At 60.7% G+C, this 57,671-nt stretch carries 50 protein-coding genes (2 of these 50 cut by a window edge); 31 read left to right on the forward strand and 19 right to left on the reverse strand.

Annotated elements, in window-relative coordinates:
• The 3 genes from fdhD to DK871_RS05255 all read left to right on the forward strand — a co-directional run.
• Positions 1–793: the 3' portion of a formate dehydrogenase accessory sulfurtransferase FdhD gene (gene fdhD, locus DK871_RS05245; protein ID WP_161904227.1), read on the forward strand. The gene continues 47 nt to the left of window position 1, outside the view; 793 of the gene's 840 nt are visible here — the last part of the coding sequence; its start codon lies beyond the left edge, outside the window; it ends in the stop codon at positions 791–793.
• On the forward strand, positions 790–3,138 hold the full coding sequence (locus tag DK871_RS05250; protein ID WP_161904228.1) for an FdhF/YdeP family oxidoreductase: 2,349 nt from the start codon (positions 790–792) through the stop codon (positions 3,136–3,138). Before fdhD ends, DK871_RS05250 begins: the two co-directional genes overlap by 4 nt.
• Before the next feature lie 348 nt (positions 3,139–3,486).
• Positions 3,487–3,969 (forward strand): glycine zipper domain-containing protein, encoded by a 483-nt coding sequence (locus DK871_RS05255; protein WP_161904229.1) that lies wholly within the window; start codon positions 3,487–3,489, stop codon positions 3,967–3,969.
• Between the two features lie 146 nt (positions 3,970–4,115).
• Here the strand turns inward: DK871_RS05255 and DK871_RS05260 are convergent, their stop codons facing one another.
• The 3 genes from DK871_RS05260 to DK871_RS05270 all read right to left on the reverse strand — a co-directional run bounded on the left by DK871_RS05260 (position 4,116) and on the right by DK871_RS05270 (position 7,897).
• Positions 4,116–4,547, reverse strand: a complete 432-nt coding sequence (locus tag DK871_RS05260) for a thioesterase family protein (protein WP_161904230.1) — start codon at positions 4,545–4,547, stop codon at positions 4,116–4,118.
• 12 nt (positions 4,548–4,559) lie between these two features.
• Positions 4,560–6,497 carry an ATP-dependent DNA helicase RecQ gene (locus DK871_RS05265; RefSeq protein ID WP_161904231.1) on the reverse strand — a complete coding sequence of 646 codons (1,938 nt, stop codon included), beginning with the start codon at positions 6,495–6,497 and terminating at the stop codon, positions 4,560–4,562.
• A 224-nt stretch (positions 6,498–6,721) separates the two neighbouring features.
• Positions 6,722–7,897, reverse strand: coding sequence for a tetratricopeptide repeat protein (locus DK871_RS05270; RefSeq protein WP_161904232.1), 1,176 nt, complete (start codon positions 7,895–7,897; stop codon positions 6,722–6,724).
• Between the two features lie 175 nt (positions 7,898–8,072).
• Here DK871_RS05270 and DK871_RS05275 point away from each other — a divergent pair, with 175 nt between their 5' ends.
• From DK871_RS05275 to DK871_RS05295, 5 genes are all read left to right on the forward strand, one after another.
• Positions 8,073–8,243 carry a YhfG family protein gene (locus tag DK871_RS05275; protein WP_003187692.1) on the forward strand — a complete coding sequence of 57 codons (171 nt, stop codon included), beginning with the start codon at positions 8,073–8,075 and terminating at the stop codon, positions 8,241–8,243.
• Positions 8,243–8,842, forward strand: a complete 600-nt coding sequence (locus tag DK871_RS05280) for a putative adenosine monophosphate-protein transferase Fic (RefSeq protein WP_161904233.1) — start codon at positions 8,243–8,245, stop codon at positions 8,840–8,842. Before DK871_RS05275 ends, DK871_RS05280 begins: the two co-directional genes overlap by 1 nt.
• 170 nt (positions 8,843–9,012) lie before the next feature.
• Positions 9,013–9,333, forward strand: a complete 321-nt coding sequence (locus DK871_RS05285) for a hypothetical protein (RefSeq protein ID WP_161904234.1) — start codon at positions 9,013–9,015, stop codon at positions 9,331–9,333.
• A gap of 771 nt (positions 9,334–10,104) precedes the next feature.
• Entirely contained in the window at positions 10,105–10,461 is a 357-nt protein-coding gene (locus DK871_RS05290; protein ID WP_161904235.1) for a DUF1493 family protein, read from the forward strand.
• A 153-nt stretch (positions 10,462–10,614) separates the two neighbouring features.
• Positions 10,615–11,478: an EamA family transporter gene (locus tag DK871_RS05295; protein ID WP_256677378.1), complete on the forward strand. Its 864-nt coding sequence runs from the start codon at positions 10,615–10,617 to the stop codon at positions 11,476–11,478.
• Between the two features lie 62 nt (positions 11,479–11,540).
• Here DK871_RS05295 and DK871_RS05300 read toward each other — a convergent pair whose 3' ends face one another.
• On the reverse strand, positions 11,541–13,082 hold the full coding sequence (locus DK871_RS05300) for a phosphoenolpyruvate carboxykinase (protein WP_056782617.1): 1,542 nt from the start codon (positions 13,080–13,082) through the stop codon (positions 11,541–11,543).
• Between the two features lie 179 nt (positions 13,083–13,261).
• Positions 13,262–14,164: an Hsp33 family molecular chaperone HslO gene (gene hslO, locus DK871_RS05305; protein ID WP_003187686.1), complete on the reverse strand. Its 903-nt coding sequence runs from the start codon at positions 14,162–14,164 to the stop codon at positions 13,262–13,264.
• A 124-nt stretch (positions 14,165–14,288) separates the two neighbouring features.
• On the opposite strand from hslO, the gene DK871_RS05310 reads away from it, so the two are divergent.
• Entirely contained in the window at positions 14,289–15,092 is an 804-nt protein-coding gene (locus tag DK871_RS05310) for a phosphatase PAP2 family protein (RefSeq protein ID WP_161904236.1), read from the forward strand.
• 40 nt (positions 15,093–15,132) lie between these two features.
• Here DK871_RS05310 and DK871_RS05315 read toward each other — a convergent pair whose 3' ends face one another.
• Positions 15,133–15,540: an RNA-binding S4 domain-containing protein gene (locus DK871_RS05315; protein ID WP_161904237.1), complete on the reverse strand. Its 408-nt coding sequence runs from the start codon at positions 15,538–15,540 to the stop codon at positions 15,133–15,135.
• Between the two features lie 317 nt (positions 15,541–15,857).
• Between DK871_RS05315 and DK871_RS05320 the strand changes: the two genes are divergently transcribed.
• Both DK871_RS05320 and rimK read left to right on the forward strand, forming a co-directional pair.
• Entirely contained in the window at positions 15,858–16,307 is a 450-nt protein-coding gene (locus DK871_RS05320; RefSeq protein ID WP_169856571.1) for an ATP-dependent zinc protease, read from the forward strand.
• Entirely contained in the window at positions 16,304–17,209 is a 906-nt protein-coding gene (rimK, locus tag DK871_RS05325; protein ID WP_003187674.1) for a 30S ribosomal protein S6--L-glutamate ligase, read from the forward strand. The genes DK871_RS05320 and rimK overlap by 4 nt, the downstream gene beginning before the upstream one ends.
• Before the next feature lie 449 nt (positions 17,210–17,658).
• Here the strand turns inward: rimK and DK871_RS05330 are convergent, their stop codons facing one another.
• Positions 17,659–18,972, reverse strand: a complete 1,314-nt coding sequence (locus DK871_RS05330; protein ID WP_003187671.1) for an ATP-binding protein — start codon at positions 18,970–18,972, stop codon at positions 17,659–17,661.
• A gap of 117 nt (positions 18,973–19,089) precedes the next feature.
• Complete coding sequence (gene ompR / locus DK871_RS05335) at positions 19,090–19,830, reverse strand: two-component system response regulator OmpR (RefSeq protein WP_003187669.1); 741 nt, start codon at positions 19,828–19,830, stop codon at positions 19,090–19,092.
• Positions 19,831–20,186: 356 nt separating this feature from the next.
• On the opposite strand from ompR, the gene DK871_RS05340 reads away from it, so the two are divergent.
• From DK871_RS05340 to tauD, 7 genes are all read left to right on the forward strand, one after another.
• Positions 20,187–22,511, forward strand: coding sequence for a Tex family protein (locus DK871_RS05340; protein WP_014716472.1), 2,325 nt, complete (start codon positions 20,187–20,189; stop codon positions 22,509–22,511).
• Positions 22,511–22,894, forward strand: coding sequence for a PaaI family thioesterase (locus DK871_RS05345; protein ID WP_161904238.1), 384 nt, complete (start codon positions 22,511–22,513; stop codon positions 22,892–22,894). Before DK871_RS05340 ends, DK871_RS05345 begins: the two co-directional genes overlap by 1 nt.
• Positions 22,895–23,108: 214 nt before the next feature.
• Positions 23,109–24,692 carry a glutamate--cysteine ligase gene (gshA, locus tag DK871_RS05350; RefSeq protein ID WP_161904239.1) on the forward strand — a complete coding sequence of 528 codons (1,584 nt, stop codon included), beginning with the start codon at positions 23,109–23,111 and terminating at the stop codon, positions 24,690–24,692.
• Positions 24,693–24,893: 201 nt separating this feature from the next.
• A complete protein-coding gene (gene tauA, locus DK871_RS05355) occupies positions 24,894–25,871 on the forward strand; it encodes a taurine ABC transporter substrate-binding protein (RefSeq protein WP_161904240.1) in 978 nt (325 codons plus the stop codon).
• 17 nt (positions 25,872–25,888) lie between these two features.
• Positions 25,889–26,668, forward strand: a complete 780-nt coding sequence (tauB, locus tag DK871_RS05360; RefSeq protein WP_003187659.1) for a taurine ABC transporter ATP-binding subunit — start codon at positions 25,889–25,891, stop codon at positions 26,666–26,668.
• Positions 26,665–27,501 (forward strand): taurine ABC transporter permease TauC, encoded by an 837-nt coding sequence (gene tauC, locus DK871_RS05365; protein WP_161904241.1) that lies wholly within the window; start codon positions 26,665–26,667, stop codon positions 27,499–27,501. The genes tauB and tauC overlap by 4 nt, the downstream gene beginning before the upstream one ends.
• A 15-nt stretch (positions 27,502–27,516) precedes the next feature.
• Positions 27,517–28,353: a taurine dioxygenase gene (gene tauD / locus DK871_RS05370; protein ID WP_161904265.1), complete on the forward strand. Its 837-nt coding sequence runs from the start codon at positions 27,517–27,519 to the stop codon at positions 28,351–28,353.
• 173 nt (positions 28,354–28,526) lie between these two features.
• Here the strand turns inward: tauD and mgrA are convergent, their stop codons facing one another.
• From mgrA to epsC, 3 genes are all read right to left on the reverse strand, one after another.
• Entirely contained in the window at positions 28,527–29,564 is a 1,038-nt protein-coding gene (gene mgrA, locus DK871_RS05375; RefSeq protein ID WP_161904242.1) for an L-glyceraldehyde 3-phosphate reductase, read from the reverse strand.
• A gap of 127 nt (positions 29,565–29,691) precedes the next feature.
• The gene (gene betT, locus DK871_RS05380) at positions 29,692–31,653 is read right to left on the reverse strand and encodes a choline transporter BetT (RefSeq protein ID WP_178116025.1); all 1,962 of its coding nucleotides are present in this window, start codon (positions 31,651–31,653) and stop codon (positions 29,692–29,694) included.
• A gap of 399 nt (positions 31,654–32,052) precedes the next feature.
• Positions 32,053–32,979, reverse strand: coding sequence for a serine O-acetyltransferase EpsC (gene epsC / locus DK871_RS05385; RefSeq protein WP_161904244.1), 927 nt, complete (start codon positions 32,977–32,979; stop codon positions 32,053–32,055).
• Between the two features lie 166 nt (positions 32,980–33,145).
• On the opposite strand from epsC, the gene DK871_RS05390 reads away from it, so the two are divergent.
• The 11 genes from DK871_RS05390 (at position 33,146) to DK871_RS05440 (ending at position 44,401) form a co-directional block, all read left to right on the forward strand.
• Positions 33,146–34,141, forward strand: coding sequence for a D-cysteine desulfhydrase (locus tag DK871_RS05390; RefSeq protein WP_161904245.1), 996 nt, complete (start codon positions 33,146–33,148; stop codon positions 34,139–34,141).
• 172 nt (positions 34,142–34,313) lie between these two features.
• Positions 34,314–35,108, forward strand: coding sequence for a cystine ABC transporter substrate-binding protein (gene tcyJ, locus DK871_RS05395; RefSeq protein ID WP_161904246.1), 795 nt, complete (start codon positions 34,314–34,316; stop codon positions 35,106–35,108).
• On the forward strand, positions 35,108–35,773 hold the full coding sequence (tcyL, locus tag DK871_RS05400; protein WP_003187646.1) for a cystine ABC transporter permease: 666 nt from the start codon (positions 35,108–35,110) through the stop codon (positions 35,771–35,773). Before tcyJ ends, tcyL begins: the two co-directional genes overlap by 1 nt.
• Before the next feature lie 3 nt (positions 35,774–35,776).
• Positions 35,777–36,523, forward strand: a complete 747-nt coding sequence (gene tcyN / locus DK871_RS05405; protein WP_161904247.1) for an L-cystine ABC transporter ATP-binding protein TcyN — start codon at positions 35,777–35,779, stop codon at positions 36,521–36,523.
• 370 nt (positions 36,524–36,893) lie between these two features.
• Complete coding sequence (locus tag DK871_RS05410; RefSeq protein ID WP_161904248.1) at positions 36,894–37,685, forward strand: hypothetical protein; 792 nt, start codon at positions 36,894–36,896, stop codon at positions 37,683–37,685.
• Between the two features lie 185 nt (positions 37,686–37,870).
• Positions 37,871–39,112 carry an SfnB family sulfur acquisition oxidoreductase gene (locus tag DK871_RS05415; RefSeq protein WP_161904249.1) on the forward strand — a complete coding sequence of 414 codons (1,242 nt, stop codon included), beginning with the start codon at positions 37,871–37,873 and terminating at the stop codon, positions 39,110–39,112.
• A 39-nt stretch (positions 39,113–39,151) separates the two neighbouring features.
• On the forward strand, positions 39,152–40,345 hold the full coding sequence (locus DK871_RS05420) for an SfnB family sulfur acquisition oxidoreductase (RefSeq protein ID WP_161904250.1): 1,194 nt from the start codon (positions 39,152–39,154) through the stop codon (positions 40,343–40,345).
• Entirely contained in the window at positions 40,345–41,697 is a 1,353-nt protein-coding gene (locus DK871_RS05425) for an LLM class flavin-dependent oxidoreductase (RefSeq protein ID WP_161904251.1), read from the forward strand. The genes DK871_RS05420 and DK871_RS05425 overlap by 1 nt, the downstream gene beginning before the upstream one ends.
• A gap of 142 nt (positions 41,698–41,839) precedes the next feature.
• Entirely contained in the window at positions 41,840–42,655 is an 816-nt protein-coding gene (locus tag DK871_RS05430) for a MetQ/NlpA family ABC transporter substrate-binding protein (protein WP_161904252.1), read from the forward strand.
• A complete protein-coding gene (locus DK871_RS05435) occupies positions 42,652–43,767 on the forward strand; it encodes a methionine ABC transporter ATP-binding protein (protein WP_161904253.1) in 1,116 nt (371 codons plus the stop codon). The genes DK871_RS05430 and DK871_RS05435 overlap by 4 nt, the downstream gene beginning before the upstream one ends.
• Positions 43,757–44,401 carry a methionine ABC transporter permease gene (locus DK871_RS05440; protein WP_003187635.1) on the forward strand — a complete coding sequence of 215 codons (645 nt, stop codon included), beginning with the start codon at positions 43,757–43,759 and terminating at the stop codon, positions 44,399–44,401. The genes DK871_RS05435 and DK871_RS05440 overlap by 11 nt, the downstream gene beginning before the upstream one ends.
• A gap of 2 nt (positions 44,402–44,403) precedes the next feature.
• On the opposite strand, the gene DK871_RS05445 is transcribed toward DK871_RS05440, so the two are convergent.
• Positions 44,404–45,507, reverse strand: coding sequence for a hypothetical protein (locus DK871_RS05445; RefSeq protein ID WP_161904254.1), 1,104 nt, complete (start codon positions 45,505–45,507; stop codon positions 44,404–44,406).
• A 176-nt stretch (positions 45,508–45,683) separates the two neighbouring features.
• On the opposite strand from DK871_RS05445, the gene DK871_RS05450 reads away from it, so the two are divergent.
• On the forward strand, positions 45,684–46,310 hold the full coding sequence (locus tag DK871_RS05450; RefSeq protein ID WP_161904255.1) for a bifunctional 2-polyprenyl-6-hydroxyphenol methylase/3-demethylubiquinol 3-O-methyltransferase UbiG: 627 nt from the start codon (positions 45,684–45,686) through the stop codon (positions 46,308–46,310).
• Between the two features lie 109 nt (positions 46,311–46,419).
• On the opposite strand, the gene DK871_RS05455 is transcribed toward DK871_RS05450, so the two are convergent.
• From DK871_RS05455 to DK871_RS05470, 4 genes are all read right to left on the reverse strand, one after another.
• Positions 46,420–48,609, reverse strand: a complete 2,190-nt coding sequence (locus DK871_RS05455; protein WP_161904256.1) for a glycoside hydrolase — start codon at positions 48,607–48,609, stop codon at positions 46,420–46,422.
• Between the two features lie 217 nt (positions 48,610–48,826).
• The gene (locus DK871_RS05460) at positions 48,827–51,892 is read right to left on the reverse strand and encodes an efflux RND transporter permease subunit (protein ID WP_161904257.1); all 3,066 of its coding nucleotides are present in this window, start codon (positions 51,890–51,892) and stop codon (positions 48,827–48,829) included.
• Complete coding sequence (locus DK871_RS05465) at positions 51,889–52,959, reverse strand: efflux RND transporter periplasmic adaptor subunit (protein ID WP_161904258.1); 1,071 nt, start codon at positions 52,957–52,959, stop codon at positions 51,889–51,891. Before DK871_RS05465 ends, DK871_RS05460 begins: the two co-directional genes overlap by 4 nt.
• On the reverse strand, positions 52,956–54,038 hold the full coding sequence (locus tag DK871_RS05470) for an efflux RND transporter periplasmic adaptor subunit (protein WP_161904259.1): 1,083 nt from the start codon (positions 54,036–54,038) through the stop codon (positions 52,956–52,958). Before DK871_RS05470 ends, DK871_RS05465 begins: the two co-directional genes overlap by 4 nt.
• 121 nt (positions 54,039–54,159) lie before the next feature.
• Here DK871_RS05470 and DK871_RS05475 point away from each other — a divergent pair, with 121 nt between their 5' ends.
• Positions 54,160–55,323 carry an AAA family ATPase gene (locus tag DK871_RS05475; protein ID WP_161904260.1) on the forward strand — a complete coding sequence of 388 codons (1,164 nt, stop codon included), beginning with the start codon at positions 54,160–54,162 and terminating at the stop codon, positions 55,321–55,323.
• Positions 55,324–55,435: 112 nt separating this feature from the next.
• Here DK871_RS05475 and DK871_RS05480 read toward each other — a convergent pair whose 3' ends face one another.
• The 3 genes in view from DK871_RS05480 to DK871_RS05490 are tightly spaced (each overlapping or abutting the next) and all read right to left on the reverse strand, a layout consistent with a single transcriptional unit that may run on beyond the window.
• Positions 55,436–56,284, reverse strand: coding sequence for a transporter substrate-binding domain-containing protein (locus DK871_RS05480; RefSeq protein WP_161904261.1), 849 nt, complete (start codon positions 56,282–56,284; stop codon positions 55,436–55,438).
• A complete protein-coding gene (locus DK871_RS05485) occupies positions 56,281–57,057 on the reverse strand; it encodes an amino acid ABC transporter ATP-binding protein (protein ID WP_161904262.1) in 777 nt (258 codons plus the stop codon). The genes DK871_RS05480 and DK871_RS05485 overlap by 4 nt, the downstream gene beginning before the upstream one ends.
• Positions 57,054–57,671, reverse strand: partial view of an amino acid ABC transporter permease gene (locus DK871_RS05490; RefSeq protein WP_161904263.1) — the 3' portion only. Its footprint extends 42 nt past the window's final position; only the last 618 of its 660 coding nucleotides appear in the window; the start codon falls outside the window, past its right edge; it ends in the stop codon at positions 57,054–57,056. Before DK871_RS05490 ends, DK871_RS05485 begins: the two co-directional genes overlap by 4 nt.

The raw sequence follows: 57,671 nt of genomic DNA on the forward strand, positions 1-57,671 counted from the left end.
TGCGCCCGTCGCCAGCCAGAGCTATCACTATTGCAATCTTGAACACACGGAAGTCGCCAGCACTGCGCTGGCCGAAGAAGTGGCGTTGGCGATTGCCTATAACGATATCAGCCAGGCGGTGATGCTAGTGACGCCTACGGACCTGGAAGACTTCATTGTAGGTTTCAGCCTCGGCAGCGGCATTATCACCGACGTCAACGACATTTATGACCTGAAAATCAGCGGTTCGGGCGCAGCCCAGTACGCTCAGGTACAGGTTTCCAGCCGTGCGTTCTGGAACCTCAAGCAGCAACGCCGCCAATTGGCGGGCACCAGCGGCTGTGGCCTGTGTGGCGTGGAAGCGGTAGAGCAAGCATTGCCCGACCTCCAGGTACTGCCCGGCGCGCCCTTGCCGCCGGCGCAGTGGCTCGATGGCTTGCGCCAGCGTATCAGTGCATTCCAACCCCTGGGCCAATACAGCGGTGCCGTGCATGCGGCAGTGTTTATGAACAGCCAGGGCGAATTGCTGATGGGTCGCGAAGACATCGGTCGGCATAACGCTCTGGATAAATTGATTGGCGCGTTGATCCGCCAAAAGATTCCGACCGACGGCGGCCTGGCGATTGTTACCAGCCGCTGCAGCCTGGAATTGATTCAGAAAGTTTTGCGCGCGGGCATCCAGACCCTGGTCAGCCTGTCGTCGCCCACCGGCCTGGCCCTGCAATGGGCGCGCCGGCACAACCTCAACCTCATCCACCTGCCGCAAAAAAGCGCGCCACGGGTCTATAGCCCTGCGATGGAGCACCAGCCATGAGCCTTCACCACCAAGCCGACCAGACCCCAACCCCACGCTACAAGCCCTACAAAGGCCCAGCCGGTGGCTGGGGCGCCCTGATCAGCGTGGCGCAAGCCTGGCTGACCAGCGACAACGCCCTGAAAAACCTGCGCATGATGCTCAAGACCAACCAGAACGGCGGCTTCGACTGCCCGGGCTGCGCCTGGGGCGACTCGCCGGAAAGCGGCATGGTCAAGTTCTGCGAAAACGGCGCCAAGGCCGTCAACTGGGAAGCCACCAAGCGCCGCGTCGATGCGGCGTTCTTCGCCAAGCACAGCGTCACGGCGTTACTGGAACAAAGCGACTATTGGCTGGAATATCAGGGCCGCCTGACCGAGCCGATGCGCTATGACGCCCAGACCGATCGCTACACGCCCATCAGTTGGGAAGCCGCCTTCGACCTGGTCGGCAAGCACCTCAACGCACTGCCCAGCCCGAACATGGCCGAGTTCTACACCTCGGGCCGCGCCAGCAACGAAGCCGCCTACCTGTACCAGCTGTTTGTACGCGCCTATGGCACCAACAACTTCCCGGACTGCTCGAACATGTGCCACGAAGCCAGCGGCGTAGCCCTGGCGCAGAGCGTGGGCGTGGGCAAAGGCACCGTGACCTTTGATGACTTCGAGCATGCCGATGCCATTTTCGTCTGGGGCCAGAACCCCGGCACCAACCACCCACGCATGCTTGAACCGCTGCGCGAAGCAGTGAAGCGCGGCGCCCAGGTGGTGTGTATCAACCCACTGAAAGAGCGTGGCCTGGAGCGCTTCCAGCACCCGCAACATCCGCTGGAAATGCTCACCAACGGTGACAAGCCGACCAACACCGCCTACTTCCGCCCGGCGCTGGGTGGCGACATGGCTATCTTGCGCGGCATGGCCAAATTCCTGCTGCTGTGGGAGCGCCAAGCCCTGGCCGAAGGCAAGGAAGCGGTGTTCGACCACGACTTCCTCAATGAGCACACTGCCAACGTCCTGGAATACCTGGGCCAGATTGACGACACCTCGTGGGAGGAGATCGTCGAACAGTCCGGCCTGACCCTGGTGGAGATCGAACAAGCGGCACGCATGTATGCCAAAGGCAAGAATGTGATCATGTGCTGGGCGATGGGGATTACCCAGCACCGCCACTCGGTGCCGACCATCCAGGAAATCGCCAACCTGATGCTGCTGCGCGGAAATATTGGCCGCCCAGGCGCCGGGCTGTGCCCGGTGCGTGGCCACAGTAACGTGCAGGGCGATCGCACCATGGGCATCAACGAACGCCCACCGGTGGCGTTTCTGGACGCGCTGGAGCGTCGTTTCCAGTTCCAGGTACCGCGAGACAATGGCCATAACGTGGTGGAAGCGATTCATGCCATGCTTGAAGGCCGCTCCAAAGTCTTTATCGGCCTGGGCGGCAACTTTGCCCAAGCCACGCCAGACAGCACGCGCACCTTTGAAGCGCTGCGCAATTGCGACCTGACCGTGCAGATCAGCACCAAGCTCAACCGCAGCCACCTGATGCACGGTAAAGATGCGTTGATCCTGCCGTGCCTGGGCCGCACCGACATCGACATCCAGGCCGACGGCCCGCAAGCGGTGACGGTGGAAGACTCGTTCAGCATGGTCCACGGCTCCAACGGCCAACTGCAACCGTTGTCGAAACTGATGAAGTCCGAGCCGGCGATTCTGGCAGGCATTGCTGCCGCCACCCTGGGCAGCAAGCCAGTGGATTGGAACTGGCTGGTGGCTGACTACGGGCGCATCCGCGACCTGATCGCCGACACCATCCCAGGCTTCAAGGACTTCAACGAGAAGATCAAACACCCAGGTGGCTTCTACCTGGGCAACTCCGCCGGCGCACGCCGCTGGAACACGCCGTCGGGCCGCGCCAACTTCCGCCCGAACATCTTGCCCAAAGACCTGATCCACGAACGCACCCACGCCACGGGCCGGGTGCCGGACCTGATCATGCAGTCGATGCGCTCCCATGATCAGTACAACACCACCATCTATGGCCTGGACGACCGTTATCGCGGGGTCAAAGGCCAGCGTGACGTGCTGTTCGTCAACGAAGCCGACATCATCCGCCTGGGCTTCAAGCCGGGGCAGAAGGCAGACATCGTGTCGCTGTGGGAAGACGGCCGTGAGCGCCGCGTGAAGGGCTTTACGCTGCTGGCATTTGATATTCCGGCGGGGCAGGCGGCGGCTTACTACCCAGAAGTGAACCCGTTGGTGCCGTTGGAAAGCACTGGCGACGGTAGCCATACGCCGACGTCGAAGTTTGTTGCGATTCGCTTGGAGGCGGCGAGTGACAGCGGGTTGATCATGGCGCGCTCGGCCTGACTCGATCCGAGATGTGTGTTGCTTGAACTACCGCTTTCGCGGGCAAGCCCGCTCCCACACTGGGATGGGTTCACCATTGAGACTGTGTAAACCGATCTAATGTGGGAGCGGGCTTGCCCGCGGAGAGGCCAGCACAAGCACCACACATTCGACAGGCACAAAAAAGGCCGCTTTTGCATAAAAGCGGCCGTTCCGAAGTAGCTAAAGACCCGTAAAAACGACTTAAGTTCCCCATACAAAACAGCAACTTAGCAAATTGTATACAACCTCTGCCGCCGGTCGGATTTCGATTGTCAGCGGCTCGATACAACCTCAGGATCGCGCCGTCATCCCTTGAGGTTTCCCTGAATGAAGTTCTCCTCGATTCTCTTGTTGTCCCTTGGCCTGGTCAGTGGCGCAGCCATGGCAGGCGGCACCACTGAAGCCGGTGTAGGCGGCGCATTGGGTGGGGTTCTAGGTTCCGTTGTCGGCCAGCAGCTGGGCGGCAACACCGGTTCGACCATCGGCGCGGCCCTGGGCGGCGCTGGCGGTAGCGCGGTCGGCGCAGACAAGCGCAGCCGTGGCGAAGCCGCCATCGGTGGCGCACTGGGCGCAGCCGGCGGCAACGTCTTGGGTCGCAGCGTCGGCGGCAGTACCGGTGCATTGGTCGGCTCGGCAGCCGGCGGTGGCGCGGGCGGCGCGCTGGGCAACTACATGGGTAACGAAAGTGATCGCGACAATCGCCATTACCGCGATCGCGACCGTGACGACCGTCGCTACTACCGCGATGGCCACCCAGGCCGCGGCCATGCCTATGGGCATCGCAAGAACAAGCATCGTTATCGCGACTGATCAATACGCGCTCTGACGAACACACCCAGTGTGGGAGCCGGGCTTGCCCGCGATAGCAGTGAATCAGGTTTAGAGGTATTGCCTGATACTACGCAATCGCGGGCAAGCCCGGCTCCCACATTTGGTATGGGTTGCTTGAAGGTGCCTCATACCACCAAGCGCTGCATCGCCTCGCGCAACATCCCCGGAATCGGCACTGGCTGGTTCGACGCTCGGTCCACAAACACATGGACAAAGCGCCCCGCCGCACACGCCTCCTGCTCACCCGCCTTGAATACCGCCAGTTCATACTGCACCGAGCTATTGCCCAGTTTGCCTACTCGCAGGCCGATCTCAATGCGCTCAGGGAAAGCAATCGACGCAAAATAATCGCAAGCCGAACTCACCACAAACCCCACCACCTCACCGTCATGTATATCCAACCCGCCCTGTTCGATCAGGTAGGTATTAACGGCTGTGTCGAAGAAGCTGTAGTAGGTGACGTTATTCACATGGCCGTAGGCATCGTTGTCGTGCCAACGCGTGGTGATGGGCTGGAAGTGGCGATAGTCGTTGCGCACAGGCGTTGAGTCAGGCATCGGCAAGTCTCGTCAAAGTTGATCCAATTGAGCATGGGCCCAGTCGCGCACCTCGGCGTAGGGGTAGTCTTCCAGCGCAGCAAAACCGGGAATGCCTCGCGCCTTCAACTTGGTAAACAACGGTACGCTGATACCGCCAAGAAAACGCGTCAAACGCTCCGCATTCGGCAAGTGCCCCGTGTACTCATGATGCCTGTGGATAAAATCACCGCACAGCCCCATGAAGTTTTTATCCACAAGCGGCGGCAGGCTCGGCGGTGCCGGCAGATGAGCAACCTGGCCGTGGCACACCGAACAATGCCCGCAACGCTGGGGCGCATTTTCATCACCAAAGTAGTGCGCCAGGCGTTGCCCCAGGCAATGCTCGGTGGCGAACAGGTCGAGCATGGCGTGTATCCGCGCGACCTCCGCCACCTCATGCTGCTTGAAGCCTGTGTATAACTCGGCGCTTAGTGCCTGCGGGTCAAAATCGGTGTCGAGCAAACTGTAGACCTCAGTCATCTGCTTGCTTTCGAGTTCGATCAGGCCCTGCTCCTGAAAATAATCCAGCGCCTTCACCACCCGGCTACGTTCGGCATTGTGCTGTTGATAAAGCGCGTCGAAATCCACCGTCGCCCAGGTTTTAGCGCGCTTGCATACCTGGATGATCGCCGCAACAAACTGCTGCCGTTCGCCGGAAAAACGTGCGAGCAAGGCCTCGGGCTCGATCAGGTATTTGAAACGGTATTCCGCATAAAACGCATAGCGCGGTGCAATCACACCCTTGAGCTCCAATTGCACCAGGAGTGTCTTGAGCGGCAGCTCGCGAATATTGCTGTGGTCCGACAGCGACCTGAGCAAGAACTCCCACTGCCCTTCGCTACGCGCCGCCTGCAACTCCTCCAGCACACGACGAATGCCTTCCTGCTCCGGCGTGTCACCGTACACGAAGTTTTCCAGCACATTGAGGCTGTCGCGGTTGGCCAGCACCAGGCAATCCGATGGCTGCCCGTCACGCCCAGCGCGGCCGATCTCCTGGCTGTAGTTCTCGATGGACTTGGGCAAGTCGAAGTGCACGACATTGCGGATGTCACTCTTGTCGATGCCCATGCCAAACGCGATGGTTGCGACAATGCAATTGGAACGCCCGCCCATGAAACGCTGCTGGATGCCCTCGCGCTTTTCGTTGGGCAGCCCCGCGTGATAAGCCTCGGCCTGAATACCGTGGCGGTTCAGATGCTCGGCAATCTGCTCGGCGGTTTTCTGCAAGGTGACGTAGACGATACTCGGCTGGTTGGCCCGCGCTTTCATCCACTCCACCAGCCTGCGGCGTTTGTCGTGGCCGCTGACCGGTTCCACCAGCAGGTTGAGGTTGGGCCGATAGAAGCCCGTGGTCACTACATCCCCGGCCGCAATGGCGAACTTGGCCTGCATATCGGCGATCACCTTGGGCGTGGCCGTGGCCGTCAGCAACAGCGCCTGCGGGATGTTGAACTGGCGCTGGTAGTCCGGCAGCTTCAAATAGTCCGGGCGGAAGTTGTGCCCCCACTCGGAAATACAGTGCGCCTCGTCCACCACCAGCAAGGAGATCTGCACGCTGTTCAGGAAATTGCGGAAACGCTCGTTCTTCAAACGCTCCACGGAAATCATCAGAATCTTGAGCTCGCCCGATCGCGCACGGGCCATGACATCATTGGCCTCATCACGGCTCTGGGCCGAGTCGATACTGCCCGCCGAAATACCATGGCGCTGCAGGAAACCCAACTGGTCCTGCATCAACGCCAGCAACGGCGACACTACCAGCGTCAGGTGCGGCAGCAACACAGCCGACAACTGGTAACACAAGGATTTGCCCGACCCCGTAGGAAAAATGGCGGCGGCAGAGCGCCCGGCCAGCACGGCGCTGACCGTCTCTTCCTGGCCCAAGCGAAAGTGTGGGTAACCAAAGACCTGCTGGAGGGTGTCGTGCATAAGGCTGTCACTCCATTGACCGCTGAGTTGGCTCAAAAACATAGCCTGGGAATCTCAGCGAATCGAGAAAGGTCGCAAGGAAAAAAGAGACAGGATGATACACAGGGGGAGGCATGGCCCAGGGCCGAAGTGGGAATTTTCCGAGAAAGTAGCAGGACGTAGCAGACAAAAATGTGGGAGCTGGCAAGCCCTCCCCCACATTTCACAACCGAGCTACAGCTGAATCAGCGGTTCTGCACCCGCTCAATCGCCGTGTCATACACCGGGTTGGCCTTTTGCTCTTTGGCCAACTGGTAATGACGCAACGCATCCGGGAACTGGCCGGCCGCTTCATAGATGCGTGCAATGTTGTAGTAAGCACCGGCACGCACGGTCGCGGCATTGGTACCGGTCGCCAGGGCGATAGCCTTGCGGTTGGCCCAGATCGACTCCGCGGTATTGCCGGCTTTCTGATACGCCAGGCCCAGGTTGCCGTAAGCCTTGCCGAAGCCGTTATCCAGCTCGATGGCTTGACGGAAGAAGTCGATGGCCTGGTCCAGGTTACCGGCCTGGTAGGCCGCTTCGCCCTTGAGGTTCAGCTTTTTCGCATCGGCCTGTACCGACGAGCTCACCGTCACGGCGGTGACGGCCACGCTGTCATCCAGCAACGGCTTGACCTCGTTGAGCACATCTTCGGCGCCGACTCTCACGCCGGTGAAGGTGTTGATGTCCTGGAAGTCGCCACTGCCGGTCATGCGGAACACGGTCCACAGGTTGCCGGTGCGGTTCTGCGGCACATAGTAGGTGCGTACCAGGGATTGCCCCATGTACACGAACACCTTGGCCTCACTGTTGGACAACTCGCTGGAGGTGGGAGAGCCGCTGTTGGAATAGTCGTGCACGGCATAGACGTAGCTTTCGCCGTAATGCTTTTTCTGCAGGGTGATGGTTTCCGGGCCATAGCTGTCGGTGTCATCCACGTCCAGTTCGGCGTCGGTGCCCTTTTTATTGTTGAAGAAGATGTTATTGCCCGGGAAGATCATATGGGAGTCGAGGTCACGTGGAGCCTTGCCCCAGGTCAACACCACACGCAGGCCGTCGAGATTTTCCATCACCGGGCTGATGGCATAGGTCATGCCTTTGCACGGGCACTTCACCACCAGGTTGGAATAGCCAGGCTTCTTGATGATCAGCAGGTTGCTGGCATCGTCCGCCGACTCACTGGTCAGCGTGACCTGGCCTTGCGCGTTGGTACGGCCCACCACGTTCTGTGCGCCGTTACGTTGCAGCAACACTTCGGCATCGGCGATTTTCTGGTCCTTGACCACCGCACTCAGTACCTCAATCGGCAACTGCTCGGCCTGGACAGAAAACGCCACCGCACACAAAGACATCGCCGAGGCGACACGAAGCAAACCCATGCTTAACTCCCTTTAAGTAGTGGGCGGAATCGCCCTACAAGATTTTGCGGTGAAACATACGCTGAAATGAGCTCGCTGGCAGATTTTTTATACAGATTGTGACGGGGTTTTTATCCCGCCTACCGAGCTACGCATTGCGCTACAATCAAGCCTTGCTTTCCAAGAGGACGCAGCGATGAGCGAACTGACGTTTGAGCAAAAACAGGATCACTATCACAAGATCCGCCGTTCCAATTACTTGGCCAGCCTGCGCCTGGAAGGGTTCGATACCCAACCGACCGACGTCGACAAACCCCTGCCGACACGCGAAGCCGTCCTTGCCAAGTACCGCAACACCTCACGCTGATGCTCGACAAATACGGGGTGGGCCAGGACCCGTACTGCTATCCCGGTAGCAGCATCCTGCGCAACCGCCTCGATTTGTTCGATGAGGCACGCCTGCACCAGGCCGAGCGGGAATTATCCGAAATCGCCGTAGGCAACCTTCCTCTCTTTCCGCCGCCCTACGACCTTGATCGCCTGCAACACATTCACCGCATCCTGTTTGGTGACGTCTACGATTGGGCCGGCGAACTGCGCAGCGTCAACATCCAGAAAGGTGACACGCTGTTTTGCACCCCGGAGCGTATTCCACCAGAGGCGGCGAAAATCGTCCGGCATATGCAAGACGCCAATTGGTATGTTGGTGCGACTCAGGCTGACCTTGTACGTCAAATCGCTGAAGCTTATGGCGACCTGAACGTCATTCACCCCTTCCGCGAGGGAAATGGACGGGCGCAGCGGATCCTGTTTGAACAGATCATCGTGAATGCGGGGTTTTCGGTGAATTGGTGGCTGGTAAAACATGCGGCCTGGATACCCGCGAATATTGATGCGGTGGCGTGTGACTATCGGGGATTGGAGGCGATTTTTGAGCGGTGTATCAGCAAGCCTCTCAGTGTCTGATCGAACCGCGAGCGATTAAACCATCTGTTTATTGCCCGAGAACAAACTCACTTCTAAGGTTGGGCTCGTCGCTGCCAATTCAGCGACCGGGCTTGGTCACCCGAAAAACAGCAGAGACAACGTGCCAGCTCTTCTGGCGTATTTCTTTGAATCTGTATTGGAACACTGTGATGACAAAGCCGAACCTTCCCACCAATCGCTATCGTCAGCTACGCACCAACTTCACCGACACTCACCCGCTTCTCATCGACACTCAAGCATCAGCCGAAGACATCCAATCTGCCGCCCACCAGCGTATCCGCGCCGCCAGCGACTTATTGGAAACCTTCTCTTGCCTGACCTTCGAACACGCCGACCTCAAAGATATTTCCCACATCATCAATGCGCTGTACCTGCTCGTTCAGGACGGCTGTAATTTGCTGGAAGCTACGCAACACGTACAACTGCCAGCGACCGACCAGCCACCACGCAGCAATCCGCTACAGAGCTAAACCTGGGGGAGCTGGCTGGCCTGCGATGGCGGCGTATCAGGCTATACCGCCATCGCGGGCAAGCCCTGATACCCGTAGGAGCGAGCTTGCTCGCGAAAAACGTCAACGGTAACGCGTGCTTCCTGGATAAACGCGGTGCCTGTGGGTTTTTCGCGAGCAAGCTCGCTCCTACAGGCATTAAGGCAGGCCCGGCGCCCACATTTGCTCGGTTGTGCCGGCAGAATCGGTATCAAGTCATAAATGCAGGAAGGCATTGTAAGAAACCAAAAAACGGCACGTCGTCCGTTTCCCAAACTGCTTCAAATACCCGTTCAACCCGCTATACCAGTTACGCGTAGCCGACTGAAAATAACCTCCTATCAACTGTCTCGGAAAAACCGTGAACATCGAAAGGACTCAATATATCGGCCACTATGGCCTGGGTGCTCAGGTCAGCGGTGGCATAGGCCCGCAGCGCTCAAGCGTCTCAATGCATGTGTACTCCAGATGAACTTTAGTCAATGGCTTTACCTACAAACAGCGCTATTATTCGCTCTCCATTTGCTGCTGTATTACAAAATCACTGACTGCACGTTAAGAACGGGTTTCGCCGTTACCTTCATCGTAACGGGACTGCTTCTGTTGTTCTGGCTACCCTATATCGCCATTGTCCTGAACATTCAACTTCTTCCCTTGGCCTTGTTCTTGATAGGCTTGGCTCTCTTCATCACGCGAAACAAATACCGCCTGCAACGTGACAGGCCCCCTCACCCACTCCTGCGTGCCCCCACCATGAACCTGGCCCCCAACTTCCCCGAAGACCCTGTCATGCAGCAACTTCTGCAATTGCTGCATGAAGAAGTCGGCTTGCCAAAACACAAGACCATTGGCCTGCATACCTCACTGAATTTCGACCTTGGGTGCGATGGCGGTGAGGCCAAGCAATTCATGGAGGCGCTGGAGCAGGACTTCGAAATCGACCTGGGTGACTACGATGCTTATCGTTACTTCCAACCGCCGGTGTTCGACGTGTTCCTGAAGCGTCGCGCCAAAGGCCGTGGCGACAAGATTCCGTTGACCATTGGCATGCTCTACCTGGCAATCAAGACCCACAGCTGGGACACCCAAACGCTGGAGAACATGAGCTGACTCCATTGTAGGAGCGAGCTTGCTCGCGAAAAATTCACAGGCGCCGCGCTCATTCAGCAAGCACGCGTTATCGTTGACGTTTTTCGCGAGCAAGCCCGCTCCCACATTGGGACTGCGCTAAGCTGGCGATCGGTATACAAACAAGGACCTTACATGGACGTAACAATGGGCCTGCTGGCCGCCCTGCTCTGGGGTGGCACGGACTTTCTAGTGGGCCTCAACGCCCGCGCCGTTGGCGTTAAACGCGCGGTGTATTTCGGCCAAGCCCTCGGCTTTTTGATCATGACCCTCCTGCTGGTCATTTTCCCGGCCTTCCTTTTCAAATCCCTTGATGCGCCTTGCAGCGTCTGGCTTTTGGGTATCGCCGCCGCCCTGCTGACGGTGTCCGGCGCCCTTGCGCTGTCCAAAGCCTTTGCCTTGGGCAAAGCAGCGATCGTCGCGCCGCTGGTGACGTCCTACGGAGTGGTAACCACTCTGCTGTCCTGGGCCAGCGGTGAACACATCAGCCTGGTACAACTGGGCTGCATCGCTTTGTGCGTGATCGGCGTTGTGCTGTCCAGCATTCACAAGGACAGCGGTACGCCTTACAACAACCCGCGCCTGTCCATTGCCTACGCCATGTTCGCCGCAACCTTGTATGGCACCAGTTTCTGGCTGCAAGGCCGCTACACCCTGCCGGCGTTGGGGCCGATCAGCATGTTGTGGCTGGGTTACCTCGTGGGCCTGTGCGTGCTGGTGGTGATGGTGCTGAAAATCAAGGATGGCCTGAAGATCCCGCCACTGAAAAACTGCGCGACGTTGACCGGTGCGAGCTTGATGAACCTCGGCGGTTTCTCGGCGTTTTCGTGGGGCGCAATGGCCGGCTCGGTGTCGGTGGTGACGGTGATCAGTACGCTCTCTGGAGGGATCGCGGCGATCCTGGGGTTTGTGTTTTTCAAGGAACGATTGTCAGCGGTGCAGGTGGCAGGCGTCGTGCTGGTGCTGGTCGGTGCAGTGGTACTGCACATCGCCGACTAATCGTTCGCGCATAAAAAAGCCGCCTACTTATTAAGAGGCGGCTTTTTTACAACCAGCGAATCTTACAACTTAGGACCCGCCGCCTTGATCGCATCGCTGACTTCAAACTTCTTGAAGTTTTCGATGAACAGGCCAGCCAGCGCCTTCGCCGCTTCGTCGTAGGCAGCCTTGTCAGCCCAGGTGTTGCGTGGGTTCAACAGGCCGGTTTCAACGCCCGGTACGGCCAATGGCACGTCGAGGTTGATGGTGTTCAGGTGTTCGGTTTGCGCACCGATCAACGCGCCGCTCTGGATCGCTGCAATCACGCCGCGAGTGGTCGGGATGTTGAAGCGTTTACCAACGCCGTAGCCGCCGCCGGTCCAGCCGGTGTTGACCAGGTAGACCTTGGAGCCGAAACCACGGATACGCTTGATCAAAAGCTCTGCGTATTCGCCAGCCGGACGTGGGAAGAACGGCGCGCCGAAGCAGGTGGAGAAGGTCGACTTGATGCCGCTGCCCGAACCCATTTCGGTCGAACCCACCAAAGCGGTGTAGCCGGACAGGAAGTGGTAGGCCGCTTGTTCTTCGCTGAGGATCGACACAGGCGGCAGTACGCCGGTCAGGTCGCAGGTCAGGAAGATCACCGCGTTTGGCTCGCCGCCCAGGTTCTTCTCGGAACGCTTGGCAACGTGCTCCAGCGGGTAGGCGGCACGGCTGTTCTGAGTCAGGCTGACGTCGGCGTAGTCGGCGTGCTTGGCCTCGTCGATCACGACGTTTTCCAGCACCGCGCCATGCTTGATGGCTTTCCAGATAACCGGCTCGTTCTTCTCGGACAGGTCGATGCACTTGGCATAGCAACCGCCTTCGATGTTGAATACCACGCCTTCGCCCCAGCCGTGCTCGTCGTCACCGATCAGGTAACGGCTTTCGTCGGCCGACAGGGTGGTCTTGCCAGTGCCGGACAGGCCGAAGAACAGGGTCACGTCGCCTGCTTCGCCAATGTTGGCGGCGCAGTGCATTGGCAGCACGTCGGCAGCCGGCAACAGGAAGTTCTGCACCGAGAACATGGCTTTTTTCATTTCACCGGCGTAACGCATGCCGGCAATCAGTACTTTTTTCTGGGCGAAGTTGAGGATCACGCAACCGTCGGAGTTGGTGCCGTCACGCTCTGGCACGCACTCGAAGTTGGCCACGTTGAGCACTTGCCACTCTTCACGACCGGCCGGGTTGTACTGGGCCGGGTTGATGAACAGGCAACGACCGAACAGGTTCTGCCAGGCAGTCTGGGTGGTCATTTTCACGGCCAGGTAGTGGTCTTCTGCAGCCCCTACGTGAACATGGGAAACGAAATGCTCTTGCGCGTTGTTGAAGGCCTCGACGCGAGCCCACAGGGCATCGAACTTGTCGGCCGGGAACTTGCGGTTGATCGGGCCCCAGGCAATGGCGTCCTGGGTGGACGGCTCTTCAACGATGAAACGGTCAACCGGCGAACGACCGGTGCGGTGACCGGTTTCTACGACCAGCGCGCCAGTATCGGCAAGCACGCCTTCACCGCGCTGCAGGGCTTCTTTGACCAGATCGTCAACACTCAGATCGGTGTATACGGCGTTATTGGCTTGCGTCATGAGGTTCCCCGTCGGCCTATGGCCGAGTGCTCCAAACGTTTTGTAGTAGAAAGTTGCGCACTACTACCGCGAAAAAAGTGGGCCGGATTATGCCAGAAAAGCCCAAAAAGAGTAGGGCCCTCCCGTCAGAACACCTCTAATCCGGCGTTTGTCAGGTGATTTACCTGTGCTTAAACGTTTTAGTGGCGGGTGTCGGAAGGGGTGTCGCTGCCTGCGCCAGCGAACAATTGCGCTACATCAGCCGCATCGAACAGGTAGCGCTGGTTGCAGAACTGGCAGTCGATCTCGATATGGCCGCCATGTTCCACCACCAGGTTTTGCGCATCCTCCAGGCCAAGGCTGACCAGCGCGTTGCCGGAACGCTCGCGCGAGCAACTGCAATTGAAGCGCAGGCCTTGTGCGTCGAACAGGCGCACGGCCTCTTCGTGGTAGAGGCGATGCAGGATGGTTTCGTTGTCCAGGCCCAGCAGTTCTTCGGCCTTCAAGGTGTCGGCCAGGGCGATGATATGCCGCCAGCTTTCGGCACGGTCGTCCTCATCCTTGATGCGATCGGCCGGCAGTTGTTGCACTAGCAAACCGCGAGCGCGCTTGCCGTCGGCGTTAAGCCAGAACTTGGTGCCCACTTGCTGGGACATGACGAAGTAGTTGGTGAAGCATTCCGACAGGGTTTGGCCGTCGAGGTCGACAATACCCTGGTAGCGCTGGCCTTCGGTTGGGTCGACAGTCAGTGCCAGGACGCCGTTGGGCATCAGGTCGGCCAGGGTAGCGTCTGCAGCAATCTGCTCAGCGTCATAACGAGCCAGGCCACGGATCTCGCGCTCGCTCGAGCACTCGATCATCAACATGGGCACTGGCCCTTCGGAACGCGCCTGCAAGATCAGCAAGCCGTCGAACTTCATGGTGCCCACCAGCAGCGCCGCGGCAGCCATCAACTCGCCGAGCAATTGCGCGACCGGCTCCGGATAGGCGTGTTTGGCAAGGACTTCGGCATAGCTGAGCTCCAACGAAACCATCTCGCCGCGGGCATCGCTCTCATCGAAGATGAAGCGTTGGGTGAAGTCGGTATCCGGTAGATCAGTCATAGGTCTGGGTATCTGAAGTGATGACAAAATGATTACAAGGTTTATAAAATTAAACGCTTTAGCACCATCTTGGTGCGACTTCTCCTGAATTCAAGGAGCACAATAGAGCGATGAGGGACAGTTTATGAACAATCCGGGTTTGTTCCAAGCCAACTGGAACCTCCGGCGATGGGCTCTTTGCAATCTACTCGCTATAGGGCTGCTGTGTTTTTGGCTGTGGCCCACGGGCCAGATGCTCTGTGTAATTTTCGACGAGTGGCTGTTTCATCTGCTCAATGGCCCATTGGCCACGAATTCGACCTGGCTGCATGTATGGGCCGTGGCGAGCCTGCGACCGTTTGATGCAGTGGTCGGCGTGATTTTGCTGGCGCTGCTGATTCGCGGCGACTGGGTGTTCAAGGCCGTGCAGGTGCGCCGGGCGTTTTTTGGCTTCCTTGGCATCCTGCTGCTGTTGCTGTTTATCCGCATGCTGTTCTCCAAACTCGCGGCGCACATGGGCTGGCAGCACAGTAGCCCGTCGATGGTCATCAGCGGCGCGATTCAAATGAGCGACTTTTTCCCAGGGCTGGAGAAAACCTGGGAGCTGAAGGACCGCTCGAGCCAGAGCTTCCCCGGCGACCATGCTTCGGTGCTGTTGATCTGGGCGATGTTCATGAGCGTGTTCGCCCGGCGCATCGGCCAGGTGCTGGTGATTTGGGGCCTTGCGCTGCTGTTCATGATGCCGAGGCTGGTCGCCGGCGCGCACTGGGGCCAGGACGATTACATCGGTGGCGTACTGCTGGCGCTGTTGGCGTTGGGCTGGGGGTATTACACACCGTTTGCGGCGAAGGTGTCGGGCGCCTTGTTGCGGATGACGGCGCCACTTTTCAGGCTACTGAGCAAGTTGCCCGTTATTGGGCGGTTGAGTGTCATGCGCACAACTGCGTAACTCCCACATTTTGTCGGGTTTGCATAGGCGACTCGTGCAATCAATCGTCATTGCCGCTGTCGCGAAACTTGAACAGATCGCGGCGCTGCTTCTTGCTCGGCTTGCCATCGGTGGTCAAGCCTGAAGCCCCCGCCTTGCGCATGGCCGCAGCGTTCTCACGCTTGGCAATGCTGGCTTCGGTTTCCGCATACAGCGCCTGCGCTTCAGGCGCGCCGCGGCGTACGATGGAAAGTGCCTGCACCACGATGGTTTTTTCATCAAAACCTGTACGAATCTGAAACTCGTCACCGACGCGCGGCTCCTTGCCCGGTTTGCAGCGCTCGCCGCGATGATGCACCTTGCCGCTCTCTATAGCCGCCTTGGCCAGGGCGCGGGTCTTATAGAACCGCGCTGCCCATAACCACTTGTCCAACCGGACCTTTTCTTGCTCTTCCTGCTTTTGAGCCACTTGAATTCCTCGCTCTGAAAAATGTCGCAACTTTACCGTTGAAACCCTTCGACGCATAAACCCCCAGGCTCACCTAAGATACGCCAGGCACCGAGAAATTTGTTGCATCGGCTGTTTACCCAAGCTTGAGAGATATCTGTCGCCATTTGCCGAAGATTCTGCGTGAATACCGCGAAATTGGCGCCGACCCTCAACGAAGGTTTGGGATTGTCACAATCCATGCGCAGTGGGACGTTACTGTCCTCGACGACTACGAAACATTTCTGAACTGCCGGTTACCCATATTGAAGACATTTGACCATTTGACCGTTGTCGGTCTGCGTGAGTGGGTGGCACTTCCCGACTTGGGAGTGGCGGGCCTGCGCGCGAAGATCGACACCGGCGCCAGCACCTCAAGCCTGCACGCCACCGATATCGAGCCCTTTGAGCGCGACGGTGAAAAGTGGGTGCGTTTTACCGCGCACCTGGGCAGCGTGGTGCAATTGCGTCACCGGCGCTGTGAAGCGCCCCTGGTGACGATGAAAACCATCAAGAGCTCCAACGGCCATGCACAGGTGCGCTACGTGATCAGCACCACCCTGGCCCTGGGTGATCGGGTATGGCGGGTAGAGTTCACCCTCGCCTGTCGCAAAGCCATGCGTTACCGCCTGCTGCTGGGCTCCAAGGCGCTGATTGACGGCCAGTTGGTGGTCAATCCGGGCCTCAAGTACGTTCAAGACAAGCCGGTGTTCCCGGTCTCCACTATTTCTGCCCCAGGTGCTGCATGAAGATTGCTGTGCTGTCGCGAAACCCGCGTCTGTATTCCACCCGCCGCCTGGTCGAGGCCGGCACTGAACGTGGCCATGAAATGGTGGTGATCGACACGTTGCGCGCCTATATGAACATCGCCAGCCACAAGCCGCAGATCCATTACCGGGGCAAACCCCTGGAAGGCTTTGATGCGGTGATCCCGCGTATCGGCGCTTCGGTGACGTTCTATGGCTGCGCGGTATTGCGACAGTTTGAAATGATGGGGGTGTTTCCGCTGAATGAATCCGTGGCCATTGCGCGCTCGCGGGACAAGCTGCGCTCCCTGCAATTGCTGTCGCGCCGGGGCATCGGCCTGCCGGTCACCGGCTTTGCCCATTCCCCGGATGATATTCCCGACCTGATCGAGATGGTCAACGGCGCACCGCTGGTGATCAAGGTGCTCGAAGGCACCCAGGGCATTGGCGTGGTGTTGTGTGAAACAGCGACGGCGGCGGAATCGGTGATTGAGGCGTTCATGGGCCTCAAGCAGAACATCATGGTGCAGGAATACATCAAGGAAGCTGGCGGCGCGGACATTCGCTGCTTCGTGGTGGGCGACAAGGTGATTGCGGCCATGAAGCGCCAGGCCAAGCCCGGTGAGTTCCGCTCCAACCTGCACCGTGGCGGCAGCGCCAGCCTGATCAAGATCACCCCGGAAGAACGCATGACCGCGCTACGGGCGGCCAAGGTGATGGGGCTGAGCGTGGCGGGGGTGGACATCCTGCGTTCCAACCACGGCCCGCTGGTGATGGAAGTAAACTCATCGCCAGGCCTGGAAGGGATCGAGACCACCACCGGTAAGGATGTGGCGGGGATCATCATTCAGCATCTGGAGAAGAACGGTGGCCCGAATATGACTCGGACCAAGGGCAAGGGCTGAATACCCACATCTACCACCCGCCACAAACCACTGTGGGAGTCTGGCTTGCCTGCGATAGCGGTGGCTCAGTCAACAACGATGTTGAATGTGCCGCCCTCCTCGCAGCATAGGGATCTACACAAATCTGTAGCGCTCAACGGTAACCACGATGCGAAGCGAGCCGCTCTTGATCTTGATCTGCTTTTGATCTCAGGCGCCCCGTTAAACCACGCTGGCGGATTACGGGCACACCGAGCCTAAGCGAGGTGCCGAGTGGTGGGGCAAGAGCCCTTTTGGTTACTTTTGGCTGGGCCGGCATTCCGGGCTCTTTTCCAAAAGTGACCCGCTGTCAGAGCGGAACCCTAAGTGGCCGTTACCGCAGCAAGGGATATGTACACAATCCAGCTGTGTTGACTGTCAGGCCCTCTTCGCAGGCAAGCCAGCTCCCACAGTTGCATTCATATTACTTGTTAGACAGCGTCTCTAGGCAGCATCAACCCCAACGGCAGCCGCACTCGTGCTTCCAACCCACCGCCTTCCCGGTTGCGCAACTCAACATTGCCGCCATGCATCGACGCAATCCGCCGCACAATCGCCAACCCCAATCCGGTGCCCTTGCCACCTCGGGCTCGGTCGCCACGGGTGAAGGGGTTGAAGATACCTTCCAGTTCCGCCGGATCGATGCCAGTGCCACGGTCCATCACGCTCAGCACCACATAAGGTGCGGCACTGTCGCCGGAGACGTACGCGGCCACTTCCACATCGGAACCGGCATGGTGCAAGGCGTTGCCAATCAAGTTGTTCAGCAGGCGCTTCATCGACACCCGGCGTAAGGCGAACGGCTGGATCGGCTCCAGGCGCGTGCGCACCTGTTCACCGTTCTGGTTATAGGGCGCAACCACCTCACGCACGAGGTCGGTGAGGTCGACCTCCTCAACCACTTCATCCCGCCCGTCGCGGATGAACGCCAGGAACTGGTCCAGGATGGCGTCCATGTCTTCGATGTCGCGCACCATGTCATCGGTGAGGTCGGTATGGTCACCCATCAGCTCCAGGGACAAACGCAATCGCGTCAGCGGCGTACGCAAATCATGGGACACGCCCGCCAGCATCAACTCGCGCTCGCGCCCAGCTTGTTCGACGTCTTCCGCCATCTGGTTGAACGCGCCGTACACCTCGGTCATCTCACTAGGGGTGTCGCTGACCGGCAGGCGCACACTGCGCCCCTGGCCCAGTTGGCGAGCGGCAAACACTAGGCGTTTGAGGGGTTGGTTGAGCTGGCGGACGAAAATCCACGCAGACGCCGTTGAGAGCAAGCCAATGGCCAGGAACCAACCCAACACGTTCCAGATTTTTTGCCCGCGCAGCGGGTGCGGATAAAGCGGAACCTTGATCCACGCATCCCCCAGGCTGGGCGCTCGCACCCACAACGCAGGCGAAACATGCATACGCAGGCGCACTTCGGTGTCGGCGCCCAATTCGGCCTGCATCTGGCGCTGGTAAATTTCGCTGTAAGGCCAATGTTGTTCGCCTTCAGGCACACCGGCGCCGTCAACCCGAGTCAGGGTCGATGCCTTGGCTACCTTTTCGCGGTTCTCAGGGTCTACCGCCCAATAACCACGCAACGTCAGGGCGACGCCATGGCTGTACTGCCGGTCTACCAGCACGTCTTCGTTCATCAGCAGATAAACCAGCGTAAGTGCCTTGGAAAACAGAACGACAATAAGCACCAGCCAGAGGGTGCGGGAGAAGAAACTTTGTGGGAACCACAGCGGGGTTTTCATAGATGAAAGCTGCACACCTTGCAGGAACGAGCGGTGCTCGCAGAATTGCAGACGCCGGGCATCCCGTCGACCTTCATGGGGTCAAACGCCAGGATACCCGCCCCTGCAAATCATCGGTCACTTGGTTGCGGTGCCATCCGGCACAAACACATAACCCACACCCCACACGGTCTGGATATACCGCGGCTTGGAAGGGTCTGGCTCGATCATCCGTCGCAGTCGGGAAATCTGTACGTCAATGGAGCGCTCCAGGGCGTCCCATTCCCGGCCACGGGCCAGGTTCATCAGCTTGTCACGGGTCAGTGGCTGGCGAGCGTTCATCACCAAGGCCTTGAGCACTGCGAATTCACCGGTGGTGAGCATGTGCACTTCTTCACCACGCTTGAGCTCACGGGTGGCCAGCGACAGTTCGTAGTCGCCAAAGGTGACGCTTTCGTCTTCGCTGCCCGGTGCGCCCGGTACCGCCGGTGCCTGGCGACGCAACACGGCCTTGACCCGCGCCATCAGCTCATCGGGGTTGAACGGTTTGGCCAGGTAGTCATCAGCACCCAGTTCCAGGCCTTTGATACGGCTCAGTTCATCGCCCTTGGCAGTGAGCATGATGATCGGGATCTGGTTGTTCGCACCGCGCAGGCGCTTGCACGCGGTGAGGCCGTCTTCGCCGGGCAGCATCAGGTCGAGTACGACCAGGTTGAAGACTTCCCGCCCTAACAGGCGATCCATCTGCTCGGTGTTCGGCACCGCGCGGGCACGATAGCCCTTGGAGTTGAAAAAACGCTCCAGCAGGCTGCTCAGCCCCGGATCGTCATCAACGATGAGAATTTTTTCGCCTTCAGCAGTTTGTGCGGTGCTGCTCATTGGATGCTCCTCTTATCTCGGCGCGCATTATGGCGTAGCTGCCGTTATACGCACCGTGTGCATTGTTAGCAGATTTTTCATCTACTGCCAGCGAACCCGCGCCCTACAACCTGCGGCGCAGTAGCCCCCAAGGGCAGAACGCTGGTTATAATGCGGCGCCTGCGTGCAGGGCAACGTCAGATCGTTACCGTTTACTGCCGGGCTTTTTTTACCCGCTTGTCGTGAATTTTTCGATTTCGAGGGTCAATAGCCAGCCTCTTGACCCAGGCAGCGGCGCCAGTCGGGCCGCTCAACCAGCCTCGCCGTGCCTTGTTTAACGGGCCGGCGCGCTGATTTTAAGAATTTCAGGTGGTTTTATGGACAGCATCAACAGCCGCATCGCCGAGGAACTCGGCGTACGCCCACAACAGGTCGAAGCGGCCGTCGCTCTACTGGATGAAGGCTCCACGGTGCCTTTCATCGCCCGTTACCGAAAAGAAGTGACCGGCAGCCTCGACGACACCCAACTGCGGCACCTGGAAGAGCGCCTGCGCTACCTGCGAGAACTCGACGAGCGGCGTATCAGCATCCTCGCCAGCATCGAGGAACAGGGCAAGTTGACCCCGCAACTGGAACGCGACATCAAACTCGCCGACACCAAGACCCGCCTCGAAGATCTTTACCTGCCGTACAAACAGAAACGTCGTACAAAGGGCCAGATCGCCCTGGAAGCCGGCCTGGGTGATTTGGCCGATGGCCTGTTCAACGACCCGTCGCTGACGCCAGAAACTGAAGCCGCGCGCTTTATCGATGCTGAAAAAGGCGTCGCCGACGTCAAGGCCGCCCTCGAAGGCGCCAAATACATCCTGATGGAGCGCTTCGCCGAAAACGCCAGCCTCCTGGAAAAACTGCGTACCTACCTCAAGCAGGAAGCCATCCTCAGCGCCCGCGTCATCGCCGGCAAAGAGGAAGAAGGCGCCAAGTTCCGCGACTATTTCGAACACGACGAGCCGCTCAAAAGCATGCCGTCCCACCGCGCTCTGGCGATTTTCCGCGGCCGCAACGAAGGCATTCTCAGCTCCGCGTTGAAAGTCGGTGACGAGCTGCCGGGCACCATGCACCCGTGCGAAGGCATGATCGGTCAACAATTCGGCATCCAGAACCAGAACCGCCCGGCAGACAAGTGGCTTGGCGAAGTGGTGCGCTGGACCTGGAAGGTCAAGCTCTACACCCACCTGGAAACCGACCTGCTCGGCGAGCTGCGCGACGGCGCCGAAACCGAGGCGATCAACGTGTTCGCCCACAACCTGCACGACCTGTTGTTGGCCGCACCGGCCGGCCCGCGTGCCACCCTGGGCCTCGACCCGGGCCTGCGTACCGGTTGCAAAGTCGCGGTGGTCGATGCCACCGGCAAGCTGCTGGACCACGCCACCGTGTACCCGCACGTACCGCACAACAAGTGGGACCAGACCCTGGCGATCCTGGCCGCCCTGTGCGCCAAGCACGCGGTGGACCTGATCGCCATCGGCAACGGCACCGCCAGCCGCGAAACCGACAAGCTGGCCGCCGAGCTGATCAAAAAATATCCAGCCATGAAGATGACCAAGGTCATGGTCTCCGAAGCAGGCGCTTCGGTGTACTCGGCGTCGGAGCTGGCCTCCAAGGAATTTCCGGACCTCGACGTGTCAATCCGTGGCGCGGTGTCCATCGCCCGTCGCCTGCAAGACCCGCTGGCCGAACTGGTGAAGATCGACCCTAAATCCATCGGCGTCGGCCAGTACCAGCACGACGTGTCGCAGCTCAAACTGGCACGCGGCCTGGATGCGGTGGTGGAAGACTGCGTAAACGCCGTGGGCGTGGATGTGAATACCGCGTCCGTGGCCCTGCTGGCGCGGATCTCCGGCCTCAACGCCACCCTGGCGCAGAACATCGTCAGTCACCGCGACGAAAACGGCGCGTTCAAAACCCGCGCCGCGCTGAAGAAGGTCGCACGCCTGGGTGAAAAAACCTTTGAACAGGCTGCTGGTTTCCTACGCGTAATGAACGGCGACAACCCGCTGGACGCCTCTGCGGTTCACCCGGAAGCCTACCCGTTGGTGCAACGCATTGCCGCCGAGACCGACCGCGATATCCGTTCGTTGATCGGAGATGCCGCGTTCCTCAAGCGCCTGGACCCGAAGAAGTACACCGACGAAACCTTCGGTGTGCCGACCATCACCGATATCCTGCAAGAACTGGAGAAACCGGGTCGCGACCCGCGCCCGGAGTTCAAGACCGCCGAGTTCCAGGACGGTGTCGAAGACCTCAAGGACCTGCAACCGGGCATGATCCTCGAAGGCGTGGTGACCAACGTGACCAACTTCGGCGCATTCGTGGACATCGGCGTGCATCAGGACGGTTTGGTGCATATCTCTGCGCTTTCGGAGAAGTTCATCAAGGACCCACGTGAAGCGGTGAAAGCTGGTGACGTGGTTAAGGTCAAGGTCATGGAAGTGGACATCCCGCGCAAACGCGTGGGCCTGTCGATGCGCATGAGCGACACCCCCGGCGAGAAAATCGACGGTGCCCGTGGTGCTCGCCCCGGTTCGGCGCCGCGCCAGTCGCAGAACAACGCGCCGCGCAAGGAAACCGCCACCGCCGCGCCAAGCAACAACGCCATGGCATCGCTGTTCGCCAACGCTAAACAGCTGAAGAAGCGCTGATGGAGATTCCGGCCGGTTTGACCCAGAGCGCATTCAGCGAACTGATCGGCTGCCGCCTGCAACGCCTGGACGAGGGCGTTGCCGAGGTGGCCCTGACCCTGGAGCCGCACCTGCGCAACCGCGCGGGCAAGCTCCATGGCGGGGCGATTTTCAGCCTGGTGGATATAACCATGGGCCTGGCCTGTTCCAGCGCCCATGGTTTCGACCAGCAGAGCGCTACCATCGAATGCAAGATCAACTATATCCGCGCTGTAGAAAACGGTGATGTGCTGTGCACCAGCCGGGTGATCCACACCGGTCGCCGCACCCTGGTGGTCGAGGCCGACGTGTACCAAGGCGAAAGACTTGTCGCAAAAGCACAGGGCACGTTCGCTGTCCTATAGCTCCCCACCCCCGATTTGAGTTAATTTCGGCGCTGCGATAACAGCGTCGGAATTTTCTCGCTGCGCTGTAGCCCAATTCATGGAGTGAAGTCGGCAAATTCAGAGCGGGTCAAATCGACTCAAAACCAGGCGATCACGCCAGTTTCAACTTCACCCTTGTAGACCGTCCTGCCCACCCCCATATTGGGGCGACTGACGCGTGAAGGAATCCAACTTGAGCGAACTTCTCAACCGCCGCCTGGCCCTGCTCGGCAAGCGCGAACACCTCTCCCTGCTAGAGCAATGCTTGCACGGCATCGAGCGCGAATGCCTGCGTGTCACCAACGAAGGTCGCCTGGCGCAAACGCCGCACCCCGAAGCCTTGGGCGCCGCGCTGACCAATGAACAGATCACCACCGACTACTCGGAATCGCTGCTGGAGTTCATCACCCCAGCCCTGCCGAACCCGGCCGATACCCTGAGCAGCCTGGACAAGATCCATCGCTTTGCCTACTCCAAGCTGGGCAGCGAATACCTGTGGAGCCCCTCGATGCCGTGCCCGTTGCCGGCCGAGGAAGATATTCCGATTGCCTACTACGGCACCTCCAATATCGGTCAGCTCAAGTACGTGTACCGCAAGGGCTTGGCCCTGCGTTACGGCAAGACCATGCAGTGCATTGCAGGCATCCACTACAACTTTTCCCTGCCGGAGCAGCTGTGGCCGTTGCTCAAGGAGACAGAAGGATTTGTCGGCACCGACCGTGACTATCAGTCCACGGCCTACATCGCACTGATCCGTAATTTCCGTCGCTACAGCTGGCTGTTGATGTACCTGTTCGGTGCCTCGCCAGCCCTGGACGCCGGCTTTCTGCGCGGGCGCTCGCATCAGCTTGAAGTCCTCGACGCCGACACCCTGTACCTGCCCTACGCCACCAGCCTGCGCATGAGCGACCTGGGTTACCAGAGCAACGCCCAGGCCGGCCTGACGCCGTGCTACAACGACTTGGCCAGCTACACCGACAGCCTGCGCGAAGCGGTGGCAACACCCTACGCGCCGTACGTTGAAGTCGGCACGCACAAGGATGGCGAGTGGGTGCAACTCAATACCAACATCCTGCAGATCGAAAACGAGTACTACTCCAACATCCGCCCCAAGCGCGTGACCTACACCGGCGAGCGGCCGATCCAGGCGCTGATGGCCCGTGGTATTCAGTACATCGAAGTGCGCTGCCTGGACATCAACCCGTTCCTGCCGATGGGTATCGACCTGCCGGAATCACGGTTCCTCGACGCGTTCCTGCTGTACTGCGCACTGAACGACAGCCCTCTGTTCGCCAACAACGAATGCGGCAACGCCACTTCCAACTTCCTCAGCGTGGTCAAGGAAGGCCGCCGTCCGGGCCTGCAATTGCAGCGTGACGGCCAGCCGGTAGACATGAAGGAATGGGCCGCCGAGTTGCTGGAGAAGATTGCCCCGCTGGCCGCCCTGCTCGATCAGAGCCACGGCATCACCGAACACAGCGAGGCACTGGACGCCCAGTTGGCCAAGGTCAAGGACCCGTCCCTGACACCGTCGGCCCAGGTGTTGGCGGCCATGGCGGAGCGCAAGGAAAGTTTTGCGCAGTTCTCCCTGCATCAAAGCGAAGTGCATGCCGAGTACTTCCGCAAAGAGCCTTTGGCGCCTGAGGAACAAGCGCACTTTGAAGAACTGGCCCGTGCCTCGCTGGCGCAGCAGGCGGAGCTGGAACAGAACGAAGTGGGCGATTTCGATGTGTTTGTCGGCTCGTACCAGGCAAGCATCCTCGCCATCAGCAACTAACCTGTAGGAGCGAGCTTGCTCGCGAAAAACTCACGGCCCCGCATTCATCCAGACTGAACGCGTCACCGTTATCGTTTTTCGCGAGCAAGCTCGCTCCTACAAGTTTTAAGCTAATTCGAAAAAGTTATTTATTTTCGAATTCTTAGATCAATTAGTCTCCTCTCACGCCGACCCTCGGCCGCCTGATTGAGGAGCTTCCCCTTGAAACTGCTGACCCCTCTGCGCCTTTTGGCCGCATTGTCCCTGGCCGGTGCCAGCCTGTTTGCCCAGGCGGCGGATGTGACCATTGCGTATCAGACCACCGTAGACCCGGCCAAAGTCGCCCAAGCCGACGGCGCCTATGAAAAAGCCACCAACGCCAAGATCGACTGGCGCAAATTCGACAATGGCGCCGACATCATCGCCGCCATCGCGTCCGGCGACGTGCAGATTGGCTACCTGGGTTCCAGCCCGCTGACCGCCGCAATCACCCGCAAAGTCCCGGTGCAAACCTTCCTCGTCGCCACCCAGATCGGCGGCGCCGAAGCCCTGGTGGCGCGTAACGGCTCGGGCATCAACAGCCCGCAAGACCTGATCGGCAAAAAGATCGCCGTGCCCTTCGTTTCCACCGGCCACTACAGCCTGCTCGCCGCGCTGAAACACTGGAACATCGACCCGGCCAAAGTCACCATCCTCAACCTCGCCCCGCCGGCCATTATCGCCGCCTGGAAGCGCGGTGATATCGACGCCACCTATGTCTGGGACCCAGCCCTGGGCGTGGCCAAGGAAACCGGCAAGGTGCTGATCACCTCCGGGGAACTGGCCAAGTTCGGCGCGCCGACGTTCGATGCCTGGATCGTGCGCAAGGATTTCGCCGAGAAGCACCCGGAGATCGTCACTGCCTTCGCCAAGGTCACACTGGATGCCTACGCCGCCTACCGCAAAGACCCACAAGCCTGGCTCGCCGATGCCGGCAACGTCGGCAAACTGGTGAAACTCTCCGGCGCCAAGGCCAGCGATATCCCGTTACTGCTGCAAGGCAATGTTTACCCGTTGGCCGCTGACCAGGTAACGCTACTGGGCGCACCGACCACCAAGGCCGTCACCGACACCGCTGCGTTCCTTAAGGAACAAGGCAAGGTCGAGGCCGTGCTGCCCGACTACGCCCCTTACGTCAGCGCCAAGTTCATTACCCACTGACCCAGGAGTTCACTGCGATGGCCTTGCTACAACTGGAGCGCATCAGCGCACAGTACCCAGGCGCCCCGGAACCGGTACTGTCCGATATTTCACTGGAGCTTGGGCCCCAGCAATTGCTGGTTGCCCTGGGCCCGTCCGGCAGTGGCAAGACTTCGCTGTTGAACCTGATTGCCGGTTTCGTCGAACCCTCTGCCGGGCGCATCACCCTTGATGGTGTGCCGGTCAAAGGCCCCAGCGCCGAACGCGGCGTGGTGTTCCAGGACGATGCCCTGCTGCCCTGGCAGGACGTGTTGGCCAATGTGGCTTTCGGCCTGGAACTGGCCGGCGTACCCAAGGCGCAGCGCGATGTGCGTGCCCGTGAAATGCTCGCACTGGTGGACCTGGCCGGTTTCGACAGCCGCCGCATCTGGCAACTCTCCGGTGGCCAGAAGCAACGCGTCGGCCTGGCGCGTGCGCTGGCGGCCGACCCGCGTGTACTGCTGATGGACGAACCCTTCGGCGCCCTGGATGCCTTCACCCGCGAACAGATGCAGGAGCTGCTGCTGCAAGTGTGGCGGCGCACGGCCAAGCCGGTGTTCCTGATTACCCACGACATCGAAGAGGCGGTGTTTCTCGCTACCGACCTGATCTTGCTGGCGCCCAACCCCGGCCAGATTGTTGAACGGTTGCAACTGGACTTCGGCCAGCGGTATGCCGCCGGTGAGTCGGCCCGCGCCATCAAATCCGACCCACGCTTTATCGAAACCCGCGAACACGTGCTGGGCAAAGTGTTCTCCCAACGCCAGGTGTACGCATGAGCAGCTACGAACTTCCCGCCACGGCCACCCCGCCCGCGACACATGCCGTGATCCCGCTGCGCCGTCGCCTGAGCACGCGCTGGATCAGCCTGCTGACCCTGGTGGCTTTGCTCGCCCTCTGGTGGGCCGTCACCGCCACTGGGTTGATCGAGCCCCTGTTCCTGCCACCACCGTCGGCCGTATTGCAAAAAGGCTGGCTGCTGGCGACCACCGGTTATATGGACTCCACCTTGTGGCAGCACCTGGGCGCGAGCCTCAGCCGCATCGGCCTGGGCCTGGGCTTTGCGGTACTGACCGCCGTACCGGTGGGGATCGCTATCGGTGCCAACCGCATCGCCCGTGGCATTCTCGATCCGCTGATCGAGTTTTACCGGCCAATTCCGCCCCTGGCCTACCTGCCGCTGATCGTGATCTGGTGCGGCATTGGCGAGCTGTCCAAGGTGTTGCTGATCTACCTCGCTATCTTCGCCCCGATTGCCATCGCCACCGCCACGGGCGTGCGCACCGTCGACCCGACCAAATTGCGCGCGGCGCAGTCATTGGGCGCCACCCGCGCGCAACTGATTCGCCATGTGATCCTGCCAAGCGCCCTGCCCGATATCCTCACCGGTGTGCGTATCGGCCTGGGCGTGGGCTGGTCGACCCTGGTGGCGGCCGAGTTGATTGCCGCCACCAGCGGCCTGGGCTTCATGGTGCAGTCGGCGGCGCAATTCCTGGTCACCGATGTGGTGGTGCTGGGGATTCTGGTCATCGCCCTGATCGCCTTCGCCATGGAAATGGGCCTGCGCGCCCTGCAGCGTAAATTAGTGCCCTGGCATGGCCAGGCACATTGAGTGAAGAACACCACAATGAGCAGCCTGACCGTTACCCCATTAAGCACCGCCCTGGGTGCCCAGATCAGTGGCGTCGATATCACCCAGCCGCTGAACCCTGAACAGCGCGAGTCCATTGAACAGGCGTTGCTCGACTATTCGGTGCTGTTCTTCCGTGACCAGCCGATCACCCCTGCGCAACAGGCACGGTTCGCGGCAAACTTTGGCGACCTGCACATCCATCCGATCTACCCCAACGTGCCGGAACAGCCCGAAGTGCTGATCCTCGACACCGCCGTCACGGATGTGCGGGATAATGCGGTGTGGCATACCGACGTGACCTTCCTGCCCACACCGGCCCTGGGCGCGGTGCTCAGCGCCAAACTGTTGCCGGCGTTCGGCGGCGATACCTTGTGGGCCAGTGGGATTGCGGCGTATGAGGCGTTGTCCGAGCCGTTAAAGCGCTTGCTCGATGGCCTCACCGCCACACATGACTTTACCAAGTCGTTCCCGCTGGAGCGCTTTGGCAACACCGCCGAAGACCTTGCGCGCTGGGAGGCAACCCGCAAGAAAAACCCGCCGCTATCGCACCCAGTGGTGCGCACGCATCCGGTAAGTGGACGTAAATCGCTGTTCGTCAGCGACGGCTTCACTACTCGAATCAATGAACTGGAACCGGCCGAAAGCGAGGCGATTCTCAAGCTCCTGTTCGCCCACGCCACCCGCCCGGAATTCACCATCCGCTGGCGCTGGCAGGAGAATGACGTGGCGTTCTGGGATAACCGCGTTACCCAGCATTACGCCGTGGATGACTACCGCCCGCAACGGCGGGTGATGCACCGGGCGACGATTCTTGGGGACATCCCGTTTTAGAATCCAGCGAAGATCGACTGTGGGCAAGCCCTAATGCCAGCCAGTTAAGGCTTTTTTGTAGGAGCGAGCTTGCTCGCGAAAAACTCAAAGGCGCCGCGTTCATTCAGCAAGCACGCGTTATCGTTGACGTTTTCGCGAGCAAGCTCGCTCCTACATTTACCGAGTGCGGCAGGTTATTCGGCGGTGGAAGGCTTTTCCCACAGGTTAATCCCGCCTTCCTGCGCGAACCGATCAATCTCCGCCAGCTCTTGCGCACTGAAGCTTAAATTCTTCAACGCCCCGACGTTCTCGATAATCTGCTCCGGCCGGCTTGCGCCGATCAGCGCACTGGTTACCCGTGGGTCACGTAATGTCCACGCCAGCGCCAACTGGGCCAGGCTCTGGCCACGGCGCTTGGCGATTTCATTCAGGCCACGTACATGGGCGATGTTGGCTTCGGACAGGTGCTGGGCCTGCAACGAGCCACCACCCGGACGGTTCACCCGCGCATCGGCCGGTACGCCGTTGAGGTATTTATCGGTCAACAAGCCCTGGGCCAACGGCGTGAAGGCGATCACCCCGGCGCCGAGTTCTTCGGTGGTGTCCAGCAGGTCTTTTTCTACCCAACGGTTGAGCAGGTTATAGGCCGGCTGGTGGATCAACAGCGGCACTTTCCATTCGCTGAGCAAGGCTGCGATTTCGCGGGTTTTTACCCCGGAGTATGACGAGATACCGATGTACAACGCCTTGCCTTGCTGCACAGCGGTAGCCAGGGCGCTGGCGGTCTCTTCCAGGGGCGTGTCGGGGTCGAAGCGGTGGGAATAGAAGATATCCACATAGTCGACGCCCAGGCGTTGCAGGCTCTGGTCCAAGCTCGCCAATACGTATTTACGCGAACCGCCACCCTGGCCGTAAGGGCCTGGCCACATGTCCCAACCGGCTTTGCTGGAGATGATCAGTTCGTCGCGATAGTGCTTGAAGTCTTCGCGCAGCAACCGACCGAAATTGATCTCGGCGCTGCCGTAGGGCGGGCCGTAGTTGTTGGCCAGGTCAAAGTGGTTGATGCCCAGGTCGAATGCCGTGCGCAGCAACGCGCGCTGGGTGTCGATCGGGGTGCTGTCGCCAAAGTTGTGCCACAACCCCAGGGAGAGTGCTGGCAGCACCAATCCACTGCGGCCTACGCGGCGATAGGGAATAGATTCATAGCGGTTTTCGGCAGCAATGTACGTCATCGAATCCTCTCTTGATCTAGGGCAAATAAGGCCCGGGAATAGGCATATTCCCGGGCCTTTTAAGCAGCTGAATCGCTTAAGTCTGCCTCTTCCTTTTACAGCAAAGACCTACTTGAGAGGAACGCTATCAGCGCACCAGGTGTAGAAACTGCAGGTGTCGCTCGTACTGGTCGAGGATGTCATTGATGATCTGCTCCTTGGTGTAGCCCACCAGGTCATAGTCCTGGCTGCCCTCACTCAGGTGCACTTCGGCCCGATAGTAGCGGCGGTTGTTGATCTCTTTCTTGCCGATGCCGCCCAGGGCGAACGACGGTGTGAAGTAACCGCGCATCTGCACCTGGTAGATGAACGGGCGTTCTTCGCCATGGCCGATCTCGAGGCTGACGCTGTCGTTGGACGGGTCCGGTTGGGTCACCACCGTAAGGCCCTTCTCGACAAACACTGCGGTCACTTCTTCAATTGCCGGGCGCACCGTGGTGTCGAGGAAACGGTACACCTCATCGCGGGATGGGAAATGCACCGCCTGGCTCAAACGCTGGCGCCAGCCGCCTCGGCCTTTGCGCGAAGCGGAGATCGGCGCCAGGGAATGCAACTGCGCGATCTGCTTTTGCGACTCCAGGTAGAACGCTTTATGCAGCCCCCACATCATCAGCAGCAGGATCAGCGAGAACGGCAGCGAGGTCAGTACCACCGCAGACTTGAGCGAGTCGATACTGCCGGCGAACAGCAACGCACTGGTGACCAGGGCGGTCATCGCACCCCAGAACACACGCAGCCACTTCGGCCCGTCTTCATCCGCGTTGCCGCCTTTGGACGACAGGGTGGAGAGCACCACCGTGCCGGAGTCCGCCGAGGTCACGAAGAATACAAAGCTGATGAACACCGTGACCGCGATCACGGTCTTGCTCCACGGGTAGGTTTCCAGCAGCAGGTAGAGGCTCATCGATGGGTCATCGATCGCCGACTGGCCCAGTGCAGCCATGCCATGGTTGAGCACCTGGTCGATGGCGCTGTTACCGAAGATCGACATCCACGCCAGGGTAAAGCCCAGCGGAATCAGCAGCACGCCAAACACGAATTCGCGGATGGTGCGGCCACGGGAAATACGCGCGATAAACAGGCCTACGAACGGCGACCATGCGATCCACCAGGCCCAGTAGAACACCGTCCAGCCGCCCAGCCAGTCGCTGGGTTTGTTGTAGGCGTACACATCAAAACTCTTGGTGGGCAGCGCCCCCAGATAGTCACCGATGTTCTGGATCAAGGTGTTGAGCAGGTGCTGGGTAGGCCCGGCGAACAATACGAACAGCAGCAGCGCACAGGCCAGCAGCATGTTGATGTCGGACATCACCCGTACGCCTTTGTCGACGCCGGCCACGGCTACGATGATCGCCGCGCCCATCATCAGGGTGATCAGGCCCACCTGGATCCACTGGGTATGGGCAATGCCAAACAGGTAGTCCAGGCCGGAGTTGAGGTGCAACACGCCAAAGCCCATGTCGGCGCCCAGGCCGAACACCGTGGCAATGATGCCGAAGCCATCCACGGCGTAACCGATAGGGCCATTGATGCGCTTGCCGATCAGCGGGTACAGCGCCGAGCGCAACGCCAGCGGCAGGTTATGCCGATAGGCGAAATACGCCAGGGCCATGCCGACAAACGCGAACACGCCCCAGCCATGCAGGCCCCAGTGCAGGAACAACACCTGCATGGCCTGGCGCGCCGCATCGGCGTTCATTGCTTCGCCCTGGGGCGGCTGCACCAAGTGCGTCAGCGGCTCCGAGACGCAAAAGAAAAACAGCGTGATGCTGATCCCGGCGGCGAACAACATGCCGGCCCAGGACAGGTAACTGAACTCGGGCTCGTCGTGGTCGGCACCGAGTTTTATCTTGCCGTAGCCCGATAGCGCGGTGACCACCACGAAGACCAGATACAGGGTCATCGCCAGCATGTAGTACCAGCCGACAGTGTTGGCCGCCCAGTTTTGCGCCGCCAGCAGCCAGGCACCGGCCTGTTGCGGGATAGCGATGACCGTGATGCCAAACAGCAGGATGACGGTGGCGGCAAAGTAGAAAACGGGCGCATTCATGCGCACCAGGCCGCTGGATGAGGTAGACGATGCACTCATGAACGGTGCACCCCAAGGTTGCGGGATATGGCTGTAAAAAACGGACTCAGCAAAGGTAAGCCTCCTGTTGTGAGCGGGCAGCGAACCACCGGTTTAACTTGAACGAACGTTCAAGTTAAACATGAATAGGCGGTCTGGGACTAATCGCAGGGCTGAGTGGTAGGTGTTTCCTACACTAGCTCAGGGATTGGTATGACGCGTGGAGGAGACGAATCGTTCAGCAACCCGACGGTGAAATACATACGAAATGTGGGAGCTGGCTTGCCTGCGATAGCGCTGGGTCAGCCACCCATCTGTTGACTGATACACCGCTATCGCAGGCAAGCCAGCTCCCACACTGACCGGCGTTTGACTCAGGTATTACTTCTGCGCCCCATCATCATGCTGCAAGTTCGCCTGGGTGATATTCGCCCCGGCCGGCACGCTGCGGGTCAGCCACACATTGCCGCCGATGGTCGAACCCTGGCCAATGGTGATCCGCCCCAGGATCGTCGCCCCGGCGTAAATCACCACGTCATCTTCAACAATGGGGTGACGCGGGTGGCCTTTCTGCAATTGCCCATCCTCATCCGCCGGGAAGCGTTTGGCCCCCAGCGTCACGGCCTGGTAGATGCGCACCCGCTCGCCGATGATCGCGGTCTCGCCAATCACCACGCCTGTGCCGTGGTCGATAAAGAAGCTCGGGCCGATCTGCGCGCCGGGGTGGATATCAATGCCGGTGGCCGAGTGGGCGATTTCCGCACTGATCCGCGCCAGCAGCGGCAGACCGGCGCGGTACAGGTGGTGGGCCAGGCGATGGTGGATCACCGCCAGGATGCCCGGGTAGCACAGCAGCACCTCATCCACACTGCGTGCGGCCGGGTCGCCGTGGTAGGCGGCCAGTACGTCGGTGTCCAGCAGGCTGCGAAGGGAGGGCAGCGCCAGGGCAAAATCCTGGATTAGGCGAATGGCCTGGGCGTTGACTTGACTGTCATCCTCACCGCCCTGGCGCGCGGCATAGCGCAGCTCCAGGCGCGCCTGGGCGAGCAAGGCGTTGAGCGCGACGTCAAGGGTATGGCCCACGTAGAAGTCTTCGCTTTCTTCGCGCAGGTCCGCCGGGCCCAGGCGCATCGGAAACAGGGCGCCGCACAACGCCTCAAGTATCTGCGCCACCGCCTCGCGGGACGGTAACTCGCGGCCACCATGCTCGCCACTCAAGCGCCCGTTGCGCGTTCGCCACTGGTCGCGGGCGCCGCGCAGTTGGCTGACGATGGTCTGCAATTGCCAATGACTGGAACGCTCACTCACGGTATTCACTCCTGACGAAATGGCCATCACTTTACGGTATGCACACGGGCAGCTCTTAAGAACCAATGGTGCGAGCCTAAGAACCTTTCGTCATAAGCGATTGACGGTTGCCCGATGAAAAGTGCCTGCCTATAGTCCCCCCATCACTCAGCCACCGTGCGTAACCATGATCAAACAACAGCTCGACCGTTTTGACCGCCTGGATCTACTGGGCAATGCCACCGCCCTGGAAAAACTCGAGCGGCTGTCGGCCTGGCTGGGCAGGGATATCTACGTCAAACGCGATGACACCACGCCTCTGGCCATGGGCGGCAACAAGCTGCGCAAACTTGAATACCTGGCTGCCGACGCGCTTGCCCAGGGCGCCGATACCTTGGTCACCGCCGGCGCGATCCAGTCCAACCATGTGCGCCAGACCGCCGCGCTGGCCGCCAAGCTCGGCCTGGGCTGTGTGGCCCTGCTGGAAAACCCTACCGGCACCGACGACCCCAACTACCTGGGCAACGGCAATCGCCTGCTGCTGGAGCTGTTCGACGCCAAAGTGGAACTGGTGGAAAACCTCGACAACGTCGACGACCAACTCAACGCCCTCGCCGACCGCCTGCGCAGCAACGGCAAGAAACCGTACCTGGTGCCTATCGGCGGCTCAAATGCCCTCGGCGCGTTGGGTTACGTGCGCGCCGGGCTGGAGTTGGCCGCGCAGATTGAAGACAGCGGCATTGAATTCGCCGCCGTGGTGCTTGCCTCTGGCAGCGCCGGCACCCACAGCGGCCTGGCCCTGGCCTTGAGCGAAGCATTGCCGCAGTTGCCGGTGATCGGCATCACGGTGTCGCGCACCGAACAAGCACAATTGCCCAAGGTGCAGGGCCTGGCCGAACGCACCGCCGAGTTGCTCGGGGTGGCTATTCCAGAAGCGTTCAAGGTGACCCTGTGGGACGAATATTTCGGCCCCCGTTACGGCGAGCCAAACGCTGGCACCCTCTCGGCGATCAAACTTTTGGCCAGCCAGGAAGGTCTGTTGCTGGACCCGGTGTATACCGGCAAGGCCATGGCCGGTTTGCTGGACGGCATCGGGCGCCAGCGCTTTGAAGAGGGGCCGATTATTTTCCTGCATACCGGTGGGGCACCGGCATTGTTTGCTTATGACTCAGTATTCAACTGACTGAATAGGTCAATATTCAAAAATAGAATATGAAATTGCTTTTTTATTATTTTCAAGACTTAAAAACCCACCTTATCATCGCGCCGAAGGCGAAGACGCGCTTCGCACTTTAGGGCAGGATACGACTACCGCGTCACCTGCTTCGCTCACCATAAAAACACAGGGGCTCTCCATGACTATTTCTGCATTTCGTCGCACGCTGTTGGTTGGCACTTTGGGCCTGGCGCTTGGCGCTGGCTGGCTGGGCCAGGCGGTTGCCGGCGAGCAGTTGAACACCATCAAGAAGGCCGGCGAGATCAAGATCGGCCTGGAAGGCACCTACCCACCGTTCAGCTTTGTCGATGAAAGCGGCAAGCTCAGCGGTTTCGAAGTGGAACTGTCCGAAGCGCTGGCCAAGGAGCTGGGCGTCAAGGTCAAGCTGCAAGCCACCCCTTGGGACGGCATCCTTGCCGCGCTGGAATCCAAGCGCCTGGACGCTGTGGTCAACCAGGTAACCATCTCCGATGAGCGCAAGAAAAAGTACGACTTCTCCAAGCCTTACACCGTGTCCGGCATCCAGGCGCTGGTGCTGAAAAAGAACGTCGACTCGATCAAGAAAGCCGACGACCTGGCCGGCAAGAAAGTCGGTGTAGGCCTGGGCACCAACTACGAACAATGGCTCAAGGACAACCAACCAAAAGCCATTATCAAGACCTACAACGACGACCCGACCAAGTTCCAGGACCTGCGCATCGGCCGTATCGACGCCATCCTGATCGACCGCCTGGCCGCCCTGGAATACGCCAAGAAAGCCCCCGACACCGCCGCTGCCGGCGACGCCTTTTCCCGTCAGGAATCCGGTATCGCCCTGCGCAAAGGCGAGCCCGAATTGCTCGACGCGGTCAACAAGGCTCTGGATAAACTGCGCGCCGACGGCACCTTGAAGACGCTGTCCGAGAAGTACTTCAACGCTGACGTTACGCAATAATGGAAGCAGGTTTCCAACTCGCGCTGGACTCCGCGCCCTTTCTGCTCAAGGGCGCGTACTACACGGTAATTCTCAGCCTGGGCGGGATGTTTTTCGGCCTGCTGCTGGGCTTCGGCCTGGCCTTGATGCGCCTGTCGCGCTTCAAGCTCTTGAGCTGGACGGCCCGGGTCTACGTGTCGTTTTTTCGCGGCACGCCGTTGCTGGTGCAGCTGTTCCTGATCTACTACGGCTTGCCGCAAGTGGGCATCGAGCTGGACCCGATCCCGGCGGCCATGATCGGCTTTTCGCTGAACATGGCTGCCTATGCCTGTGAAATCCTGCGGGCCGCCATCGCCTCCATCGAGCGTGGCCAGTGGGAAGCCGCTGCCAGTATCGGTATGACCCGTGCGCAAACGTTGCGCCGGGCCATCCTGCCGCAGGCGATGCGCACGGCGTTGCCGCCCTTGGGCAACAGCTTTATTTCATTGGTCAAGGACACGGCGCTGGCCGCCACCATCCAAGTGCCCGAGCTGTTCCGCCAGGCCCAACTGGTGTCGGCGCGTACCTTCGAAATTTTCACCATGTATCTGTCCGCGGCCCTGATCTACTGGATCCTGGCGAGCATCCTGGCGCATCTGCAAAATCGTCTGGAAGACCGGGTCAACCGGCATGACCTGGAGTCTTGAAGCATGATCGTGGTTGAAAAACTGACCAAACAATTTAACGGTCAGGTGGTGCTCAACGGCATCGACCTAGAGGTCAAGGAGGGCGAAGTGATCGCCATCATCGGCCCCAGCGGTTCGGGCAAGACCACCTTCCTGCGTTGCCTGAACTTCCTCGAAGAGCCCACCAGCGGCCGTATCAAGGTAGGTGACATCGAGATCGACAGCAGCAAGCCGCTCAACCAGCAACAGGGCCTGGTGCGGCGTCTGCGCCAGCATGTGGGCTTTGTGTTCCAGAACTTCAACCTGTTCCCCCACCGTACCGCGCTGGAAAACGTCATCGAAGGCCCCATCGTGGTCAAGAAGATGCCACGGGAAGCGGCGGCCGAACTGGGGCGCACGCTGTTGGCCAGGGTTGGCCTGGCGGGCAAGGAAGCGTCCTACCCAAGGCGGTTGTCCGGCGGCCAGCAACAGCGTGTGGCGATTGCCCGCGCATTGGCCATGGAGCCGGAGGTGATCCTGTTTGACGAACCCACCTCGGCCCTCGACCCGGAACTGGTGGGCGAAGTATTGGCGACCATTCGCAGCCTGGCCGAAGAAAACCGCACCATGGTTATCGTCACCCACGAGATGAGCTTCGCCCGTGATGTGGCCAACCGGGTGATCTTTTTCGACAAGGGCGTAATCGTCGAACAGGGCGAAGCCAAGGCGCTATTTGCCAACCCCAAGGAAGAACGCACCAAGCAGTTCTTGAGCAAATTCCTCGCCCACTGACACCTCCCAGTGTAGGAGCGAGCTTGCTCGCGAAGAACGTTAACGATAACGCGGTGAATCAGATTGACCGAGTTGCCTGGGCGTTCTTCGCGAGCAAGCTCGCTCCTACAACGGGTTGCAGGTTAAGCGTGTAAAAGCCCCCGTCGTAAGCGCCTTAAAATCCCCCTCCCCGTCAGACCCTTCTGAATCTCTCCGAACCCGCCGTTTAGCCCTTTGCCTCCATTGACGCTCCTTGGCCAACCCTCTTATCTAGCGCCTTGAGGATTGGATCCCATCCCGGCTACTGACTGAATCGTGTCTTTCGACCCCCTTGCGCCTGTGCGTTGAGGTTTCGGAACGATTGCTGCTGGCTGCATCAAGGAGATTACTTATGACACACACTCAAACCCCGGCCACGCTCCGTGCCCCAAAGCTGCCCCAGGCTATTGGAAACGGCATCAGCGCCCTGGCTTCCGCCCACTTGCAGGTCGACATTTCACCCTACCCGAGCATGGAAGAAGGCGACCTGATTGAACTGTTCTGGAACAACTGCTTTGCCGCCTCGCGCAAGGTGACGGCATGCAAGATCGGCACGTATACCCACCTGTGCGTCCCGCAAAGCTTTGTGCAGGATGGCCCGGCACGCGTCCATTACCAGGTCTTGCAGATCGGCCATGGCCCGATGCGCTCGGCGGTAACCCTGGTGCGGGTCAAGACCAACTACCCCGGCGGTCAGCCTTCATCGCACCTGAATCCTGAAGGCGGCGATGAAAACCAGAACCTGGCGCCCGTGAACCTGCCCGAGACGATCCGCCGCCATGGCGTCAACAGCAGCCAGGTAAGGCGCGGCATTCCGCTGACCATCGAGCCTTACCTGAACATGAGCACGGGCGACGCCATCACCTTGCGCTGGGGCGATGTACGCCTGGACCTGCCCCGCATCCAAGCCCAGGGCGTCGGCCTGGCGGTGCAGGTGTGGGTGCCGCCCCACGTGATTATCGAAGCCGGCGACGACTGCCGGTTGGAGGTCACCTACTGCATTCTCGACCGCGTGGGTAACAACTCCCGCTGGGCGCCCGCCCGTACGCTGCGCATCGCCGCCTGCACACCTACTCCCTGCCCAGCCTCGCCCGCCCCGGGCTATCAACCGCGTCGCTTCGGCTCACCCTGTGAACCGGGGTGACAGCCCTTCTATGCATATTCCTAAAAGTTAGTTTATTTAAATAATTAACACGCTTAGGGTATATGCACCGGACCACCGGACATTCCTGATTTTTCTGTTTATTTCATTGAATGCGAGGTCGGTATGGTCAGAATTACCCCGGTGCACAACGCCAGGGCATTGCGTGCAGCCAAGGAGCGGCGCTGATGTCTAACTTGGCTCTAACATCCCCCCAGAGTGATCTGGACGTAGCCCCCCTGCTGTTGCCCGCCACGGTGCTGCGCAACGACGCCCAGGCGCTGAGCGCCGCCCACGAGCTGGCCCAGGCTGCGCGCGCGCAGGCCGCCCAGCGCGACCAGCAACGCAAACTGCCCTGGGCGCAGCTCGAACAGTTCACCCGCAGTGGCTTGGGCAGTATTTCCATTCCCCGTGAATACGGCGGGCCCCAGGTGTCGTTTGTGACCCTGGCCGAAGTCTTCGCGATTATCAGCGCGGCCGACCCAGCCCTCGGGCAGATTCCGCAAAACCATTTCGGCATCCTGCATGTGTTGCAGGGCACCGCCACCGAGCGCCAGAAAAAACAGCTGTTCCAGAGCGTGCTCGACGGCTGGCGCATCGGCAACGGCGGCCCGGAACGCGGCACCAAAAATACCCTTGAGCTCAAGGCGCGCCTCACGGCCGAAGGCGACGGTTACGTGGTCAGCGGGCAGAAGTTCTACTCCACTGGAGCCCTGTTTGCCCACTGGGTGGCAATCAAGGCCCTGAACGATGACGGCAAGCAGGTCATGGCTTTTGTACGTCGCGGCAGCGAAGGGCTGCGCATCGTTGATGACTGGTCCGGCTTTGGCCAACGCACCACCGCCAGCGGCACCGTCTTGCTTGACCGCGTGGCCGTGGAGCCGGAACTGGTCATCGACAACTGGCGCCTGGGCGAAACCCCGAATATTCAGGGGGCCGTGTCGCAACTGATCCAGGCCGCCATCGACGCCGGCATCGCCCGGGGCGCCCTCGACGATGCCATTGCCTTCGTGCGTGAACGTTCACGCCCGTGGATCGACGCCAAGGTCGAGCGAGCCAGCGACGACCTGTATGTAATCGCCGAGATCGGCAAGTTGAAGATCGAACTGCACGCCGCCGAAGCCCTGCTGCGCAAGGCAGGCCAGGTGCTGGACCAGGTCAGCGCCGCGCCGATTACCGCGCAGTCCGCCGCCCACGCCTCAATTGCCGTGGCCGAGGCCAAGGTGCTGACCACCGAAGTGGCGCTGCAGGTCACCGAGAAGCTCTTCGAACTGGCCGGCAGCCGCGCCACCCTGGCCGAATTCAACCTTGACCGTCACTGGCGCAACGCCCGGGTGCACACCCTGCACGACCCGGTGCGCTGGAAGTACCACGCCATCGGCGCCTATCGACTCAACGGCACCTTGCCGGCTCGGCATTCCTGGATTTAACCAACCAGAACACTTTTCCACGAGCTTCTGGAGAAACTCATGACCCTTTCACACCCCGTCGCGGTCATCACCAGCGACGAACAAGCGCTTATCGTCGCCAGCGACCTCGCTGAAGACTTGCGCCGCGACAGCGCCCAACGCGACCGCGAACGCCGCCTGCCATTGCCCGAGCTGGACGTGTTTTCCCGCTCTGGCCTGTGGGGCATCAGCGTGCCCAAGGCCTATGGCGGCGCGGGCGTGTCCAACGTCACCCTGGCCAAGGTCATCGCACTGATCGCCCAGGCCGATGGATCGTTGGGCCAGATTCCGCAAAACCATTTTTATGCCCTCGAAGTGCTTCGGGTAAACGGCAGCCCCGAACAGCAGCAACGCCTGTACGCCGAGGTGTTGGCCGGCCAGCGTTTCGGCAACGCCTTGGCGGAGCTGGGCACCAAGACCGCCCATGACCGCATCACCAGCCTCACCCGCGACGGCGACGGTTTTCGCATCAGCGGGCGCAAGTTCTATTCCACGGGCGCAATCTATGCCCAGCGCATCCCCACCTCGGTGGTGGATGCAAACGGCGTGCAGCAACTGGCCTTCGTACCGCGTGACAGCGCGGGCCTCACGGTGATCGACGACTGGAGCGGCTTCGGCCAGCGCACCACCGGCAGCGGCTCGGTGGTGTTCGACAACGTATGGGTCGCGGCGCAAGACGTGGTGCCGTTCCAGAGCGCCTTCGAACGTCCCACCACCGTCGGCCCGCTGGCGCAAATTCTTCACGCGGCCATCGACACCGGCATCGCCCGCGCGGCCTTTGAAGATGCCTTGCACTTTGTGCGCACCAAAACCCGCCCGTGGATCGACGCCGGCAATGACAAGGCCACCGAAGACCCGCTGACACTCAAGAGCTTCGGCCACCTGAGCAGCCGCCTGCACGCCGCCGAAGCCTTGCTGGAACGCTCGGGTGAATTCCTCGACCGCGCCCAGGCCGACAGCAATGCCCAGACCGTCGCCGCAGCCTCCATCGCCGTTGCCGAAGTACGCGCCCTGAGCACCGAAATCTCCCTGGCGGCCGGCAGCACCCTGTTCGAACTGGCTGGCAGCCAGGCGACCCTGGCCGAACACGGCCTGGACCGCCACTGGCGCAACGCCCGGGTGCACACTCTGCACGACCCGGTCCGCTGGAAATACCATGCGGTCGGCAACTACTACCTCAACGATGAAAACCCGCCGCTGCGGGGGACCATCTGATGAGCAAAAAAAAGATCCTGCTCAATGCCTTCAACATGAACTGCATCGGGCACATCAACCACGGTTTGTGGACCCACCCACGGGACACGTCCACCCACTACAACACCCTCGAATACTGGACTGAACTGGCGCAGATCCTGGAGCGCGGGCTGTTCGACGGTTTGTTCATCGCCGATATCGTCGGCGTGTATGACGTGTACCAGGACTCCATTGACGTGCCGCTCAAGGAGTCGATCCAGTTACCGGTCAACGACCCGCTGCTGCTGGTGTCGGCCATGGCCGCTGTCACCAAGCACTTGGGCTTCGGCCTTACCGCCAACCTCACCTACGAGCCGCCATACCTGTTCGCCCGGCGCATGTCGACGCTGGATCACCTGACCCGTGGCCGGGTGGGTTGGAACATTGTCACCGGCTACCTCGACAGCGCCGCCAAGGCCATGGGCCTCACCGAACAGGTCGAGCATGACCGGCGCTACGACCAGGCCGATGAATACCTGCAGGTGTTGTACAAGCTCTGGGAAGGCAGCTGGGAAGACGACGCGGTGCGCAACGATCGCCAAGCGCGGGTGTATGCGCAACCGGGCAAGGTGCACAAGGTTGCGCACCACGGCGAGTTTTATCAGGTGGAGGGTTACCACCTGTGCGAGCCCTCGCCGCAGCGTACGCCAGTGCTGTTCCAGGCCGGCAGTTCCGAGCGTGGCTTGCTGTTCGCCGGGCAGCATGCCGAGTGCGTGTTTATCAGCGGGCAGAACAAACCCGCGACCAAGCGCCAGGTGGACAAGGTGCGCGCCAGCGCGGTGGAGGCTGGGCGCAACCCGGATGACATCAAGGTGTTCATGGGCCTCAACGTGATCGTGGGCGCCACCGAAGAGCTGGCGTGGGCCAAGCACGCCGAGTACCTGAGCTACGCCAGCGCGGAAGCCGGCGTGGCGCATTTCTCGGCCTCGACCGGGATTGATTTTGCCCAATACGGGCTGGACGAACCCATCCAGTACGTCAAGAGCAACGCGATCCAGTCCGCCACCCAGAACCTGCAGAACAACGACTGGACCCGGCGCAAATTACTCGACCAACACGCCTTGGGCGGGCGCTATATCACCTTGGTGGGCTCGCCTGAACAGGTGGCCGATGAGCTGGAATCCTGGATCAGCGAAACCGGGCTGGACGGTTTCAACCTGACGCGCATTGTGACGCCGGAGAGCTATGTGGATTTCATTGAGCTGGTGATACCTGAGTTACAACGACGGGGCTCGTACAAGACGGAATATGCGCCGGGAACGCTGCGGGAAAAAGTCTTCCACGACCAGGCCCGCTTACCCAAACAACACACCGGCTCTACCTACCGCCATTGAACAAAACTGTGGGAACTGGCTTGCCTGCGATAGCGGTGGGCGAGCTAAAACCAATGTGGCTGAAACACCGCCATCGCAGGCAAGCCAGCTCCCACCATTGACCGCATTGTTTGCACCTATACCTTATGACTGGAAAACCACGATGAAAAAGACATTCTTAAACCACCCAGTCAAAGCACTGGCCCTGGCCTTCGGCTTATTCAGCTCGGCGGTATTCGCCGCCGATGCGCCATTGAAAATCGGCACCACCGCCGCCTTCGCCATTCCGCTGGAAGCCGCCGTAGAAGAAGCCAGCAAGCAGGGCCTGAAGGTCGAGCTGGTGGAGTTCACTGACTGGATCGCGCCCAACGTCAGCCTCGCCGCCGGCGATATCGACGTGAACTACTTCCAGCACATCCCCTTCCTGGAAAACGCCAAGGCCGCCGCCGGGTTTGACCTGGTGCCGTACGCGCCGGGCATCATCAACAACGTCGGGCTGTATTCGAAGAAGTACAAAAGCGTTAACGAGTTGCCCGAAGGCGCCAGCGTGGCGATTGCCAACGACCCGATCAACAGCGGTCGCGGCCTGCAATTGCTGGCCAAGGCGGGGCTGATCACCCTCAAGCCGGGCGTGGGCTACAAGGCCACCGAAGAAGACATCATCGCCAACCCGAAAAACATCAAGATCCTGCAAGTGGAAGCCGTGCAACTGGTGCGCGCCTATGACGACGCCGATCTGGTGCAGGGCTACCCCGCGTATATCCGCCTGTCCAAGACCTTCGATGCCGAGTCGGCGCTGTTGTTCGACGGCCTCGACCACCCGGAATACGTGATTCAGTTCGTCATCCAGCCCAAGAGCAAAACCGACCCACGGGTGATCAAGTTCGTCGATATCTACCAGCACTCGCCGGTGGTGCGTGCGGCCTTGGACAAGTCCCTGGGCAAGCTCTATCAGGTCGGCTGGGAAGCTAAACCATGAGTGCCGCCAACGCCCGCTTGCGTGACCTGGAGCACGCGCCCAGCCACGCCGAACAGACTGAACTGCACCCGGACTTGAACCGCGCCCATGTGCGGTTCATCAAGCTGGGCAAAACCTATGACGGCACAGTGCATGCGCTGCAAGGCATTGACCTGGCGATCCAGCGTGGCGAAGTGTTCGGCATCATCGGCCGCAGCGGGGCCGGCAAGTCGTCGCTGATCCGCACCATCAACCGTCTGGAGCACCCCAGCAGCGGACGGGTGCTGATCGACCAGGTAGACATCGGCGGCTTCGATGAAGACCACCTGGTGGCGCTGCGCCGACGCATCGGCATGATCTTCCAGCACTTCAACCTGATGTCGGCCAAGACCGTGTGGCAGAACGTCGAGTTGCCGCTCAAGGTCGCCGGTGTGTCCCAGGCACAACGCGCACGAAAGGTGCATGAACTGCTGGAACTGGTAGGCCTGCAAGACAAACACAAGGCATACCCGGCGCAGCTGTCCGGCGGGCAAAAACAACGCGTCGGCATCGCCCGCGCGCTGGTGCACGACCCCGAGATTCTGCTGTGCGACGAAGCCACCTCGGCCCTCGACCCGGAAACCACCCAGTCGATCCTCGGCCTGCTGCGCGAGATCAACCAGCGCCTGGGCCTGACCATCGTGCTGATCACCCATGAGATGGCGGTGATCCGCGACATCTGCGACCGCGTAGTGGTACTGGAACACGGGCGTATCGTCGAGCAAGGCCCGGTGTGGCAGGTGTTTGGCGATCCGCAACATGAGGTCAGCAAGACCCTACTCGCACCGCTGCAACACGGCTTGCCGCCAGAGTTGCAACGCCGCCTGCAACCCACGCCCGCCTCGGCCGATGCCGCGCTGGTGCTGCGCTTGCAGTTCACCGGCAGCGACAGCCTGGAGCCAGACCTCGCAGCGCTGTTCAGCGCCCTCGGTGGCCGCGTGCGCTTGCTGCAAGGCGGCGTGGAACGCATCCAGGGGCATGCCTTGGGGCAACTGCTGCTGGCGGTGAATGGATCGCCGCACAACGGCGAAGAACTGCGCAAACGCGCGGCCAATTGGGCACAACAGGTGGAGGTGCTGGGCTATGTGGTTTGATCGTTTAGTGCAGGGCGCCATCGACACCTTGTTGATGGTGGGGGTGTCGTCGCTGATCGCGCTGCTGGTAGGCATTCCGCTGGCGGTGTTCCTGGTCACCAGTGACAAGGGCGGCATCTACCAGGCACCGGCCCTTAACCGCGTGCTGGGAGCGTTCGTGAACTTGTTCCGCTCCATTCCGTTCCTGATCCTGATGGTGGCGCTCATCCCGTTCACGCGCCTGATCGTCGGCACCACCTATGGCGTCTGGGCAGCAGTGGTACCGCTGACCATCGCCGCCACGCCCTTCTTTGCGCGCATCGCCGAAGTGAGCCTGCGCGAGGTCGACCATGGCCTGATCGAAGCCGCGCAGGCCATGGGTTGCCGCCGCTGGCACATCATCTGGCATGTGCTGTTGCCAGAGGCGCTGCCCGGCATCGTCGGCGGCTTCACCATCACCCTGGTAACCATGATCAACTCATCGGCCATGGCCGGGGCGATTGGTGCCGGTGGCCTGGGCGATATTGCCTACCGCTACGGCTACCAGCGCTTCGATACGCAGATCATGCTCACGGTGATTGTGCTGCTGGTGGTGCTGGTGGCGGTGATCCAACTAAGCGGGGACCGGTTGGCGCGGGTATTGAACAAGCGCTGACGTCACGGGCACTCATCCAGTTGGGCAACGCTGGCGCGGGGCACAAAGGTGATGGTTTTGTCCTTGGCCTGCCAGGGCCGCACGATGTAGCTGCCATCCGAGTCGGCCATCACCCGCAGTTTTACACTGCGTTTGGGGTTGTCGGCGTCTACCAGCACGCCGGGAACCTTGGCCTCTGCCGCCCATGTCATCAACGTACACACGCGCCCTCCCGAGGCGGAGCCCTGCAGCGGCAGGCCGCCCAACTTGGCCCCGCTCGCCGGGATCAGCCCGAGTAAAACGATGAGCGCAAAAGCCGCCAGCGAGGCGAACGCTACCGGGTTTTTATGATCGCGCATGTGCACTACCAGGCAGGCGGAACACCCCTGGATCAGAATCAGCACGGCCAGTTCGGCGACCATGACCGGCGTAAAGAACACGGCGCTGTCGGAGTACTCGCTGAAGGCGCGAGAGACCGGCACCGTCACCATCAGAATGACCACCATTTGAACGACCCCGGCGCCCGCACTGGCCAGCCAGAACTCGCTAGACAGCTCACGCAGAGCAACATGGGCGGGCCGGGCACGAATGATGATGCCGACATACGCCAGTACCACCACCATGATCGCCACGACCCAACCGATGGCCAGCAATGGCCCATTCTCGGCGTTCGCGGACAGGTAAACGGCGGACATCCAGAAAACCCCCATCACCCCCACACTGGCCGACCAATGCCCCAATAAACGCCGGTGCTGAGCCTTCTCTTGCGGCGATTGCGCGCTGAGATTGAGTTGATTACTCAGGCGCACACCCGTGTCGTTCAGGCGTGTAAATAAAATGAACGTGGGCACCAGGATCGACGCGCCCATCATGCCGATCACAAATACCAACATGGCGAACATCGCCGGCAATGCGGTGAACGCCGACGCCGACAAGATACTCAGCGGCACCTTTTCCACCTGGATGTACTGGTACAGGTACAGGCCTGCCACCGAGAGAATTCCCACCGTCAGTGGCCAGGCACGCTCATTGAGCCAGAGCAAGCCATTGCTCAATCTCGTGGCGTATTGGTCGACCTTGTTCGGTGCGGTGTCGTTGCCAACCGGTGAACGTTTTTCCTCTTCCATGGATGTATAACCCTATGCAAATGAGGGCCGAATCTTACCCACAATTTCTCATGGCGGTCTGTCGGATGCGCACACTGCGAACGCCATGAAGCACCCTACAACGGATACACGGTTTTCAACTCAAGAGTGGGCCGGGGTATAGTCCCGCTACCTCAGCCGCAGCCGTGCGCCATGCCATGAAACTTGCTCCCGACGACCTCAACCAGATCACCGCCACCACCCTCGGCCATTACAACAAGGTGGCCGAAGACTTCCGCGAAGGCACCCGCGATCACGATGTGAGCCAGAACATCGACGCGCTGCTGCGGCATATCCAGGGCACGCCGCCGTTTACCGTGCTGGATTTCGGCTGCGGGCCAGGGCGGGATTTGCAGACGTTTACGCGCATGGGGCATATCGCCGTGGGCCTGGACGGCTCCGAGCGTTTTGCGCAGATGGCCCGCGAAGACAGCGGCTGTGAGGTGTTGCAGCAGGATTTTCTCAAGCTGGACCTGCCCGCTGCGCGCTTTGACGGGGTGTTTGCCAATGCGGTGCTGTTTCATATTCCCAAGCAGGAGCTGCCGCGTGTGCTCAAAGAGCTGCACGGCGCGTTGAAACCTGGAGGCGTGCTGTTCAGCTCCAACCCTCGGGGCGAGAACCAGGAGGGCTGGAATGGGCCGCGGTATGGGTCTTATCACGACCTGCAGGCGTGGCAGGCCTTGCTGACTGCGGCCGGGTTTGAAGAGCTGGAGCATTACTACCGGCCGGCCGGGTTGCCGCGCGAACAGCAGCCTTGGTTGGCGAGTGTGTGGCGTAAAGTTTAGTGTTGCATCGTCTGTACCGGCCTCATCGCAGGCAAGCCAGCTCCCACCTTTGGAATGCATTTCACTGTGGGAGCCGGGCTTGCCCGCGATGGCGCCGTAACGGGCAGCGTTATTTCACCTGATACACCACCGGCTCCTCCCCCTCCACCACCACCGTCACACTGCGCCCGGCATACCCCTGTTTTTCCTCGGCCGAGAAATTCGCCACCAACCGCGTCCCGTCAGCAAAGGTTGTTTGCTGCACCTGCTTGTCTTCGCTCAGCCAACGAAAATCAGTCATCGCCTGGGTCGCCAAGCGCTGGTGCAACGGCCGGAAAAAACGGTCCTGACGCTGAATAATCGGCAGCCGCGCCTTGAGCGTTGCCGCACTGAGGTGGTAAAGCGGCGGCACGTTGTAGAGCAGTTGGGTCAGCTCATTGTCACCCCGCACATTGCTCAGCTTGAGGCTGTCGAACAGCCAATGGTGGGTGGTGATCACCGAGCCGTGGAACACCGCCTGATACAACGGCAGGCGCATCGTCGGCTCGAAATACACCGTGCGAAACGGCTCCTTCAACGGCACTGATTTGAAGAACACCGCCGGTTGCTCCGTTGGGTACCAGTTGCCGACGAAGTACGGCGACTGTTGGTCCTTGGTCATCTCACGATCACCCCAGCCGATCACCGGGGTTTGCATGCCGTGGGCAAACAGGATGCCCTGGGCGGTGATGGCGTTGCCGTCTTCGGAGCCTGTGACCAGCTTAGGCACGGTGTTAATCCAGCGAGAGGCGTCGATATTGCCTTCGGCGTTTTGTGCCTGGGTCATGCTGGCGTCACTGCGGTAACTGTCGAACAGCATGCTGGTGGCGTAGGCATCGAGAAACCAGGCATTGAAGCCAGCCTTGGCCTGCACCGCCTTCACCCGCGCCTCCAGCAGCGGCCGCACACACCGCGGGTCGGTGTAGTGGCCGGACTTCTGGAAACCGGTTTTCAGCTTGCCGTCTTTCAACACGATCGCGCAGTCACGATAGGCCTTGGCGCCCAGGTGGGCAGTAGTCCAATCGGGGTTTTCCGTGGCGGACAGGGCCGTTTCATAGGAGTCGTAAGGCGCCATCAGAAAACCGGCTTCCACCCCCGCGCGAATCGCTTCGGGATGCCAGAGGCCACCCTCCCAACCTTCGCCCAAGGTCAGCAACAGACGCTGCAGCCCGGCGTCGCGCAGGGTTTGAATGGTGCTACGGCCCCAGGTTTGCGGGCCGTCACTCAAGGCCCCCGCAAAGTCCACGGCCAGTTCACTGCGCAGCTCACCATAACGGGCGGCAAGGCGGGTCATGTCTGGCTCTTGCACTTGCCAGGCCTGTCGGGCCTTGGTGTTGATCGCCGCGTTGAGGCCGCGCAGCAGCACGGTTTGCTCATAGCGATTCAATGCAGTGGGCTTCGCCAGCAGCTGTGCGCTCTCTTTGTCCATCAGCATTTTGAGTTCATGGCTGCGCAGCCGTTTGATCAGTTTGGGCCAATCACGCACATCGCCCAAAGCCAGCAGGCCGTTGTCCCAGAGGTACACATGGCTGGCGCCCAGCAGCTTCTGGGCTTCAGGTGTTTGCCGCAGTTTGTCCGCCAACGGCTCATAGCGACCCTGCTCCACCAACCACTGGCGGTAGCGTTTGGCGCCAGCCAACGGGTCGGCATCGCCCAGGTACAGGCGCAGTGTCATTGGTGCGTCGGGCGCAAGCGAGGTGAATTCATGGGACGCCCAGAGGGCCAGGCCATTGCCGTCGGCGTGCCATTGCAGGCGGTTGTTGTAGGGGTTGGTCAACAGCCAGTTCAAGGTGAAGCCAGCGTGATCCACGCCCCACAGCGGCAGGCTCAGGTCCTGGGTGGTATTGAACTCGCCCCGCTCCAGCAGAAACGTCTTCCAGATGGCATTGCCGGCAGGCACGTAATGCCCCTCGGCCAAGGGCCAGATCAACCCTTGCCCCATGGCCTCGGCAGGCTGGCGTAGCAGCGCTAGCTCACCGGGCTCGCGGGCGTTGATGGTCAGGGCCAGGTCGCGCTGTTGCAGGCGGGCGGTCAGGCGATAGGCGCCGTTGTCCCATTGCCAAGTGGCCTGGTCGGGGGTGTTCTGCAATTGGCTGACGGCATGCGCCGCCACACCGCTGGAGGCCTGCACCGAGGCTTGGCCTGCGGGTGTCACGCGCAGCGCCAGGGTGGCGGGGTCGAGTTCGACGCGCCATAAGGCGTTTTCCAGTACGGTGGCGGCGAAGGTGGGCGGTGCAAGAAGCAACGCGCAAAACAGCAAGGTGAAACGCAGGCACTGCATGAGGATCGACCTGGGTTTGGAATGAGGACCAGAGGGTACAACATGCAGTGGTCAGCCAGGGCGACGTTGGGGTTTTTCAGAAGCTTCACACAGCCTCAGTCAGTTAAGGCTTTTTGTAGGAGCGAGCTTGCTCGCGAAAAACTCACAGGCGCCGCGTTTACTCAGGAAGCACGCGTTATCGTTGACGTTTTTCGCGAGCAAGCTCGCTCCTACAGAATTAATCGCGTTGTGGCTGATGCTCCTGTTTCGGCTCGCGGATTTTGTACCAGGCCACATACAGCGCCGGCAGAAACAGCAACGTCAGCAACGTCGCAATGATGATCCCGCCAATCATCGCGTAAGCCATTGGCCCCCAGAACACTTCCCGCGCAATCGGGATCATGCCCAGGCTCGCGGCGGCGGCGGTCAGCAGGATCGGCCGGCGCCGGTGTTCAGTCGCCTCCACCACCGCATCCCACGGCGTATAGCCGGCCTCTTCGTACTCGTGGATCTGTGTGACCAGAATCACCGAGTTGCGGATGATGATACCGATCAGCGCCAGGATCCCCAGGATCGCCACAAAGCCCATGGGCGTGCCCGTGGGGATCAACGCCAGTACCACGCCGATCAGCCCCAGTGGCGCGACGCTCGCCACCAGGAACATCTTCTGCACGCTGTGCAACTGGATCATCAGGAAGGTGGCCATCAGGAACAGCATCAACGGCACCACCTTGGCGATAGGCCCCTGAGCCTTGCCACTTTCTTCCACGGTACCGCCGGTGGCGACTTTATAGCCCACCGGCAAGCCTTCGCTGAATTTCTCGATGGTCGGCGCCAACTGCTTGACCAGGTCGGTCGGCTGCATCTCATCGCGCACGGCGGCCTTGATGGTGATAGTCGGCTTGCGGTCACGGCGCCACACCAGCGGCTGCTCCAGCTCGTAACGCACGGTGGCGAACGCCAGCAATGGAATCGAGGTGCCGTTGGGCGTGACGATCTGCAGGTTCTGCAAGGTTTCCGGCGTACCGCGCTCGGCATCTTCGGCGCGGCCGACCACGTTGATCAGGTAGATATCGTCGTGCACCTGGGTCACTGCGGCGCCGCTGACCACGCTGTTCATCAACTGTGCCACGTCTTCCGACGACAGCCCCAGTTGCCGCGCCTTGTCCTGGGCGATGTCCACCCGCAGCACTTTGCCCGGCTCGTTCCAGTCGTAGATGATCTCGCCCAAGTGGGTGTTCTGGTCGAGCAAGGTCGCCAGTTCGATGGCGTGCTTGCGCACCTGGTCGATGTCTTTGCCAGACACGCGGTACTGGATCGGCCGCCCTACCGGCGGGCCCATTTCCAGCGGCTGCACGTAGCTGCCGATACCGACAAAATCATCGCGCAGGCGCTGTTGCAGGCGGGCGATCAGGGCGCCACGCTCTTCCAGGCCTTTGCTCACAATCACCAGTTGCGCGTAGTAAGGGTTTTCCAGCTGCTGGTCCAGCGGCAGGTAGAAACGAATCGCGCCCTGGCCGATATAGGTGCTCCAACGGGCGATGTCCGGGTCGTCCTTGATGATCGCTTCGAGGCGGTCGACGGCCTTGCGCGTCTCGTTGATCGAGGCGTTCTGCGGCAGGTTCAGGTCGACGAGGATTTCCGGGCGGTCCGACGACGGGAAGAATTGGTTCTGCACAAACTGCATGGAAAACACCGAGGCCACGAACAGCGCCACGGTGATGCCAATCGCCCACCAGCGGTTGCGCATGGCCCACAGCATGCCGCCATTGAAGGCGCGGCCGATGCGCCCCGGCTCGGCATTGTGCGGCTTCACATTGGCACTGAGGATATGCACACCGATCACTGGCGCAAACAGCACCGCCACCACCCACGACACCAGCATCGCCACGGCAATCACCGCGAACAAGGTAAAGGTGTACTCGCCCGCCGAACTGGCGTTGAGGCCAATCGGCACGAAGCCGGCCACGGTCACCAGGGTGCCGGTGAGCATCGGGAATGCCGTGGAGGTATAGGCGTAGGTCGCCGCCTGTTCCTTGGTTTCGCCTTTTTCCAGGCGCGTGATCATCATCTCCACGGTGATCATCGCGTCATCCACCAACAGGCCGAGGGCGATGATCAACGCGCCCAGCGACACACGCTGCATGGTGATGCCGCTGTATTCCATGAACACAAATACCAGCGCCAGCACCAACGGGATCGAGCACGCCACCACCAACCCGGCGCGCATGCCGAGGCTGATAAAGCTCACCACCAGTACGATGATCACCGCCTCGAACAATGCGCTGGTGAAGCCGCCGACGGCCTCCTCCACCACTTCGGCCTGGTCGGACACCTTGTGCACGCCAACGCCCACCGGCAGGTCGGCGGTCAGCTCGTCCATGCGCCCGTGCAGGGCCTTGCCGAACGACTGGATATTGCCGCCCTTCTGCATGGCGATGGCCAAGCCAATCGCCGGCTTGCCGTTGAAGCGGAACATCGGCCGCGCCGGGTCCACATAGCCACGGCTGATGTCGGCGATGTCCGCCAGCCGATAAAAACGGTCATTGAGGCGCAGGTTGACGTTGGCCAGGTCTTTCTCCGAGGCGAACTGCCCGGAGGTGCGCACGGAGATGCGTTCCGGCCCGGCTTCGATCACCCCGGCAGGGGTCACGGCGTTTTGCGATTGCAGGCTCTGCACGACCTGGCGCTGATCAATGCCCAGGGCCGCGAGTTTGCGCGTGGAGAAGTTCAGGTAGATCACTTCGTCCTGCTGGCCGATCATCTCGACCTTGCCCAGCCCCGGCACCGAACGGATCTCGGCGCGCACCTGCTCCACGTAGTCACGTAGCTGGCGCATCGACAGGCCGTCGCCGGTAAAGGCGTACACCGAGCCGAACACGTCACCGAATTCATCGTTGAACGACGGCCCCTGCAAGCCCTGGGGGAAGGTGCCGCGAATGTCATCAATCTTCTTGCGAACCTGGTACCAGATCTCCGGGATGGCCTTGGCACTGGTGGTGTCCTTGAGGAACACGAACACCGTGGACTCGCCCGGCCGGGTGTAGCTTTTCACGTAGTCGAGGGAGTCGAGCTCCTCGAGTTTTTTCTCGATGCGGTCGGTGACCTGCTTGAGGGTTTCTTCCTGGGTCGCGCCCGGCCAGCGGGTCTGGATGACCATGGTCTTGATGGTGAACGACGGGTCTTCTTCACGCCCCAGGTTCATGTACGAGAACACGCCCATCAGCAGCGCGACGAACATCAGGTACCAGACGAAGGACTGATGCTTGAGGGCCCAGTCGGATAAGTTGAAGCTCCCTTTCATCGCGGGCTGTCCTCGTCGATTTTGACTTTTTGCCCGGGTTTCAGGCTGTTCACGCCGGCGGTGACAATGCGCTCGCCGGGTTTGACGCTGCCATTGAGCAAGGCGCTGTGGGCATCACGGCTGATGACCGTGACCTCGCGGGGTTGCACGGTCTGGCTCTGGGTGTCGAGCAGCCAGATGTGGGTCTTGCCGTCGACTTCCTGCAAGGCGCTCAGGGGCAGCTCGATGCGCGGGGCGATGGCGGTGCTCAAGGTCACGCTGATGGCGGTGCCCAGGCGGAACGCGGCTGGGGTTTCGGCCAGGCTCAGGCGTGCGCGACGGGTGCGCGTGGCGCTTTGGGCCTGGGGCTCAATCTCGCGCACCACGGCGGTGGTATGCACGCTGGGGTCCAGTTGGCCGGCGACCAGGAACACCACATCGGCGGGCAAGCGTTCAGCCAGGCCTGCGGGCAGGTCGATCACCGCTTCCTTGATGTCCGGACGGGCCAGGGTCACCACTTGCTGGCCGGCGCTGACTACTTGGCCGGCCTCGGCATTCCAGGCGGTGACGATGCCGGCATGGTCGGTACGCAGTTCGGCGTAGTTGAGTTGGTCCTTGGCCTGGTTGACCGAAGCACGAGCCTGGTCGAGGGTCGCCTGGGTGGTTTTCAAGTCGGTCTGGGCCACATCCAATTGAGCCTGTGCGCCGACGCCACGGTTGAACAGCTCCTGTTGCCGCCGAGCGTTGGCCTGGGCGTTGATGAACTGCGCCTGTACCCGCGCCAGGTCGCCCTGGGCAGCGCGTAATTGGTTCTGCTGGTCGGTGGGGTCAAGCACCGCGAGCAACGCGCCCTTCTCCACTTCGGCGCCAACATCCACCGCACGGCGAGCGATACGGCCGGGCACACGGAAACCCAGGTTGCTTTCATAGCGGGCCTGGATGGTGCCGGCGAAACGACCGAGGTTTTCCTGGTCTTCGGCCCTCACTTCCATGGACAGCACCGGGCGTATCGGTTCGGGCGGCGCCTCTTCCTTGGAGCAGGCCATCAGCGACAGGCTGGCGGCGACAATGAGCGTCAGTTGCTTCATGGCTGCGCTCCGGGTTGGGCGATCTCGACGACCATGCCGGGGTGCAGCAATTGCCCACCGGCTATCACGACTTGTTCACCGCCCTTGAGGCCCTCGCCGATGATCACTTTGCCGGTGAGGTAGCGCGCCACGGTGACCTTGCGCAACTGCGCCTTGCCCTCGCCGTCCACCAGCCACACGGCGGGTTCGCTGAGATCTTTGGTCAGCGCCGACCAGGGCAGCTCGATGCTCGCCTTGGCCGGGCCATTGGCGGTGGCACTCACCACCGAGCCCAGTTCCATGCCCTTGGGCAGGCTTTGCAGGGCGATCTTCACTTGGACGGTGCCGGTATTGGCGGCCACCGCGGGCGTGACTTCACGGACTTTGCCCACGGCCTTGATGCTCGGGTTGTCCAACAGGCTCACCGTAATCGGCGTGTCGGGCGGCGGTTCCACCAGCAGGGACTCATACACGTTGAACACGGCGTCACGTTCGCCATCGCGGGCCAGGCTGAAGATCGGCACGGTGGCCTGTACCACTTGGCCGACTTCGGCCTGGCGCGCGGTGATGATGCCCGGGGCATCGGCGATCAACGCGGTGTAGCCCAATTGTTCGCGGGCATTGGCCAACTGCGCCTGGGCAGCGGCCAGGGCACTTTGACTGCTGCGCAGCGCGGCCTGAGCGGCGTCATATTCGCTGCGGCTGGTATAGCCTTTGGGCAAGAGTTTTTCCTGGCGCACAAAGGCGGCGGCAGTCTGCTTGACCCGCGCCTGCTCGGCCACGACCTGGGCCTGGGCCGAGTCGACGTTGGTCTGCAAATCCTTGGGGTCTAGCTTGGCCAGTACTTGCCTGGCCGTGACGCGGTCGCCCACGTCGACCATGCGCTGGATGATCTTGCCGCCCACGCGAAAGGACAGATCGGTTTGCACTCGCGCCTGGATATCGCCGGTCAGCGTCACCGCCGCGGCAAAGTCCGCCGACTGCACGGTTTGCACGAACACCCGCGAATGCTGCTTGGGCTCGGCTTTGTCCTGGCCACAGCCGCTGAGCAGCGCCAGGAGGCCAAGGCTGAAAATAAATGTCGAGGTGCGACCGCCCATGCAGGCTCCTTTTGCGTGATGCCGACGTGCAAGTGTGTATGCGACTGTGAGCTTAGATCAGGGTTCCTTATCTGCATGGAGGATCCCATACTCCAATGGTTCCCATGCTGACTAAATACATATGCTTAAAACCCTCGCGGTGGCCAATTACCGCTCGATCAACAAATTGGTGGTGCCCCTGGACCGGCTGAACCTGGTGACCGGACCCAATGGCAGCGGCAAGTCCAACCTGTATCGCGCCCTGCGCCTGCTGGCCGAAACCGCCCAGGGCGGGGTGATCAATGCGCTGGCCCGCGAAGGCGGGCTGGACTCGACCTTCTGGGCCGGGCCGGAACACATCAGCCGGCGCATGCGCAATGGCGAAGTACCGGTGGAGGCCGTGGTGGCCCAAGGCGTCAAACGCTTGCGCCTGGGCTTTGCCGGGGAGGACTTCAGCTACGCCATCTCCCTGGGCATGCCCATCCCGGTTCCCGGCAGCGAGTTCAAACTGGACCCGGAAATTAAAAAGGAATGTATCTGGGCCGGCCCCCTCTACCGCCCGGCCAGCCTGCTGGTGCAACGTTCGGGTCCCATGGTGCGGGCACGTGACGGCCGCGCCTGGGACGTACTGGCCCAGCACACGCCCAACTATCACAGCCTGTTCGATCAGGTGGGCAGCCTGCGCGGTTCGCCGGAAGTGTTGCTGCTGCGCGAAAGCATTCGTGGCTGGCGCTTTTATGATCACTTTCGCAGCGACGTGGATGCGCCGGTACGCCAGCCGCAATTAGGCACGCGCACGCCGGTGCTGCATCACGACGGTCGGGATTTGGCGGCCGCGTTACAGACGATTCGCGAAGTGGGCGATGTAGAGGCGTTGCAGCACGCGGTCAGTGATGCCTTCCCCGGCGCACGGTTGCATATCGAACCCTTGCAGGGCGGCCGCTTTGCCATTGAGTTCTATCAGGAAGGTTTGCTGCGCCCGTTGTCGGCGGCGGAGTTGTCGGACGGCACCCTGCGCTACCTGCTGCTGATCGCCGCTTTGCTGACGCCACGGCCACCGACCATGATGGTGCTGAACGAGCCGGAGACCAGCCTGCACCCCGACCTGTTGCCGGCACTGGCGCGCTTGATTATCCAGGCGTCGAAACAGTGCCAGGTGTGGGTGGTGAGCCATGCCAGCCGGTTGATTGCGGCGTTGCAGCAGGATGAGGAATGCAATTCGATTGTGTTGGAGAAGGTGATGGGGGAAACGCGGATTGTGGGGCAGGGCATTTTGGATGCGCCGGCGTGGCATTGGCCGGAGTAGGAGCGAGCTTGCTCGCGAAAAACGTCAACGATAACGCGGCGCTATCTGGTAGCCCGCGTTGCCTGTGCGTTCTTCGCGAGCAAGCTCGCTCCTACAAGGACGGGGTGAACAATCAGCCCTGCCACTTACCGCCTTCAACAATCACACTCTCAGGCTTGGTGTCATCGCTCAGTTCTTTTCGCACATATTGGTCATAAAGCTTGAGCAGAAACTTTTCCTCGCCCAACTTCGCCAACTCCGCATTCACCCAGTCACGCAGCTCGGTATTGCCCTTCTTCACCGCCGGGGCAATTGGCGCTTCATCACCCAGCTTCTCTTCCAGTACGCGGTAGCCTGGGTTCTGCTTGGCCCAGCTGAACAACACCAGATTATCCTGCGCATACGCATCACCACGGCCAGCCGACAGCGCCTGCAGCGACTCGGAGTTCTTCTCGAACTTGAGCAGCTTCCAGTCCGGGTGGTTCTTGGTCAGCCAGATATCGGCGGTGGTGCCGGTGGTGACGATGGTCGTGCGGGTGGCCAAGTCATCCAGGCTTTTAACGGCGCTGTCATTCGGCACCAGGGCCTGCACCGCGACTTTCAGATTGGGGTTGGTGAAGTCCACCGCGTCCTTGCGTTCAGGCGTCACGGTCATGTTGGCGAGGATCAGGTCGACCTTGTCGCTTTGCAGGAAGGGAATGCGGCTGGCCGGTTCCACGGCGACAAATTCCACCTTGTTTTCGTCGCCCAGAAGGTCTTTGGCGAATTGCCGGCCGATGTCGGTATCGAAGCCGACGTAGCGACCGGCTTCGTCCACAAAGCCGAAGGGTGGCTTGTCGGTAAACACGCCAACGATCAGCTTGTCCCGCGCTTTGATTGTGTCGATGTAGCTCACAGCCGCAGGTTTTACCGGCTCTTCGGCCTTTTTATCGCAGCCGGCCAGCAAGGCGACGGCAAACAGTGGCAGCAGTAACTTTTTCATATCAGCTCCAGTTCCTTGATCTTTTTGGGCAGTGTTGAAACAAAGGAGAACTTCTCCAGGAACTGCTGCGCGCGTGCGGTCTGCGGGTTCGTAAAGAATGCCTCGGGGGTGTTGTGTTCGAGGATGCGACCGGCCTCCATGAACACCACGCGGTCGGCGACGGCGCGGGCGAAGGCCATTTCGTGGGTGACGATCAGCAGGGTCATGCCATCGCGGGCCAGGCCCTGGATCACTTCCAGCACTTCCTTGACCATCTCCGGGTCGAGGGCCGCGGTGACTTCGTCAAACAGCATGACCTGGGGGTTCATACACAGCGAGCGCACGATAGCGATGCGTTGTTGCTGGCCACCGGAAAGCTGGCGCGGGAAGGCGTCGCGCTTGTCGGCCAGGCCAACGCGCTCTAGAAGTTTTTGCGCCTGCTCACGGGCCTCGCGGGGGTCGCGCTTTTGCACTTTCAGCGGGCCGAGCAGGACGTTGTCCAGCACGCTCATGTGCGGAAACAGATGGTAGCTCTGGAACACCATGCCGATGTCCTGGCGTACCTGGCGCCAGTCGGTGGTTTTATCCAACAGCTCAAGGCCTGCAAACCGCAGGCTGCCGCTGTGTGCCACTTCCAAACCGTTCAAACAACGCAGCAAGGTACTTTTGCCACAACCGCTGGGGCCGAGGATCACCACCACTTCGCCGCGTTGCACGCTCAGGTCGATGCCCTTGAGCACCTGCGTCTCGCCGAAGAATTTGTTGAAACCCTGGAACTCGATCAATGCGCTCATGCTTGGGCCCAGCGCCGTTCCAGCACCTTGGAGGCGGCTGACAGCGGGTAGCAGATAAAGAAGAAAAACAGGAACAGCGCGCCGTAGATCAATACCGACTCATAGGTACGCTCGATGATTTGCTGGCCGACCTTGATCACATCCACCACGCCGATCAGCACCGCCAGGGAGCTGGTCTTGATGATGCGCGTGTACACGTTGATGGTCGGCGGCGTCATGCGCTTGAGGGCCTGGGGCAGCAGCACATAGCCGTACAACTGTGGGCCGGACAGGCCAATCGACAAGCCCGCTTCGCGCTGGCCACGGGGCAGCGAATGCAACGCGCCACGCACCACTTCGCCCACCTCGCTGGCGCCCCACAACGACAGCACCAGCACCGCGCACCAGAAACTCGGAATGCTCAGGCCGAAGAAGATCGGCAGGCCAAAAAACAACAGGTACAACCACACCAGCACCGGAATGGCGCGGAACAGTTCCAGGTAGACCCGCAGCACGCCGTTGACCGCCTTCTTATTCAAGGTGCGCAGCACGCCGTAGAGCACGCCGCCCACCGTACTGAAGGCGATGCTCAAAAATGAAATCGACAAGGTTTGCGCAGCGCCCTTGCCCAGTTG

Origin of the sequence: Pseudomonas sp. L13 (assembly GCF_009935965.1) — a bacterium.
GTDB classification, from domain to species: Bacteria; Pseudomonadota; Gammaproteobacteria; order Pseudomonadales; family Pseudomonadaceae; genus Aquipseudomonas; species Aquipseudomonas lactis.

Excerpts from the sequence above, each read along its gene's own strand:
- DK871_RS05250 (WP_161904228.1), top strand. The coding sequence starts at position 790 with ATGAGCCTTCACCACCAAGCCGACCAGACCCCAACCCCACGCTACAAG.
- DK871_RS05255 (WP_161904229.1), top strand. The coding sequence starts at position 3,487 with ATGAAGTTCTCCTCGATTCTCTTGTTGTCCCTTGGCCTGGTCAGTGGC.
- DK871_RS05260 (WP_161904230.1), bottom strand. The coding sequence starts at position 4,547 with ATGCCTGACTCAACGCCTGTGCGCAACGACTATCGCCACTTCCAGCCC.
- DK871_RS05265 (WP_161904231.1), bottom strand. The coding sequence starts at position 6,497 with ATGCACGACACCCTCCAGCAGGTCTTTGGTTACCCACACTTTCGCTTG.
- DK871_RS05270 (WP_161904232.1), bottom strand. The coding sequence starts at position 7,897 with ATGGGTTTGCTTCGTGTCGCCTCGGCGATGTCTTTGTGTGCGGTGGCG.
- DK871_RS05275 (WP_003187692.1), top strand. The coding sequence starts at position 8,073 with ATGAGCGAACTGACGTTTGAGCAAAAACAGGATCACTATCACAAGATC.
- DK871_RS05280 (WP_161904233.1), top strand. The coding sequence starts at position 8,243 with ATGCTCGACAAATACGGGGTGGGCCAGGACCCGTACTGCTATCCCGGT.
- DK871_RS05285 (WP_161904234.1), top strand. The coding sequence starts at position 9,013 with ATGACAAAGCCGAACCTTCCCACCAATCGCTATCGTCAGCTACGCACC.
- DK871_RS05290 (WP_161904235.1), top strand. The coding sequence starts at position 10,105 with ATGAACCTGGCCCCCAACTTCCCCGAAGACCCTGTCATGCAGCAACTT.
- DK871_RS05295 (WP_256677378.1), top strand. The coding sequence starts at position 10,615 with ATGGACGTAACAATGGGCCTGCTGGCCGCCCTGCTCTGGGGTGGCACG.
- DK871_RS05300 (WP_056782617.1), bottom strand. The coding sequence starts at position 13,082 with ATGACGCAAGCCAATAACGCCGTATACACCGATCTGAGTGTTGACGAT.
- hslO (WP_003187686.1), bottom strand. The coding sequence starts at position 14,164 with ATGACTGATCTACCGGATACCGACTTCACCCAACGCTTCATCTTCGAT.
- DK871_RS05310 (WP_161904236.1), top strand. The coding sequence starts at position 14,289 with ATGAACAATCCGGGTTTGTTCCAAGCCAACTGGAACCTCCGGCGATGG.
- rimK (WP_003187674.1), top strand. The coding sequence starts at position 16,304 with ATGAAGATTGCTGTGCTGTCGCGAAACCCGCGTCTGTATTCCACCCGC.
- DK871_RS05330 (WP_003187671.1), bottom strand. The coding sequence starts at position 18,972 with ATGAAAACCCCGCTGTGGTTCCCACAAAGTTTCTTCTCCCGCACCCTC.
- ompR (WP_003187669.1), bottom strand. The coding sequence starts at position 19,830 with ATGAGCAGCACCGCACAAACTGCTGAAGGCGAAAAAATTCTCATCGTT.
- DK871_RS05340 (WP_014716472.1), top strand. The coding sequence starts at position 20,187 with ATGGACAGCATCAACAGCCGCATCGCCGAGGAACTCGGCGTACGCCCA.
- DK871_RS05345 (WP_161904238.1), top strand. The coding sequence starts at position 22,511 with ATGGAGATTCCGGCCGGTTTGACCCAGAGCGCATTCAGCGAACTGATC.
- tauB (WP_003187659.1), top strand. The coding sequence starts at position 25,889 with ATGGCCTTGCTACAACTGGAGCGCATCAGCGCACAGTACCCAGGCGCC.
- tauC (WP_161904241.1), top strand. The coding sequence starts at position 26,665 with ATGAGCAGCTACGAACTTCCCGCCACGGCCACCCCGCCCGCGACACAT.
- tauD (WP_161904265.1), top strand. The coding sequence starts at position 27,517 with ATGAGCAGCCTGACCGTTACCCCATTAAGCACCGCCCTGGGTGCCCAG.
- mgrA (WP_161904242.1), bottom strand. The coding sequence starts at position 29,564 with ATGACGTACATTGCTGCCGAAAACCGCTATGAATCTATTCCCTATCGC.
- betT (WP_178116025.1), bottom strand. The coding sequence starts at position 31,653 with ATGAATGCGCCCGTTTTCTACTTTGCCGCCACCGTCATCCTGCTGTTT.
- DK871_RS05390 (WP_161904245.1), top strand. The coding sequence starts at position 33,146 with ATGATCAAACAACAGCTCGACCGTTTTGACCGCCTGGATCTACTGGGC.
- tcyJ (WP_161904246.1), top strand. The coding sequence starts at position 34,314 with ATGACTATTTCTGCATTTCGTCGCACGCTGTTGGTTGGCACTTTGGGC.
- tcyL (WP_003187646.1), top strand. The coding sequence starts at position 35,108 with ATGGAAGCAGGTTTCCAACTCGCGCTGGACTCCGCGCCCTTTCTGCTC.
- tcyN (WP_161904247.1), top strand. The coding sequence starts at position 35,777 with ATGATCGTGGTTGAAAAACTGACCAAACAATTTAACGGTCAGGTGGTG.
- DK871_RS05410 (WP_161904248.1), top strand. The coding sequence starts at position 36,894 with ATGACACACACTCAAACCCCGGCCACGCTCCGTGCCCCAAAGCTGCCC.
- DK871_RS05415 (WP_161904249.1), top strand. The coding sequence starts at position 37,871 with ATGTCTAACTTGGCTCTAACATCCCCCCAGAGTGATCTGGACGTAGCC.
- DK871_RS05420 (WP_161904250.1), top strand. The coding sequence starts at position 39,152 with ATGACCCTTTCACACCCCGTCGCGGTCATCACCAGCGACGAACAAGCG.
- DK871_RS05425 (WP_161904251.1), top strand. The coding sequence starts at position 40,345 with ATGAGCAAAAAAAAGATCCTGCTCAATGCCTTCAACATGAACTGCATC.
- DK871_RS05430 (WP_161904252.1), top strand. The coding sequence starts at position 41,840 with ATGAAAAAGACATTCTTAAACCACCCAGTCAAAGCACTGGCCCTGGCC.
- DK871_RS05435 (WP_161904253.1), top strand. The coding sequence starts at position 42,652 with ATGAGTGCCGCCAACGCCCGCTTGCGTGACCTGGAGCACGCGCCCAGC.
- DK871_RS05440 (WP_003187635.1), top strand. The coding sequence starts at position 43,757 with ATGTGGTTTGATCGTTTAGTGCAGGGCGCCATCGACACCTTGTTGATG.
- DK871_RS05445 (WP_161904254.1), bottom strand. The coding sequence starts at position 45,507 with ATGGAAGAGGAAAAACGTTCACCGGTTGGCAACGACACCGCACCGAAC.
- DK871_RS05450 (WP_161904255.1), top strand. The coding sequence starts at position 45,684 with ATGAAACTTGCTCCCGACGACCTCAACCAGATCACCGCCACCACCCTC.
- DK871_RS05455 (WP_161904256.1), bottom strand. The coding sequence starts at position 48,609 with ATGCAGTGCCTGCGTTTCACCTTGCTGTTTTGCGCGTTGCTTCTTGCA.
- DK871_RS05460 (WP_161904257.1), bottom strand. The coding sequence starts at position 51,892 with ATGAAAGGGAGCTTCAACTTATCCGACTGGGCCCTCAAGCATCAGTCC.
- DK871_RS05465 (WP_161904258.1), bottom strand. The coding sequence starts at position 52,959 with ATGAAGCAACTGACGCTCATTGTCGCCGCCAGCCTGTCGCTGATGGCC.
- DK871_RS05470 (WP_161904259.1), bottom strand. The coding sequence starts at position 54,038 with ATGGGCGGTCGCACCTCGACATTTATTTTCAGCCTTGGCCTCCTGGCG.
- DK871_RS05475 (WP_161904260.1), top strand. The coding sequence starts at position 54,160 with ATGCTTAAAACCCTCGCGGTGGCCAATTACCGCTCGATCAACAAATTG.
- DK871_RS05480 (WP_161904261.1), bottom strand. The coding sequence starts at position 56,284 with ATGAAAAAGTTACTGCTGCCACTGTTTGCCGTCGCCTTGCTGGCCGGC.
- DK871_RS05485 (WP_161904262.1), bottom strand. The coding sequence starts at position 57,057 with ATGAGCGCATTGATCGAGTTCCAGGGTTTCAACAAATTCTTCGGCGAG.